We start from the raw sequence: 56876 nt of genomic DNA on the forward strand, positions 1-56876 counted from the left end.
CGTACGCCTTGTACTCGCCGAAGTACTTCGTGATCGCTGCAGTCAGCGACGTCTTGCCATGGTCAACGTGGCCAATCGTGCCAATGTTAACGTGCGGCTTGTTGCGCTCAAATTTGCTCTTTGCCATGGGTACGTTTCCTGTGGTCAAGTATGATTGATCAGCCGGCGGGGCCGGTTTGTGGAGCCGTTTAAGGGTTTCAAGGGATTTGCGCAAGACTTAATTGCGTACGCCCGGACCGGCCACGGCCGCCTTTTCCTACCTCATGTAAGAATGGCGCATCGAAGATGCAAGCCGGGCAGATTCCCGAATCACTTCGTCGCGTGACGAAAGAACAAACAACAGCTTACGATGAGCAGTTGAAGCGTCGCATTAAAAAGGAGAAAACGTCAGCGCGCTGCTGGAGCGGGTAGCGGGAATCGAACCCGCGTATTCAGCTTGGAAGGCTGCTGCTCTACCATTGAGCTATACCCGCGGGCCTTCGATCCAGAAGCAGAATGGTGGAGGGAGTTGGATTTGAACCAACGTAGGCTGAGCCAACGGATTTACAGTCCGTCCCCTTTAACCACTCGGGCATCCCTCCATTATTCTGTCGGGATCAAGTCGACCAAGCATTTGAGATCGTGAGACATCCAGCGATTTGTCGTTGCCGCCTCTCGATCTGCGCCGGGTATATGACGGCCCGCCTTGCTCCTGTCAACACGCCAGAACGGAAAATTTGTGAAATTCTCCACAGGTCCGCTTTGTCCACCACTATCGAATTCCGTTCCCAGGCCAAGCGAAGCGCTCTATAAGGCAGGCATGAGCAAAGATGATACGGGCGACAAGAGCGCCAAGAACACCCATTACGCCACTCTCAGACGCGCCCACCGCGACGCCAAGCGCGAGCGCGGAGAAATTCCGACGCCAAAGCAGGATCGCTGGCGCAAGCAGCCGGGCGACTGGAAGCCGCCCGTGCTCGCACCCGAACAGGTGCTGCTCTATGGCCTGCATACCGTTCGCGCGGCACTCGACAACCCGGCGCGCAAGATCGTTCGCCTGTGCGTGACCCAGAACGCTGCGACGCGTCTGGAGCTCGGCGAGTTCTCCGAACTTCCCTTCCCGGTCGAGACCGTGGCGCCGCAGGACCTCGACAAGATCCTCGGGCCCGACGCCATTCACCAGGGCGTGATGCTTGAAACCAAGCCGCTGCCGCTGCGCAAGCTCGAGGCACTCAGCGAATCCAGGCTCATTCTCGTGCTCGACCAGGTCACCGATCCGCACAATGTCGGCGCGATCATGCGTTCGGCCGTTGCGTTCGATGCTGGCGCCTTGATCACCACCATCCGTCACAGCCCGACCGAATCAGGCGTTCTTGCGAAATCAGCCTCCGGCGCCCTGGAAATGATCCCCTATATCCAGATCACCAATCTCGCCGACACGATCGACGAACTGCACCGCCTCGGCTTCCACACGATCGGGCTCGATTCGGAAGGACCGGCCCCGCTCGAAGGCACCTTCGCCGGCGACAAGGTCGCGCTGGTGCTTGGTTCGGAGGGCAAGGGTCTCAGGCAGAAGACACGGTCGACCGTCAAGGCGCTCGCCCGCCTCGACATGCCCGGCGCAATCAAGTCGCTGAATGTGTCGAATGCGGCAGCGATCGCCATGTATGCGGCGCGTCAGTTCCTGAGCAAATAAGACGGCCGGTCGTTAAGATCGCCAAACACCTGTGAAGCTCTCCGGCTACTTGAAGCCGGAGAGGCTAGCCCGCCGAATAGAGCCATTGATTGGCGATACCGGAAGCATCCGCGGGTGTCTACCTCGACGCTGGGGAACCGATCCCCGTGTAGCAGCTGCGATGCACGCCATTGCTGTCGTCAGAAACGCGTCGCTATATCTTCGTCAACTCGAAGCCATAGGCTCTGATTGCTCGCCGTCGGGCATCCGTCGCGAAGCTTCTTCCAGGTGGTGACGTTGAGGTTCATCTCGCAGCGCGCAAGATAGGAAATGCCGCCGACGCGCAGGCAGGCGATCTGCCCGAGCTCGTATTTCGAGCCATCGCGATTGCGGCAGGTGCAGCGCGTGTCCGGCGGCGACGCATACCCGACATCGGCGGCCACCAGCGCGACCACCGCAGCGATGACAGCCAAGGGCCTTCTCCGCCGGTCTTTCATGAGCGCATCATAATACAGATCCGCTGACACGAAAACGGACAATGCCGGCTGCATGCTCAACCGGCACCGTCCGCAATGGGGCCAACGCCCCTTCATCGGACCACTGACGTGATCCGATGAACTCTTGTTTTAGCTGGCCAGACGAAGGACAGTGCCTTCGGCAATGGTCTTTTCTGCCTCGGCGATCGCGAACTGCTTGGAGTCGGCGCTGAGGTTCAGGCCCTCGGCGCGCACAAATTCGACGTCTGTGATACCGAAGAAGCCGAAGACCGTCTTCAGGTAGGATTCCTGATGATCCATCGCCGAAGCCGGGCCGGCGGAATAGTGGCCACCGCGGGTCGAAGCAATGATAACCTTCTTGCCCTTGGCGAGGCCTTCCGGGCCAGATTCGGTGTAACGGAAGGTCTTGCCGTTCACGGCGAGACGGTCGATCCAGGCTTTGAGCTGGCTCGGAATGGAGAAGTTGTACATCGGCGCGCCGACGATGACAGTGTCGGCAGCCAGGAATTCTTCGAGCATCTCGCGGCCGATCTTGACTTCGGCAGCCAGGTCGGCGTCAACACCTGCGAGATCGGCAGGCGCCATGATCTGTGCGCCGGTCAGATGCGGGATCCGGCTGGTGGCGAGATCGCGGTAGGCAACTTTGGCATCCGGACGGTCTGCCTTGATCTGAGCGGTGATCGCCGCCGTCAGGCGACGGGAAACGGAGTGATCACCCAGAATACCGGAGTCGATGTGAAGGACGTTCATGTGAAGCACCTTTGTGTTGGCGTTGCGGTGCATCACATATGATTGGAAAACAATCGCGCGATAAGTCAGCGGTTATTTGACATACTGTTTCCGGATAGAAACAGTGAGACCGCGATCGGCGATGGGAGACGGAAATAGATGCAGGACCTGAACGACCTCGCCCTCTTCGCGGCCGTCGTGCGCAACAACGGCTTCAGTGCCGCGGCGCGTGATCTGAATATCCCCAAATCCAAGCTCAGCAAACACGTGGCGCGCCTCGAAGAGCAGCTCGGCGTCCGGCTGCTGGAGCGTTCGACGCGCAAGCTTCGCGTTACCGAGATCGGACGCGTCTTCTACGAACATTGCCAGAGCCTGCTCGATGGCGTTGCCGTGGCAGAGGCCGAGATCGCCGCCGTCAAGGCCGAGCCGACCGGTACGGTCAGGCTCGCCTGCCCGCTCGGCTTCACGCCGATGCTCGCCGACATCCTGCCTGCGTTCCATCGCCGTTATCCCGGCGTTCGCCTGCTGATTACTGCCACCAACCGGCGGATCGATCTGATCGAGGAAAGGATCGACGTGGCGTTGCGCGCCCGCGATCAACTGGACACCGACAATCAGCTGATCATTCGCAGGTTCGGAGAAGTGCGCCAGAGGTTGGCGGCGAGCCCCACCCTGCTCACCCGCTTCGACGACGTCACCATCGAAAATCTCAACGAGATGCCGACACTGTCGATGAACGAGCAGCACGCCACCGACGTCTGGCGCCTCGTCGATAGCGAAGGCAACACCACCGAAATTTCGCACCGGCCGATCATCGGCTGCAGCGATTTCCTCATCCTCGAGCGCGCAGCGATCGAGGGCATGGGCGTAGCGTTGCTGCCCGACCACATCTGCGAACGCGCCTTCCGCGCCGGCGTGCTTGCCCCGGTGCTGCCAGAATGGAGCTCGGGCGACGTCGTCGTCCACCTCGTCTTCCCCTCACGCCACGGCATGCTGCCGGCGACGCGCGCCCTGATAGACTACCTCGCCGACAATTTGCTGAACGCCCTGCAAAAATGCAGAGAGATCACGCCCCGGGGCGCTGGGACGTTCGATATCTGAAACGCTGTGCCAACCGGCCGACAAGTCGCGTGGTGCCTGGCCGCAATAGCGGTGATTTCGCCAAAAAGCACACGACCGCCTCATGAGGCGGTCAAAAATCCAGCAAGTAATTGAAAAAGTGGTGCCCCCACCAGGACTCGAACCCGGGACCCCCTGATTACAAATCAGGTGCTCTACCAACTGAGCTATAAGGGCACTTTCAGCGGTGGGAGTTATCATAATCTCACAGCGTGTAAAGCAAAATTGCGAATTCTCCCAATTTTTCAGATGCGTTTAGGGTCAGGCCGTGCCAGAAACGAAGCCTAGGCTCGGCCACCGCGGCGATGCTCAACATGTTGAACGGACTGAAAATTCATGGCTCGCACGTTCACTTCCCTCGCATTCCTTGCCTCTCCAGCGGAAGAGGCGCAAAAGGCGGCGGCTGATCTGAAGGCCATCTACGGCGATCATGAGGCCGACAAGGCCGACGTGATCGTCGCGCTCGGCGGTGACGGCTTCATGTTGCAGACGCTGCACCAGACGATGAATTCGGGCAAGCTCGTCTATGGCATGAACCGGGGGTCTGTCGGGTTCCTGATGAATCGCTACAGCACCGAAAATCTGACGGCGCGCATCTGCAATGCCGTCGAGAATGCCTTTCACCCGCTGGAGATGCAGACCACTGACGGTGAAGGCGCGACATTCACGGCGCTCGCCATCAACGAGGTCTATCTGTTCCGGCAATCCTACCAGGCAGCCAAGCTGCGCGTCGTCATCGACGGCAAGACCCGGCTCGAGGAATTGACCTGCGACGGATTGCTGCTGGCCACGCCCGCCGGCTCCACCGCCTATAATCTCTCGGCCCATGGTCCGATCCTGCCGCTGGAAGCCCCTCTTCTGGCGCTGACGCCCGTCAGCCCGTTCCGTCCGCGGCGGTGGCGCGGCGCCCTGCTGCCAAACCATGTCACCGTCGAGATCGAAATCCTCGAGGCCGACAAGCGCCCGGTCAACGCCGTTGCCGACCACCAGGAGGTCAAGTCGGTGGCGAAGGTGCGTATCGCCGAATCGGAAAACATGACCGCCCGCATTCTCTCGGATCCCGATCATTCCTGGTCGGACCGCATCCTGGCCGAGCAATTTTCCAATTGAGCCGACGTTCTGAACGCGCGATATGGTATGATTTCCGCGATCGCCGGATCATCGGCGAAGGACCAATTTTGCAGCCAGCGCCGCGTCGCAGTTCGAACGGGAAATCAAAAGCAATGCACAAGCCTCTCCTCCTTGCGCTTCTTCTCGCCATGGCCGGCGCGAACGCCCATGCCGAGGATGCGAGCGTGGTTTCGCCCGAAGTGACCTTTGTCACCAGCACAGGCTACTGGGAAGAAAGCGGCGATCGGCTTTCGGCGCTGGACCCGAACGGCACGCAGGCGGAAGCAACCACTAAGCCGAAGAGTGCCGAAGGCGCACGGCGCGGCTACTACAAGCTGATCGCGCTGCGGCAACAGGACGGCACCGCACATATTCACCTGCAGCAGATCGAGGCGACGCCCGCTGGGCCGGAAGTCGTCTCATCCGCCGAACTCGAGGAATTCTCGTCGCTGAGGGCTTATGTCACGGACATACGGCCGGAAACATCCACAGGCGTGACCGCGCAGCCCGGCATGTTCGCGACCGTTTATCTGAAGACCGACCCTGCCGCCCGCGAGCCGGAGAGTTGGACGGTCCTGATCGACGATCTCGGCGACATCAAGGTCGAGCGGGCATCGAACTGAAGCGCATCGCGATCTCCAATGACCGCGCGCACTTTGCGTGCCACGCTCTAAGCCAAAAACAAAGGCCGGATGAAAACACCCGGCCTTCTTCGTCCCGTACGTCCTACGTCATGCCGGCACACGAGCGCCGAGCAGTGCCAGACTAGTTCAAATCATCCACGACGGCATCAGCACCACCGCTGACGCGGTGGGCAAGGGCTGCCTCCATGAACTCGTTCAACTCGCCGTCCAGTACATCACCCGGCGCCGTGCTTTCGACGCCGGTGCGCATGTCCTTGACCAGCTGGTAGGGCTGCAGCACGTAGGAGCGGATCTGGTGGCCCCAGCCGATATCGGTCTTCGATGCTGCTTCGGCGTTGGCCGCGTCTTCGCGCTTCTTCAACTCGGACTCGTAAAGGCGGGCGCGCAGCATGTCCCAGGCTTTGGCCCGGTTCTTGTGCTGAGAACGTTCTTGCTGGCACTGTACGACGATACCGGAAGGCATATGCGTGATGCGCACCGCAGAGTCGGTGGTGTTGACGTGCTGGCCGCCGGCGCCCGACGAGCGATAGGTGTCGATACGGCAATCGCTCTCGTTGATGTCGATCTGGATCGAGTCGTCGACAACCGGATAGACCCAGATCGAAGAGAACGACGTATGGCGACGCGCGTTGCTGTCATAGGGCGAGATGCGAACCAGGCGGTGGACGCCCGATTCGGTCTTCAGCCAACCATAAGCATTGTGGCCCTTGACGAGCAGTGTGGCCGATTTGATGCCAGCCTCTTCGCCGTCCTGAATTTCCATCAGTTCGACCTTGTATCCCTGGCGCTCGGACCAGCGGGTGTACATGCGCAACAGCATGTTGGCCCAATCCTGGCTCTCGGTGCCGCCGGCACCGGAATGCACTTCGAGATAGGTGTCGTTCTGGTCCGCTTCGCCGGACAGCATCGCCTCGACCTGCTTCTTGGCCGCTTCATTGCGCAGTTCGCGCAACGCCTGTTCGGCGTCGGCAACGATGGCGGCATCGCCCTCTTCTTCACCGAGCTCGATCAGTTCGATGTTGTCGCTGAGCTGCTGCTCGAAACGGCGCAGGCCGTTGATGCCATCGTCGAGTTGCTGGCGCTCGCGCATCAGCTTCTGCGCTTCGGCCGCATCATTCCAGAGCGACGGATCTTCCGCCTTGTTATTCAACCAGTCCAGTCGTCTTACCGCCTGATCCCAGTCAAAGATGCCTCCTCAGCAGGCTTATGGCCTGCTTGATTTCGTCGACAATGTTCTCGATTTCGCTGCGCATGATCCTGCTTCTTGTGAACCCGATTTAACGTGAGCGTCAAATAGCGATGCCCGCCGCTGATGTAAAGGCGGCGGGCATCGGGAGACTGGGAAAGGGCCTAGAACAGGCCGTTGGAACCGGATGTGACAGCCTGGTTTGCCTGCGGGGAATTCTTCAAAATTTCCTCCGGCGGCACGTACTGGTCGAGGCGCCGATGACCGAGAAGGTATCGGCCGGGCCGGTGCCAGGCTTGAAGGCTTCGATGATCGTGTCCGGCTCGCCCTCGTAGGCCGCCATGCCGGTCTTGCGGTTGACGGCGATCATGTTCATGCCTTCCGGCACCACGAACTTGCCCGGGCGCGAACCCTTGACGGCTTCCTGCATGAAATTGTTGAAGATCGGCACGGCAAGGCTGCCACCTGTCGCGCCGCGACCGAGCGGGGCCGGATTGTCGAAGCCGAGGTAGAGGCCGGCGACGAGATCAGGCGTGTAGCCGACGAACCAGGCGTCCTTCTCGTCGTTGGTGGTGCCGGTCTTGCCGGCAACAGGGCGATCGAGCGTGATCTTGCCGGCGGCGGTGCCACGCAGGACCACCCCCTCCATCATCGAGGTGATCTGGTAGGAGGTCATCGGGTCGAGAACCTGTTCGCGGTTGTCGGTCAAGACAGGTTCTTCCTGGTTGCCCCAATCAGCCGCGTTGCAGTTGTCGCAGGTCCGGTCTTCATGACGGAAGATCGTCTTGCCGTAGCGGTCCTGGATCCGGTCGATCAGCGAAGGCTTGATCTGCTTGCCGCCATTGGCAAGAACCGAATAGGCCGAAACCATGCGCAGCACCGTCGTTTCGCCCGAGCCCAACGACATCGCCAGCAGCGGTGGCATCTTGTCGTAGATGCCGAAGCGTTCGGCATATTCGGCAACGATGTTCATGCCCATGTCGTTCGCAAGGCGAACCGTCATCAAGTTACGCGATTTCTCGATGCCGAGGCGCAGCGTCGACGGGCCGGCCGAGCCGCCGCCATAGTTCTCAGGGCGCCAGACCTGGCCACCGGCAACGATTTCGATCGGCGCATCGAGAATAACGGATGCGGGCGTATAGCCGTTGTCGAGCGCAGCAGCATAAACGAACGGCTTGAACGAGGAACCCGGCTGGCGCATCGCCTGGGTCGCGCGGTTGAATTCCGACTGACCGTAGGAAAAGCCGCCGACCATCGCCAGCACGCGGCCGGTCTGCGGATCCATCGCGACGAGGCCACCCTGGACCTTCGGCGGCTGACGCAGGCGGTATTCACCCTTTTCTGCCAACGGCTCGACATAGACGACGTCGCCCGGGCCCAGCACACCTTCAGGCGACTTGGCGGATTTGCGTTCGCCAGCGGCCGAGCGATAGGCCCACTGCATGTTCTTTGCGGAGATATGACCGGTCACGCGTTCTGCGATGATCTTGCCGGAGGCTTCCTTGTCCGGCTGGATGCCGATCTCGACACCCTGACCATCGGCCGAAAGCACGACAGCGAGCTTCCATTCCGGCACGTCGGCCAAGGACACGACCTTGCCGAGCGGCTCGCCCCAGTCGCCGCCGATCTCGATCGACTTGACCGGACCGTGGAAACCGCGGCGTTCGTCATAGCTGAGCAGCCCGTCTTGCAGCGCCTTGCGCGCGGCGATCTGCATGCGCGGATCGAGTGAGGTACGGACCGAAAGGCCACCTTCATAAAGCGCGTTGTCGCCGTACTTCTGAATGATCTGCCGACGCACTTCCTCGGCAAAGAAATCGGATGCGAAGAGATGTGCGCCACCGCGGCGAGGATTGACGCCGAGCGGCTGCTTCTTGGCGTCTTCGCCGTCGGTCTTGGTGACGTAGCCGTTCTCGACCATACGGTCGATGACCCAGTTGCGTCGCTCGATCGCAGCATCCACCTTGCGGAAAGGATGGTAGTTGGCCGGACCCTTCGGCAGAGCCGCAAGGTACGCAGTTTCTGCGATGGTCAGTTCTGTCACCGATTTATCGAAATAGGTGAGTGCTGCACCGGCGATGCCATAGGAATTGAGGCCGAAGAAGATCTCGTTGAGATAGAGTTCGAGAATACGGTCCTTGCTATAGGCCTGCTCGATACGGAAGGAGAGGATCGCTTCCTTGACCTTGCGGTCGATCGTCTGGTCCGACGAAAGCAGGAAGTTCTTGGCCACCTGCTGCGTGATCGTCGACGCGCCGACGGGGCGGCGACCCGATCCGAAATTCTGGAGATTGACGGTGATGGCACGCGCGAGACCGGTGATGTCGACGCCCGGGTGCTGATAGAAGTTCTTGTCTTCGGCCGAAATGAATGCCGCCTTGACACGGTCCGGGATCGCCTGGATCGGCAGATAGAGACGCCGCTCGCGGGCGTACTCCGCCATCAGCGCGCCGTTACCGGCGTGAAAGCGCGTGGTGACCGGCGGAGAATACTTCGCCAATACCTCGTAATCCGGCAAATCTTTGGTGACGCTGCCGAGATAGATGGCAACGGCCGCGGCGACACCGAGCAGCAAGAACGCACCAATGCCGAAGAAATATCCAATCAGTCTGATCATCAGTCAGATACCGGTACCTTATTATCGTCCAATCGCCAGGCCGCAAAAGCCAATCGAGACGCTTCCCGTCCCAACGGTCCGCATTTCGTCGGCCTGGCCAAACGCTTCTATCAGAAATCGTCTGGCATTGCGGCTACACGCGCCCACCCAGTTCCTCATATGGCGAGGGCCACCGGGCATCAACACTGTTTCCCAACAAATCCGGGCGCAATTCGGGTTAGGTCCCGGATTGTGCGTAAAATAGGGCTTGTTTCCGATTATCGAGTGCGCATCCTGTTGAAAAGCATATCGCTGTTACCGAGGCGACACAAATCACATCGTATGCTGCGCCGTCAAACAGATCATCGCGACCGGATCTCAGCCGCCGTTTGCGACAGCCTGTTCGCGGTAGCGCTTCACGGCAACGGCGAGCAGGCCGGACACTTTCTTGCGCCATTCCGGATCGAGCAGCAGCTTCTCATCGTCCTTGTTCGACATGAATCCGAGCTCGAGCAGGATCGACGGAACATCCGGCGCCTGCAAGACACGGAAGCCCGCGTGACGGTGCGGATTGTTGATGAGGTTGATCTGCCCCTCGAAGGACGACACGACAGTGCGTGCCATGTTGACCGAGAAAGCCTGGGTCTCGCGGCGCGTCAGGTCGATCAGGATATCGGCGACTTCGGCCGGCTCGCTCTGGAGCGGTACGCCAGCGATCTCGTCCGAAAGGTTTTCGCGCTGCGCCAGGTCGGCCGCCAGATGGTCGGACGCCTTGTCGGAAATCGTATAGACGGTGGCGCCGCGAATGTCCTTCTGTCTCAATGTGTCGGCATGGATCGAAATAAACAGATTGGCGCCTTTGTTGCGGGCGATCTGCACGCGTTGCGGCAGCGACAGGAAAACGTCCTTGTCGCGGGTCAGAAAAGCTTCGATGCCGCCTTCGCGGTTGAGCGTGGCGACAAGCTCCTGCGCGAAGGCAAGCGTGACATGCTTTTCCTCGGTCTTGGTGCCGCTGCCGATCGCGCCGGTGTCGATACCGCCGTGGCCGGCATCGATCGCAATCACGAATGCACCGGTCTTTTGCGCAGGTGCAATTGTCGGCCGATCCGTTTTTGCCGAGACCACCGAGCCCGTCCACTGCTGATCCCCAAGAAGCGCGTCGAACCGGGTTTGGTCGACCTTCTCGGCATCGATGACCAGGCGATAACTCTTACCGCCCTCTTGCTCGATGACTTCGGCATGGGTGACCGCTACCGGCCCCTTTGCCGACAACACGAGGCGAGAACTGCCGGCGCCCATGCCGCCATAGCGGATGGCCTCGAACAATCCCCGCGGCTCGAGGCTCTCGGCCTTCAGGCCAAAGGCGGTTTCCGGCAGATCGACGACGACACGCACGGGGTTTGCCACATAATGAATGGAAAAGTCGGGTTTGCGGTCGAACTCGACCACGACACGTGTGCGCGCGTCGTCACCGGCAACCCGTGCGCCGAATGCCAGAAACGGTGCCGACTCGGCGGCGTATGCTATCGGTCCGGTCATCATCAAGACGCCTGCAACGAACACTGAAGCCGTGACGCCCGCGCCGCCGCGCAGCAGTGTCGACAACAGTGAAGCGTGCATATGATTAGCCGAAGGCTTCACCCGGTCTCTCCGTCAATCCACGAAATTCGAGCGGTCAAAGCGCCGGGCGTCCGCCCACACATACCGCGACATCCCTTGATCAATGAACCCTTATGGTTAACCAAAGCTTGACAGCGCTCCTTACGCAACGCGGCCAAGGCATATGATTCGCCGTTCCCCGACCTACTCTACCGGGGCAAGCGAATCGATCATTATTGTGGCGGCACAGGCTTTTCCCTTGCCAATGTGACATAGAAAACATAAAAGCATCACAAGGAGAAAGTGTTGACGGGATAGAATCGTGGGCCGGGCAGCCGGAGCTTTCCAGAGCTTGGCGCCAGGGAGTGATCGAGCCGGAATTGCCGGTTGCAACCGTATCATCTTTCCGCGGCCGCAAGGTGTTCATCCGCCGTCGCTGCATTTCCTCCCCGTACACTGGATCGTAAATTTCCGGCGGTGGCCGGAGTTCTTAGCGGTGATTTTTCACCGGCAAGCCCGCAAGCGGGCGCATTCATCGGGTCTTTATGAGACCTTTGACATTGGCATTCTTGTTTGGTCATTGATGTTGACTCAGCGGTATCGGTCAGAAGTAAAGAGGCCCCGGAACGTAACCGTTCCGGCTGCCATCTGGCTGCTGCACCATCACCTGCACCAGACAGGACCTTTCACATCCGGCGCAACCTCTGACGCGAGTGGCAGTCTTCCCATGGAAGAACGTCTGCCGCCCGTTCCGTTGTCGCGCCGAGGAGCACAACTTAGATGGCAGAGAAAATGCTTATCGATGCGTCTCACTCTGAAGAGACGCGCGTCGTTGTCGTTCGCGGGAACCGCATAGAAGAATTCGACTTCGAATCGGAACACAAGAAACAGATCCGCGGCAACATCTACCTGGCAAAGGTAACGCGAGTGGAGCCTTCGCTCCAGGCGGCCTTCGTCGACTACGGCGGCAATCGCCACGGATTCCTGGCCTTCGCCGAAATCCATCCCGACTACTACCAGATCCCCCTCGCCGACCGTCAGGCGCTGTTGAAGGCGGAAGCCGAAGAAGCGCGCCGCGACGACGATGTCGAGCACGTTGAGACGGCAACGCCGACCCAGAGCGGGCTCAGCGTTCCGGTCGATCTGGAAATCGCCGCTGAAACGGAAGTCGTCACCGAGACGGCAGCCGAAGCTGTCGTCGAGGTCGATGCGCCCGCCGAGAAGCCCAAGGCAAAGCCGAAGCGCCCACGCCGCACCAAGGCGAGAATCGCCGAAGAGGCCGCTGCAGCTGCAGCGACCGAAGAGGCCGATGGCGGCGAAGAAAGCAATGGTGGCGAGATGGCCGCCATGGTCGACACCGATTCGGTCTCGGAAGACGTCGACAGCCGCCGCCGTCGCGATGACGACGACGATGATGACGACAACCACGACGGCGAAAAGGAAATTATCGAGTCGGTCGGCGCCGAAGACGCGATGGAAGAGGTTCCGGATCGTCACGTCCGCAAGCCGCGCAAGCAGTATCGCATCCAGGAAGTCATCAAGCGTCGCCAGATCCTGCTCGTTCAGGTCGCCAAGGAAGAGCGCGGCAACAAGGGCGCAGCGCTGACGACCTACCTGTCGCTCGCCGGTCGCTACTCGGTGTTGATGCCGAACACGGCCCGTGGTGGCGGCATTTCCCGCAAGATCACCAACCTGCAGGACCGCAAGCGCCTGAAAGAAATTGCGCGTGGCCTCGAAGTGCCGCAGGGCATGGGCGTCATCCTGCGCACGGCCGGTGCCAACCGCACCAAGGTCGAGATCAAGCGCGACTTCGAATATCTGATGCGCCTTTGGGAAAACGTCCGCACGCTGACGCTCAACTCCACGGCCCCCTGCCTCGTCTACGAGGAAGGCAGCCTGATCAAGCGCTCGATCCGCGACCTCTACAACAAGGACATCAGCGAGATCGTCGTTTCCGGCGAGGAAGGCTACAAGGAAGCCAAGGGCTTCATGAAGATGCTGATGCCGAGCCACGCCAAGGTGGTCCAGCCGTACCGCGACGTGCATCCGATCTTCTCGCGCTCCGGTATCGAGGCGCAGCTGGACCGGATGCTGCAGCCGCAGGTGACGCTGAAGTCGGGCGGCTACATCATCATCAACCAGACGGAAGCCCTGGTTTCGATCGACGTGAACTCCGGTCGGTCGACCCGCGAGCATTCGATCGAGGACACGGCGCTTCAGACCAACCTGGAAGCCGCCGAAGAAGTGGCCCGTCAGCTGCGGCTTCGCGACCTTGCTGGCCTCGTCGTCATCGACTTCATCGACATGGAAGAAAAGCGGAACAACCGCTCTGTCGAGAAGAGGCTCAAAGATTGCCTGAAGAACGATCGTGCCCGCATCCAGGTCGGCCGCATCTCGCACTTCGGTCTGCTCGAAATGTCGCGCCAGCGCATTCGCGCTTCGGTGCTCGAATCGACGATGCAGACCTGCCCGCATTGCAACGGCACGGGTCACGTCCGCTCGCAGTCTTCGGTCGCGCTGCATGTCCTGCGCGGTATCGAAGAGCATCTGCTCAAGAACACCACCCACAACATCACCGTTCGCACGATCCCCGATATCGCGCTCTATCTGCTCAACCAGAAGCGCGCCACGATCATGGATTACGAACAGCGCTTCGGCGTCTCGATCATCATCGAGGCTGACGCCCATGTCGGCGCGCAGCATTTCGCGATCGATCGCGGCGAGCCGGTCGAAAACCCGGTCAAGATCGAACAGATTCTGCACTTCGAGCCCGAGCCCGAAGAAGACGATGACATCGTGATCGAAGAGGATCTCGACGAGGAAGAAGCAGAAGAAGTCGTCGTCGAACAGCGCCAGGAGCAGCCGAAGGCTGCGGCCCAGGCCGACGATCAGAACGGCCGCAAGCGCAAGCGTCGTCGCCGCCGTCGCGGCAAGGGCAGCCAGCAGGCGGAAGGTGCGACCGCACAGGACGCCGATGCGACTGAAGATGCCGATGACGCATCCGAAAGCGATGCCGACGAGGACGAAAACGATACGGATGCGCTGACCGCCGATGGCGAACAGAAGCGCAAGCGTCGCCGTCGCGGCAAGCGCGGTGGCCGTCGCAACCGACCAGAACTCGGCGAAGGTGAAGTCGAAGGCGAGGAGCAGGCTGCTGCATCCGGCGACGGCGAAGCGGGCGAGCAAGGCGACGCGGAAGCACCCGTAGAAGCCGAGGTCGAAGCGGTAGCCGTCGTTGCCGAAGCCGAGACCGTCGCGGAAGCGGTGGAACCGGTCGTCGAGAAGGCCGCCAAGCCGAAGCGTACACGCAAGAAGGCCGTCAAGGCTGAGGAGCCTGTCGTCAGTGCCGACGAGGCAGCACAGACCGCGGTCGAAGCACAGCCGGAAGCGGCTGAGCCGGTGCCGGCAGCAATCGAAGAAACGGCCGCTGACCTCGAAGAAGGCAAGCCTGCTCGAGCGAACCGCGACCTTTCGACGATCGCATCGGAACCGGTGCTGACCTCGACGGTCACGAACAAGAACGAAGGCACCGAAGAAGACCAGTCCAAGCCCAAGAAGGGCGGATGGTGGCAGCGCCGCGGCTTCTTCTAAGCCGCGCCTGAACTTCGGACGAACAGAAAAGCCCGGACCTTGGTCCGGGCTTTTTTCGTTTCCGTTTGGAGACAATCGAAAGCGTGTATTCGCTGCGAGTTTGAATCAAGGGCTTCGCAAAAAGAGTCCGGAAAAGGCCGCAACTCGATGAAACCACAGAGGATCAGGCGATCCAGCGGGCGATCCGCTCCATCGCTTCGGTCATGTCGGCTATCGATCCGGCATAGGAGAACCGCATCGTACGATGCCCTTCAAGCGGATCGAAATCGAAGCCGGGCGTTGCCGCCACGTTGATTTCCGCCAGCATCCGCCGGGCAAATGCCATGCTGTCATTGGTGAAGCGACTGACATCCGCATAGGCATAGAAAGCGCCATCCATCGGTGACGCGATCGAAAAGCCGATCTCCGGCAGGCGCTTCAACAGCATATCGCGATTGGCCGCATAGGCCGCCTTGTAGCCATCGAGCTCAATCTGCGCACCGAGCGCCGCCTCCGCCGCGATCTGCGACAGCTCCGGCGGCGAAATGTAGAGGCTCTGGGCGATACGCTCAAAGCCGCGAACCTGCAGTTCCGGCAGCACCATCCAGCCGATACGCCACCCGGTCATGCAGTAGTATTTGGAGAAGGAGTTGATGACGAAGACGTCGTCGGTCACCTCCAGTGCACTTGCCTCTTCACCGGCGAAGGTCAGCCCATGATAGATTTCGTCGGAGATGAAGGCGATGTTTTCGGCGCGGCAGTAGTCGGCAAGCGCCTTGAGCCCCGCTTTGCCCGTGACCGTTCCTGTCGGATTGGCCGGGCTCGCCAGAAGCACGCCCTTCAGCGGGCGCCCGATCTTCGCGGCAGCACGCGCCAGGTTTTCCGGCGTCAGCGTGAAGCCGCTCTCGGCATTGGCCTCGACCTCCACGACCGTCAGGCCGAGCGCTGCGAGAATGTTGCGGTAGGCTGGATATCCGGGTCGCGCGATTGCGACGCAATCGCCGGGGTCGAAAAGCGCGAGGAAGGCAAGATTGAACCCGGCTGACGACCCGGTGGTCACGGCAATGCGCTGCGGGTCAAGCGCTATACCGTGGCGCTTTTGATAGTGCCGGGCGATCGCGGTTCTGAGAGACAAGGTGCCAAGTGCGTCGGTGTAGCCGAGCCGGCCATGCTCGAGCGCCTTGCGCGCCGCATCCAAAGCCGCCTTCGGCGCAGGATGCGCCGGTTGGCCGACAGCCATCGAAATCACCGGATGGCCGGCGTCGCGTCGGCGCGTTGCCTCGGCCAGCACGTCCATGGCATGAAAGGGTTCGATAGCACTGCGGTTCGACAATTCTACCAAGGTAATATCCTCAAGAAGCGGCCTATACCAACCTGCGCTGATATTGACCTATTGTTTGGGACCGTGTGCGGTCATCCGGGCGGGAGCGTACCGCCGAGCGATGCCTTGGCATCGGTCGAGGATTGTGAAGCTGCCGTGGCCGGCACAAGGCCCGCCCGAAGGGCCGGGCGCTTCTGGCCTCCGGATAGCGTCGACAATCCTCACCGGACCACATGGTGTCTCCTCGCCAGAAACCAAGATCGCTCCGACGCAATGGGTCAATATCAGCACAGATTGGTACTACATGCCGCCCCCTTGCCCGATCGTTTAAAGCTTCACAAGTGCGCGAGCGCCGTATTTCCGCCGATTTTGCCGTTTCGTTTCGCCGGAGCCCACCCTATGCTGCCCGCGTGTTGCGGTGTTGGAGATTCCTGTTGTCTTTTACAAGCGCGCATTGACGCCGTATCGCGACATGGACGACAGACAGGGCAGGCAGAGACAACGAGGTAGAAATGAATTTCAGCACGAAAATGATTGCCGCCGGAACGCTCGCCGCGTTCATGGCAGGGGTCAGCTTGCCGCAAAGCGCACTCGCGCTCGACCAGAAACAGAAGGAAGAGTTTGGCGCCTTCATCAAGGAATACCTGCTCGCCAATCCGGAAATCATGCTCGAAGTCCAGGAGGCGCTGGCTACAAAGCAGCGCGCCAAGCAGCAGGAAGCAGCTGAAGGTGCGATCGCCGAAAACAAGAAGGCGATCTTCAACTCAGACTACGACATGGTACTCGGCAATCCTGATGGAGACGTCACCGTCGTCGAGTTCTACGACTACAACTGCGGCTATTGCAAACGTGCGCTGACGGACATGGACGAGATCCTGTCGAAGGACAAGAACATCCGCTTCGTGCTGAAGGAATTGCCGATCCTCGGCCCGGATTCGCTGGCTGCCCACAAGGTCAGCGCTGCATTCCGTCTCGCCGCGCCGGAGAAGTACGGCGAGTTCCATCGGGCCCTGCTCGGCGGCGAGGACCGCGCAACCGAGGAAACGGCGATTGCCGTTGCCGGCAAGCTCGGCGTCACCGAAAAGCAGCTGCGCGCCAAGATGGAAAAAGAGCCGCATGATGCCGCGGTACGCGAGGCCTACACCCTTGCCAACGATCTCGGCATCACCGGCACGCCCTCCTACGTGATTGGCAACGAGGCGGTGTTCGGAGCCGTCGGTGCCGAGGAAATCAGCACCAAAGTGTCCAATATGCGCAGCTGCGGCAAGACCGCCTGCTGACCGCCTGCATTGGCCGTCCCGTCCCAACTGTGGACAAATCCCGCGAGGACCCAAAGGGCTTTTCCTCGCGGGACCATCAGTCTATAGGTAACCCTCTATCACTGGACCGGAATCCCGCATGCCCACCAAAATTTTCGTGCTGAACGGCCCCAACCTCAATGCGCTCGGCAAGCGCGAACCGGGGATTTATGGCGGCCAGACACTCGCCGACATCGAGGCGATGTGCACCACGGAAGGCAAGACGCTGGGACTGGAGGTCGATTTTCGGCAATCCAACCACGAAGGCACGCTTGTGGACTGGCTGCATGAGGCCGGCGAAAAGGCGGCGGGCGTCGCTATCAATCCGGCAGCCTACGGCCATACGTCGATCGCGCTGCACGATGCCATCCGCGCAATCGGCATCCCGGTGGTCGAACTGCATCTTTCCAACATCCACGCGCGTGAAGAATTCCGCCACAAGTCGATGATCGCCCCGGCGGTCAAAGGCGTCATCTGCGGTTTCGGCGCGCAGAGTTACATTCTGGCGCTGCATGCGCTAAAGAACCTGACAGAAACGTCGAAATAAAAAGAACACGAGGCTCATATCCCATGGCTGACAAGAAACCCGGTATCGACCAGGCGCTGATCCGCGATCTCGCCAATATCCTGAACGACACGGATCTCACCGAGATCGAAGTGGAGCAGGAAGACCTCCGCATCCGCGTATCGCGCGCCGGCACGCCGGTCGCCATGTCGATGCCGACCTACCAGGCCCAGCCGGCCGTCCACGCTGCGCAGCCCGCTGCAGTTGTCGCTCCGGCCGAGACCAGCCGCAATTCCAAAAACGCCTTAACGGCTCCGATGGTCGGTACGGCCTACCTCGCGCCGGCCCCAGGCGCCCGCCCGTTCATCGAGGTCGGTACCGTGGTCAAGGAAGGTCAGACGGTCCTGATCATCGAAGCGATGAAGACCATGAACCAGATCCCTGCCCCGCGTTCGGGCAAGGTGACCGAAATCTTCGTCCAGGACGCAGCCCCCGTCGAGTATGGCGAGCCGCTGATCGTAATCGAATAAGGCGGCGCTGCGATGATCTCGAAAATTCTCATTGCCAATCGCGGCGAAATCGCCCTTCGCGTACTGCGCGCCTGTAAGGAACTCGGCATCGCGACGGTGGCCGTCCATTCCACGGCTGACAGCGACGCCATGCATGTGCGTCTGGCCGACGAAAGCGTCTGCATCGGTCCTCCGCCGTCGCGCGATAGCTATCTGAACATTCACCAGATCGTCGCCGCCTGCGAAATCACCGGCGCTGACGCCGTGCACCCGGGTTACGGCTTCCTGTCGGAAAACGCCAAGTTCGCCGAAATCCTCGACGCCCACGACATCACCTTCATCGGTCCGACGGCGGAACATATCCGCATCATGGGCGACAAGATCACCGCCAAGAAGACGGCGCAGGAACTTGGCATCCCCGTGGTTCCGGGCTCCGACGGCGAAGTGAAGCCTGAGAACGCCCTCGAAGCCGCGCGCAAGATCGGCTTCCCGGTTCTGATCAAGGCGACCGCCGGCGGCGGTGGCCGCGGCATGAAAGTCGCCAAGACCGAGGCTGACCTCGACGAGGCCGTGTCAACCGCTCGTTCCGAGGCGCTTGCGGCCTTCGGCAATGACGCTGTTTACATGGAGAAGTATCTCGGCAAGCCGCGCCACATCGAAATCCAGATCGTCGGCGACGGCGAAGGCAATGCGATCCATCTCGGCGAGCGTGACTGCTCCTTGCAGCGGCGCCACCAGAAGGTGTGGGAAGAGGCAAACTCCCCTGCCCTCAACGTCGAGCAGCGCATGAAGATCGGCCAGGTTTGCGCCGATGCGATGAAAAAGCTGAAGTACCGCGGCGCAGGCACGATCGAGTTCCTCTACGAGAATGGCGAGTTCTATTTCATCGAAATGAACACCCGCCTCCAGGTGGAGCATCCGATCACCGAAGCGATCACCGGCATCGACCTGGTGCACGAACAGATCCGCGTCGCATCGGGTGGCGGGCTTTCGGTCAAGCAGGAAGACATCGTGTTTTCCGGCCACGCGATCGAGTGCCGTATCAATGCCGAAGATCCGCGCACCTTCGTCCCCTCGCCGGGCACAATCACGCATTTCCACGCACCGGGCGGTCTCGGCGTTCGCGTCGATTCTGGTGCCTATCAGGGCTACCGTATCCCGCCTTACTACGACAGCTTGATCGGCAAGCTCATCGTCCATGGCCGGACCCGTGTCGAATGCATGATGCGCCTTCGTCGCGTGCTCGACGAATTCGTCATCGATGGTATCAAGACGACGCTGCCGCTGTTCCAGGACCTGATCAACAATCAGGATATCGCGAACGGCGAATACGACATCCATTGGCTGGAGCACCATCTGGCCACGACGTCCGAATAGGACCGTGCATTGAAAGGGACGCGCAGCAAGCAACCCGACGTAACACCGGACATGCTGCTGCGCGCCTATTCCATAGGCCTGTTTCCGATGGCCGATTCGGCTGACGATCCAGAGCTTTTCTGGGTCGAGCCGGAAATCCGCGGCGTCATTCCGCTCGATGGCTTTCACGTCTCGCGCAGTCTTGCAAAGACAATCCGCAAGAGCCACTTCGACATCCGCTTCAACACCGCCTTCGAGGCCGTGATGGAAGGCTGCGCCGCGCCGGCGCCGGATCGCCCGACCACCTGGATCAACAACAAGATCCGCTCGCTTTACGCCACGCTTCACTCGATGGGCTACGCGCACAGCGTCGAAGCCTGGGAGGACGATGCGCTGGTCGGCGGTCTCTACGGCGTCTCACTCGGCTCGGCATTTTTCGGCGAAAGCATGTTTTCCAGACGCACCAACGCGTCCAAGATCTGCCTCGTGCATCTGGTGGAGCGCCTGCGCGCCAAGGGCTTTGAATTGCTGGACACCCAGTTCACGACCGAGCATCTCAAGTCCTTCGGTGCGATCGACGTGCCGAAGGCGGAGTATGAGATCATGCTCGCCAATGCGATGAACTCTCCGGATCTATCGTTTTGAGCTCATCGTCGACCTGAGCCCCCGGTGCAAACGCCCATTTCCACCCCGTCTCAGACCCTTCAAAGTGCCCAGGGATGTCCGCGCCAGAGCATCGCCCGCTCACAAAAGGAGTCGCGCAACCGCTCTATCGCTTTGTTTTGCCAAATTTATTTGCGGGAGCTATTCTACTGGACTTCCAAGACATTACGGACGGCTTGTCACGGCATGGCCGGTGCGGACGTCCGCGAAGCGAAACCATCACGAGATGGTCCACCGCCGCCCGTTGTGCGCGCTCGTTCCGGCGCACCGAAGAGCGGGTTGGCACAGAAAAATTGAGGGCATATCGCAGCCGCGTTCAAGGGCGCCTGCCAGGCAAGGCTACCTCTTGGAGGCAGTATCCGGTGGCGGCAGGTCCGACGTCGCTTTGCAGGACTGCAGCCAGACATCATAGACGGGGTGCTCGACGGCGTTGAGGCCGGGGCTGTCGGCAAACATCCAGCCGGTAAAGATCCGCCTGATCTTGCGGTCAAGCGTAATCTCGTCGACCTCGACGAAGGTGGTGATCTTCTGAGCTTCCGTGTCGTCCCTGTTATAGCAGACGCGCGGCGTTACCTGCAGGGCGCCAAACTGGACGGTCTCACCGATATAGACGTCAAAGGTCGTGATGCGGCCGGTGATCTTGTCGATGCCGGAAAACACGGCGACGGCGTTGTTTACCCGCGCGGCCTCGGCCGTACCGGCCGAGGAAATCATCGGCAGCGCGGCAAGCGCAGCGACACAGAGCCGGCTCGACATCTGGCCGATTGTTTTCCGCAGATAAGAACCCGCCATTCCCGCCTGTCTCCCGCGCGCTTCGCATTCACCGTTGATGGATATCAGGCGCTAAACATGAAATGTGGCCGCCCCGTGGTCATCGGACCATTTCGCGGGCGGCGCGCCTTGTCCGACGACAAGCGTCTCAGGAGCCCGGCGTCCAGGCGTCATAATCACCCGTTACGCGCGGACGCGCACCGGTACCGGCGATCGAACCCTGCGGCCGGTAAGCGTTGGCCGTACCAGTCGGGTTCGGACGATGTGGCTTCTGCCACTCGCGAGCGACGTATTTTTCGTCAGCCGGCGAAACGTCGGTGCGGTGATGCATCCAGCCGTGCCAGCCGGCCGGAATAGCAGAGGCTTCGGCATAACCGTTGTAAATCACCCAACGGCGCGTCCGGCCTTCGGAGTCCTTACCGCCCTGATAATAGACGTTGCCGAGCTCGTCTTCGCCGACACGTTGACCGTTACGCCAGGTATGAAACCGCGTTCCGATCGTCTGTTGGTTCCACCAGGTGAAAATCTGCAGCAGGAGCTTCATGGATGCCGTCCTCAACCGACCGTTGGGAAGGCGGCCGGATACCAAAACTATGTCCCCGCTTATGCCCCGCCACTCCAGGCTTGTCCAGTGATTCCGAGGCAAACACAGTCATTTCAGCGGCATGTGGAACCCGAAATGGCTGCGTACAAAACCGAGACGTTCGTAGAAGCGATGCGCGTCGGTGCGCGTCGCATTAGAGGAGAGCTGGACCTTTGCTGCCCCCTCCTCGCGCGCACGCTCGCTCGCATGACGTATCATGCGTGCGCCTATGCCACGGCCGCGCATGTCTTTACGGGTTTGCACGGCCTCGATCAGCAGTCTTGGCCGGCCGCGTCCAGGAAGCGAGGTCAATAATGTTGCCTGGAAAGTGCCGACCACTTCTTCACCGAGGCGGGCGACATAAAGGGTTTGAAGCGGTGATGCCTCGATGCGCGCGAAGGCCGCGAGATAGTCGTCGAAAGCCTCCGGCTCGACCGTGTCACCGTGTCCGCCAACGTCGTCGGCGGCAAAGAGCGCGATGATCGCCGGTAGATCAGCCCGCTCGGCCTTGCGGATATCCAAGTCAGTCAGCGCGTGCATGTTTTCCTCCGGGCGTCACCATCAGCACCGAGCATCAATCATCAGAAGGCTAGCGTTTCGCGACAGCCAACCCTAACCGCGCGATCTTCCCCGGAGGAAGGCGACGGCCGCTAACCTCAGAGGAACGACGGCGTCAGACCAACGGTTTTTCGAGGATGAGTGCCAGAAGCCCCGACTGGTCGTCGCCGCAATCGCTGGTTTGACCGACTTCGGAAAAGCCGTGAGTCCGGTAGAATGCGAGGGCATGAAGGTTCTGCGGCTCGACCTCGACCCGCATGCGCTCGGCATCCGGGAAGCAGGTTTCGAGTTCGGCGAAAATGTCGCGGCCGATGCCCTGCCTCTGCAGTTTCGGCAGGACGTAAAGCTGGTGGAGCACCACGGTCTTCTTCAACGTATCTGACATGGACGCATAGCCCATGCCGCCAATGCTGCGACCATCGTCGGCAACCAGGAATTCCGCGTCCTTGCGCTCTAGCCGGACCTTGAGCGCCGGTAGCGAATGCCAGCGGCCCGTCAGTTCGTTGACCTTCTCGACGCCATAGAAGGTGTCATAGGTCGCGTGCCACGTCTCGACGAGCAGCGCGCGAACCTTTTCCAGATCGCGCTCGCTCGCCGTGCGGACGAAGAACATCGTTTATTCCTCGATGCCGAGCTTGGCCTTGACCAGTGCCTGAACGGCCTGCGGATTAGCCTTGCCGCCGGTCGACTTCATCACCTGGCCGACGAACCAGCCAGCGAGCGAAGGCTTTGCCTGCACCTTGGCAACCTGGTCCGGGTTGGCGGCGATGATCTCGTCGACCGCCTTCTCGATGGCGCCGGTGTCTGTTACCTGCTTCATGCCACGCGCTTCAACGATCTCGGCAGGATTTCCGCCTTCGTTCCAGACGATTTCGAAGAGGTCCTTGGCGATCTTGCCGGAAATCGTCTCCGCCTTGATGAGATCGATGATGCCGCCGAGCTGGGCAGGGGAAACCGGAGTCTCTTCAATAGCTTTGCCGGCTTTGTTCAAGGCGCCGAGCAAGTCGTTGATGACCCAGTTTGCAGCGATCTTGCCGTCACGGCCTTCGGCCACAGCCTCGAAATAGTCGGCAATCGACTTTTCGGAAACGAGCACCGAGGCGTCATAGACCGACAGGCCCATGGCGCTGACAAAGCGTTCCTTCTTGTCGTCAGGCAGTTCCGGCAGGTCGGCTTTCAGCGCATCGACGAAGGCCTGGTCGAATTCGAGCGGCAGCAGGTCCGGGTCCGGGAAGTAGCGATAGTCGTGCGCGTCTTCCTTGGACCGCATGGAGCGTGTCTCGCCCTTGTTCGGGTCGAACAGGCGCGTTTCCTGGTCGATAGAGCCGCCGTCTTCCAGAATTCCGATCTGACGGCGCGCTTCATATTCGATCGCCTGACCGATGAAGCGGATGGAGTTGACGTTCTTGATTTCGCAGCGCGTGCCAAAACCTTCGCCGGGGCGACGGACCGAAACGTTGACGTCGGCGCGCATCGAACCTTCGTCCATGTTGCCGTCACAGGTGCCGAGGTATCGCACGATCGAACGCAGCTTGGTCATGTAGGCCTTGGCCTCGTCGGACGACCGCATGTCGGGCTTTGAGACGATTTCCATCAGCGCCACGCCGGAGCGGTTGAGGTCGACATAGGACATCGACGGATGCTGGTCGTGCATCGACTTGCCGGCATCCTGCTCGAGATGCAGGCGCTCGATGCCGATCTCGACGTCTTCGAACTGGCCCTGGCGATCAGGCCCGACGGAAATGATGATCTTGCCTTCGCCGACGATCGGATCCTTGAACTGCGAGATCTGATAGCCCTGCGGCAGGTCGGGATAGAAGTAGTTTTTGCGGTCGAAGATCGAGCGGTTGTTGATCACGGCCTTGAGACCGAGGCCGGTGCGGACCGCCTGCCTGACGCATTCCTCGTTGATGACGGGCAGCATGCCAGGCATGGCCGCATCGACAAGCGACACGTTGGCGTTCGCCGGCTTGCCGAATTCGGTCGATGCACCCGAGAACAGCTTCGAATTGGAAAGCACCTGGGCATGGACCTCCATGCCGATGATAACCTCCCAGTCGCCAGTGGCGCCAGGGATGAAGCGTTTGGAATCGGGAGTGCGGACGTCGACAATGCTCATATCATGCTCTTCTTTGAAGCCTGAATTCTTGGTTTCTCGGTAGAGCAATTGCCGCAATGGTGCAAGTTGTTAGGCGCGATCAGCCGCCCCGCGATGACGTGGCGCACGGTTTAACCGCCGCTTAGCGGTCGCTATGGCAAAAGGTGGACATGGCCCTCACCGCTGCCAGTCTCCTGTGTTTCCTTGTCGCGATCAACATCACGAGCTTCTGCCAATTCTGGTACGACAAGCACGCGGCGCGATCAGGCTGGCGCCGCATCAGCGAGCGGACGTTGCTGCAATCGGCATTTTTCGGCGGCAGCATCGGTGCGATGGCCGGTCGCCAGGTCTTCAGGCACAAGACACGCAAGGAGCCGTTTCGAACACATCTCATTCTGATCGTCCTGTTCCAGATGATTGTGGCGGTTGCCTGCGCAATCTTTGCGAGCGGATATATTGACGCTTTCGTCGGTCTCTTCTAGGAAGCGTTCGTTCGAATGGAGTTTTGATGTTCACATCGTCTGAGTCCCGGTAAGGCCCCTGCCCGCTTTCTCATAGATTGCGCGCACGGGCCGGAAACGTAACCCCGCTTTTCCCAAGATTTGCGGAACGTTTTTCTGCGTTCTCACGAACGCTATTCCGGAACATTCAGATATGGATATCTCACGCGCTGAGCAGCGCATTCTTCATCATTTGGCCCAAGGCGGCCGTATCGAAATTACCCGCGACGACAAGACGATCATCGACATCAGATGCTTCACGCGCGACGGATGGGTCTATCCGGGCTTCGACCTCGAACTCTTCCGCAAGCTGAAGCGCAAGAAAGCGATCTCGTCATCGGCCGGCAAACCCTATCGCATCACCGAGCGGGGCTTGCGCCTGGTCCGGTCGGAACTCAACAATCGCTGATCGGCGAAACCATGAGGATGCCGGGTATCGCCCGGCATTTTCTCCAGCCCTTACGGTATGCCGCGATTAGGGATCGTATCTCTTATCACCTAGCGGCCGTAAAGGCCGAGATCGGTAACAGCAAGCGGCTTGCCCAGCCCGATGTACTCGACATCGCGATCAAGCTTGGGCGCATAGGAGGTCGACAGCCAGGTGACCCCGTAGCCGTGTTTGCGGAAGAAGCCGATGGCTGCTGTGTTCTTGGCGTGCGTCTTGGTTTTCGCTGCGTCGAAGCCGTCGTTTGAGATGCGAAGCTCAATGTCGGCGAGCAGACGACCGCCGAGCCCCCGCCTCTGGGCTTCCGGCTCGATCCACAGATCGGAGATCATCTCGTCGAAGTTCTCGCGAGCGGCCCAGCCACGCGGCCGGCCATCAACTTCGATCAGCGAAACGGAGAGCCAATGATTGGCAAGAAAATCGCCAAAGGCGTTCTCCGCCAGGCGCCTCATCCGACCGACATCGGCAAGGCCGACAATCGCCCCTTCCCAGGCGCGAAGGCCTACGGCCGTGAGAGCACCAACCTCATCCTCTCGAGCATGACGGATCACGGGCATGGCGCGGCCCCCCTCTCCGCGTCACTGAAGCGTCGCGCGTCATGTGTGACGCGTCAAGGACGCTGGCTGACACACCAGTCGCGGCGATCGCGGCGCAGCACGCTTGCGGTGCTGCGCCGTTAGCGTTTTACCACCACTTGGTGGGCGCGAAACGACCGGCTGCCTGCTCGATCACATGGGCGGTCTTGAAGAGGGTCTCTTCCTCGAACGGCTTGCCGATCAGTTGCAGACCAAGCGGCAGGCCCTTGTGATCGACGCCGCCGGGAACGGCGATGCCCGGCAGGCCGGCCATGTTGACCGTCACCGTAAAGATGTCGTTGAGGTACATCTTGACCGGATCCGATGCGAGATCCTCGTCGGCGATGCCGAACGCGGAGGACGGTGTCGCCGGCGTCAGGATCGCGTCGACGCCCGCATGGAAAGCGAGTTCAAAGTCGCGCTTGATCAACGTGCGAACCTTCTGGGCGCGCAGGTAGTAGGCGTCGTAATAGCCGGCAGAAAGCACATAGGTGCCGATCATGATGCGGCGCTTGACCTCCTGGCCGAAGCCGGCTGCGCGGGTCTTCTCGTACATGTCGACGATGTCCTTGCCGTCGACGCGCAGGCCGTAGCGGACGCCATCGTAGCGGGCAAGATTCGAAGACGCTTCGGCCGGAGCGACGATGTAGTAAGCCGGCAGCGCGTATTTGGTGTGCGGAAGCGTGATGTCGACGATCTCGGCACCGGCATCCTTAAGCCAGGCGATACCCTGCTGCCACAGGGCTTCGATCTCTTCCGGCATGCCGTCTACCCGGTATTCGCGCGGAATACCGATCTTCATGCCCTTGATCGACTGTCCGATCGAAGCTTCGTAGTTCGGCACCGGCAGATCGACGGAGGTCGTGTCCTTGGCGTCGACGCTTGCCATCGACTTCAGAAGGATCGCGGCGTCGCGCACGTCACGGGCAATCGGGCCGGCCTGATCGAGCGACGACGCAAAGGCGACGACGCCCCAGCGCGAGCAGCGGCCATAGGTCGGCTTGATGCCGACGGTGCCGGTGAAGGCGGCCGGCTGACGGATGGAGCCACCGGTATCGGTTGCGGTCGCACCGGCGCACAGATGCGCGGCGACGGCAGCGGCCGAGCCGCCCGACGAGCCGCCCGGGACCAGATCGAGGTTGGAGCCCTTGGCGCGCCAGGGGTTCTTCACGGCACCGTAGTAAGAGGTTTCGTTGGAGGAGCCCATGGCGAACTCGTCCATGTTGAGCTTGCCGAGCATCACGGCGCCGTCGTTCCAGAGGTTCTGGGTCACGGTCGATTCGTAGCGCGGGGCGAAACCATCGAGAATGTGGCTGCAGGCCTGCGTGTGCACGCCTTCGGTACCGAACAGATCCTTGATGGCCAGCGGAATGCCTTCGAGCGCGCCGGCCTTGCCGGCCGCGATGCGCGCGTCCGATGCCTTGGCCATTTCGCGCGCCTTGTCCGGCGTGACGGCGATATAGGCATTGATCGCTTCATTGGCGGAATCGATCGCCGCGATATAGGCGTCGGTCAGTTCAACGGCGGTGATTTCCTTGGCGACAAGCTTGGTGCGGGCTTCGGCGATCGTAAGGCTGGTGAGTTCGGTCATGATGAAATCGGACTTTCGCAATCAGGGACGCCGGGCGCAATCAGGGACGCCGGGGCGGCAGGTGGTCGGATTATTCGACGACCTTCGGGACGAGGAAAAAGTTGCGATCGGTATTGGGAGCATTGGCAACGATATCGTCGGCCTTGCTGCCATCGGACACGACGTCAAGGCGCTTCTTCATGTCCATCGGCGTCACCGACGTCATCGGTTCTACGCCATCGACATTCACTTCGGAGAGTTGCTCGACGAAACCAAGGATGCCGTTGATTTCGCCCACCATTCGCGTGGCTTCATCTTCACTGACGGCGATGCGGGCGAGGCGCGCGACGCGCTTCACGGTGGCAAGGTCTACGGACATGGTCGTCTCCGGTATCTGGAACTTTCCCCCGCTATAATGGTGCGCGGCGAGGCGCGCAACGGGGGAATCGCCCGATCGCTCGCCTGCCGCGGTGCTGACGGCCTTCGCCGTCAGACGGTCACTACGCCACCGACGGCCGGTGTTGCCACTTTGGTCGAGGCGCTGTCCATGCCGACGACGAAGTTTTCCGGCGTCTGATCGATGATCGGGAAGGATCCGTAGTGGCAGGGAATGGCGGTCGAGAACTTGAAATAGCGCTGGCAGGCAAGTGCGGCCACGGCGCCTCCCATGGTGAACCGGTCGCCGATTGGAACGAGGCCGATCTCCGGCTGGTGCAATTCCTCTACCAGAGCCATGTCCGAAAAGATGTCCGTGTCGCCCATATGGTAGAGCGTCGGTTCATCCTCGAAATGCAGAACGAGGCCGTTAGCACTGCCGAGCGAATGCGAAACGCCGTCTTCGGTAATCTGTGCCGAAGAATGCAGCGCATTGACGAAAGTGGCGGAAAAGCCGGCGAGATGAATGGTGCCGCCGGTGTTGCCCGGCTCCATCGCCGAAACGCCCTGGCGCCCAAGCCACATGCAGAGATCGAAGTTCGCAACGACCACGGCTCCCGTTTCCTTGGCGATTGCGACGGTGTCGCCGACATGATCGCCATGACCGTGCGTCAGCAGAATATGGGTGAGCCCGGTCGTCACCTCCTTGCGCTCGCTGTCGAGGAAGGCCGGGTTGCCGGTGAAGAAGGGATCGATCAGGATCTTCGACGTTGCCGTTTCGATGTGGAAAGCGGAATGGCCGAGCCATTTGATCTTCATGACATTCTCCCAGATGATTTGCGCCTTGGACCAGCTATATGGAACGGATCGAACACCTGCAAAGATCGAATCGGCAAATCAAATGACAATTCTGACCATCGAAGAGCTCGCGAGCCAGCTTCAGCCCAACCAGGCCATCGCCGGCCTCGATCTCGGCACCAAGACGATCGGCATCTCGGTGTCCGACCTTGGACGCCGGATCGCAACGCCGCGCGAGGTGATCCGGCGGGTCAAATTCGGCATCGATGCGGTGACGCTTCTGGCAGTGGCCGAGAAGGAACGGGTTGCGGCCCTTATCATCGGCCTGCCGGTCAACATGGACGGCAGCGAAGGGCCCCGGTGTCAGGCGACCCGCGCTTTCGTGCGAAACATGGTCGAGAAGACGCCCCTGCCCTTCGTCTACTGGGATGAGCGGCTTTCGACCGTCGCGGCCGAACGGGTGCTGATTGAAATGGACGTATCACGCAAGAAGCGGGCCGAGCGCATCGACTCGGCTGCCGCATCCTTCATTCTTCAAGGGGCGCTCGACAGGCTGGCGTCCCTTGCCAGGGACGGCGCTTCGGCCGACTGAGCGGCCACTGCACCAAAGCAGCGGCGATACCAGACTGCAAGCTCACGACGCTTGCGGAAGGCGATGATGCCGAAAACGATGAAGCTGTCGACAATGATGGCGCGGGCGACGAGCGGCGGAATGCTTTCCGGCGGAATGCCGAGCACGTTGCCGTAGACCTGGAAGACCAGGTCATGGGTCTGGCGCGTCAGCATGAAGAATCCGAAGCTCATGTCGTAGTAGGAAAGGCCGTACCAGGCGGCCAAAAACATGACGGGGCATGCCCACAGGATCAGAAACCACTTCATGCGGCCCCCCTTTCCGATATGCGTCGATAGAACAATGGATAGATCGCGCGGTCTGCCAGTACCAAGGCAAGCAGAACCATTGCGGGAACCACGATATCGAGCGCCAGTCCGGCGAAAAACATCATCATGATGATCAAAAGACCAGTTCTCACCGAACCGCTCCCTTCCGGATCTCTTTGCGTTACCCAACCACTGTCCACGCTCGCCGGCGGTCACGCAATGTAAACCACTTGTTAAGGTTAATTTTCACAGGCTCCTGTCCGACTGCAGCCAGCCCGACCCGCCAAGGCGCTGCAAAGCTTGAAACGCACGGCGCGATTTCGTCTTAAATTGATTCCGGCTCGAGGGATTATGCAGTAACGGTGGGCTCCTCTCCCGCTCAGGCCCCGTCATGATCATCGTCTTTGAAAGTATCCTTCCCATCTTCCTTCTGGTGCTGCTCGGCGCATGGCTGAAACGCACGACGCTGGTCGATCAGAACCTTTGGCTGGGCCTCGAACAGTTCGGCTATTACATTCTCTTCCCCGCCCTCTTGTTCTCCACGCTGGCCCAGGCCGATTTTTCCGGCATGAAGGCGGACGCCACGGCGATCGCCACGATCGGCAGTGTCAGCCTGATGTCGATCTTTGTCCTCTTCCTCTGGCCGCTGTTTCGAAACAGAGAGGTTTCGGGCGCCTCCTTCACCTCGGTCTTCCAGACGGCGACGCGGTGGAACGGCTTCATGGCACTGGCGATCGCACAGAAACTCTATGGACCGATCGGGCTGACGCTGACGGCGCTGGTGATGACCCTCGTGATCATCCCGATCAATCTCTACAACGTCGGCGTGCTGGTTTGGTTCGGGGGCGGCAACCGGGATTTCCGGCGTTTCTTTGCCAAGATCGCTACCAATCCGTTAATCGTCGCATCGGTGCTGGGCATCGTGTTCAACCGGATGGGCATAACTGTCTACGGGCCGGTGATGACGACCATCGACATGCTGGCAAGCGCCTCGCTCAGCCTCGGGCTCGTTATGGTCGGTGCCGGATTGCGGGTGTCGGACGCACTGAAGCCGAGTGGATCGGCGATGTTGGCAGTCTTCCTGAAGCTGATCATGATGCCGGTGTTCATGGTGGGTGCCAGCTTCCTGCTCGGCATCCGCGGCGATGCGTTGTGCGTCATTGCGCTCGGCGCTGCCGTTCCGACCGCGATGAACGGCTATCTGCTCGCCAAACAGATGGGCGGCGACGCAGAGCTCTACGCGGCGGTGGCGACGGTTCAGACCGTCGTCTCCTTCTTCACGATCCCGCTGGTGCTGTCGGTGACCGCCTATGTGGCGGCCGGATAGAGCAGGTCGAGGATGTAGGCCGAATCGAAGCGCGAATCGAGCATGCCGTAGGTGGACCGCCAGCCGGCGGCAAGGCGCGATTCGAGGAAGGCGTCGGCGATGCGGCCGGCCCCGAGCCGATAGAGTTCGGCAGCCGCCGCTGCCAGAGCCAGTTGCTCGACCAGCATGCGGGCGGCCCCTTCGTCGCGCTCGCAGAGCGACATCGCCGCACGCAGCACGTCGATCGTCTTGCGACCGGCAGGCCCGAGATCGCGGCTCAGCACGGCAAACAGCTGTTCGAAGAGATCCTTGCGCTTAAGCAGAACGCGAAGCACATCCAGCGCCATGACGTTGCCCGAGCCTTCCCAGATCGCGTTGACCGGCGCCTCGCGATAATGCCGCGCCAGCGCCCGCTCTTCGACGTAGCCGTTGCCACCGAGGCATTCCATCGCTTCATAGATCAGCGCCGGGGCGATCTTGCAGCACCAGTATTTTGCGACCGGCGTCATGATGCGCGCATAGGCCGCCTCTTCGGCACTGCCGTGCGCCTTGTCGAAGGCATCGGCGAGGCGGAACGACAGGGCACTGGCGGCGGCGACGTCGAGCGCCATATCGGCGAGGACCCGGGTCATCATCGGCTGGCCGACGAGCGGCTTGCCGAAAACCTTGCGGCCACGCGTGTGGTGGACGGCCTCGGCGAGCGATGCCCGCATGATGCCGGCGGACGCCAGCGCGCAATCGAGACGCGTCAGCGTCACCATGTCGAGAATAGTGCGGATACCGGCATCGGGCGCGCCGAGCACGAAACCGAATGTGTCGGAAAACTCGACTTCGGAGGATGCGTTGGAGCGGTTGCCGAGCTTGTCCTTCAGGCGTTGGAAGCGCAGGCCGTTGGCGCTCCCGTCTTCAAGCAGCCTCGGTACAAGGAAGCAGCCGAGCCCGTCGCGGGTCTGCGCCAGCATGACGAAGGCGTCGCTCATCGGCGCCGACATGAACCACTTGTGGCCGTTCAGGCGGTAGATACCCTCGCCGACACGCTCTGCGGTCGAAGTGTTGGCGCGCACATCGGTGCCGCCCTGCTTTTCCGTCATGCCCATGCCGACGGTAACGGCAGACTTCTGCATCCACGGCTTGTTGGACGAATCGTATTTGCGCGACAGGATCTTCGGCGCCCATTCCTTCTGCACGGCGGGCGAGGCGGTGATCGCGGCAAGCGATGCACTTGTCATCGTCAGCGGGCAAAGATGGCCGCATTCCAGCTGGGCCGTCAGGTAGAAACGGATCGCCCGCGTCTTGTGCGACTGATTGCGCTCGTCAGGCAGGTTCTCCCAGGCGGATGCGTGCAGGCCCGAGGTCATGGAGCGTCGCATCAGCGCATGCCAGGCCGGATGGAACTCGACGACATCGAGGCGCTCGCCGCGTGGGCCATGCGTCTTCAGCTTCGGTACGCCTTCGTTCGCCATGCGCGCGAGTTCCTGCGCCTCCGGCGAGGTCACGTAGCGCCCGAGCGTACCGAACTCGTCGCGCAGGGCCTTCGGCATGCCCGACGTGATGTCCACGACCAGCGGATCGGAACGATAGGCATTGATGCCGGACCAGGGCTTGGGCTGGTTCAGCTCGGCGAGTTTCTGTTCGGTCCGGTTCATCTGATTCATGGGCCGGTTCTAGCGCAACTTTGCCGACCACGAAACGGGGCCAGGGAAAGATAGGATGCCGCACCCAAGTTTTCTGCGGAAGGGCCCGCGCAACGCTTGCCGTGCCGGGGGTCACGTCTTATAGAGCGAGCCACATTCCAGAGCGCAAGGGCGGCCCATGACCACTTTCCCGCATCGCCACCTGCTCGGCATCAAAGGTCTTACGGAGCAGGATATCACCTACCTGCTCGATCGTGCCGATGAAGCCGTCAAGATCTCCCGTCAGAGAGAGAAGAAGACGTCCACCCTTCGAGGGATGACGCAGATCAATCTCTTCTTTGAAGCGTCCACCAGGACGCAATCCTCCTTCGAGCTAGCGGGCAAACGGCTCGGCGCCGACGTGATGAACATGTCGGTCGGCAACTCGTCGGTGAAAAAGGGCGAAACGCTGATCGATACGGCGATGACGCTCAACGCCATGCACCCCGACGTGCTGGTCGTGCGCCATTCGTCCGCGGGTGCGGCCGCACTTCTGGCCCACAAGGTTTCCTGCTCCGTGGTCAATGCCGGCGATGGCCAGCACGAACATCCGACCCAGGCCCTGCTCGATGCACTGACGATCCGCCGCATCAAGGGCAAGCTCTCGCGCATCATCGTGGCGATCTGCGGCGACGTGCTGCATTCGCGTGTCGCCCGCTCCAACATCCTTCTGCTCAACCAGATGGGCGCGAGGGTGCGGGTCGTCGCACCGGCAACGCTGCTTCCCTCTGGGATCGCCGACATGGGCGTTGAGGTCTACCACTCGATGGCCGAGGGACTGAAGGATGCAGATGTGGTGATGATGCTGCGCCTGCAGCGCGAGCGCATGGCCGGCTCCTTCGTGCCTTCGGTGCGCGAATATTTCCACTACTACGGCCTCGATGCCGAAAAGCTCAAGGCAGCCAAGGACGACGCGCTCGTCATGCACCCGGGCCCAATGAACCGCGGCGTCGAGATCGCGTCCGAAATCGCCGATGGGCCGCAGAGCGTAATCGAGCAGCAGGTTGAAATGGGTGTCGCCGTGCGCATGGCGGTGATGGAAACGCTTCTTCTTTCGCAGAACCAGGGGCCGCGCGTATGACCAGACCGCTCGTTCTTAGGAACCTTCGCATCGTCGATCCGTCCCGCAACCTCGACGAAACCGGCACGATCATCGTCGGTGATGATGGCCGTATCCTGGCCGCAGGCAAGGATGCCCTCAATCAGGGAACGCCTGTTGGCGCCTTCGTCAAGGATTGCGACGGACTAACGGCCGTTCCGGGCCTCGTCGACGCGCGCGTCTTCGTCGGCGAGCCGGGCGCCGAGCACCGCGAAACGATCGAATCGGCCTCGCGCGCAGCAGCCGTCGGCGGTGTGACCTCCTTCATTTCGATGCCGGACACGGATCCTGTCATCGACGACATCGCGCTTGTCGAATTCATGCAGAAGACGGCCCGCGACAAGGCGCTCGTCAATGTCTATCCGGCGGCCGCGATGACCAAGGGTCTCGCCGGCGAAGAGATGACCGAGTTCGGTCTGCTGCGGGAGGCAGGTGCGGTCTGCTTCACCAACGGACGCAAGGCGATTCACGATACGCTGATGCTGCGCCGCGCCATGACCTATGCCCGCGAGTTCGGCGCGGTGATCGCGCTCGAAACGCGCGACAAGTATCTCGGCGCCAACGGCGTGATGAACGAGGGCCTGCTTGCCAGCTGGCTCGGTCTTGCCGGTGTGCCGCGCGAGGCGGAAATCATCCCGCTCGAGCGCGACCTGCGTATCGCCGGCCTCACCAAGGCCGCCTACCACGCCGCCAACATCTCGGTTCCCGAATCCGCCGAAGCCGTTCTGACCGCCCGCAACCGCGGCGCCAACGTCACCTGCGGCATCTCTATCAACCATCTGACGCTCAACGAGAACGACATCGGTGAATACCGGACCTTCTTCAAGCTCTCGCCGCCGCTGCGCCGCGAGGACGACCGCGTCGCGATGGCGGAAGCTCTTGCCAACGGCACCATCGACATCATCGTTTCCTCGCATGATCCGCAGGATGTCGACACCAAGCGCCTGCCCTTCTCCGACGCGGAAAATGGCGCGATCGGGCTCGAGACGATGCTAGCCGCAGCGCTTCGCCTGCATAACAGCGGCCAGGTTCCGCTGATGCGCCTCATCGACGCGATGTCGACGCGTCCGGCGGCGATCTTCGGGCTTGATGCCGGCTCGCTGAAGCCGGGTGCCAAGGCCGACATCACCGTCATCGATCTCGAAGAGCCTTGGGTCCTCTACAAGGAAGCGATCGTTTCACGATCGAAGAACACGCCATTCGAAAATGCGCGCTTTACCGGACGGGTTGTGCAAACCTATGTTGCCGGCAAGCTTGTGCATTCGGCATAAGCGACAGCAGTCGCGCGGGAGGAATCGGTGGATCTTTTTTCCTGGCAGCTTGGACTGCCTTCGACAGCCTTGAGCCTTGCCTTCGGCTATCTGCTCGGCTCGATCCCCTTCGGGCTGATCCTGACCCGCATGGCCGGCCTCGGTGACGTTCGCAAGATCGGCTCGGGCAATATCGGCGCCACCAATGTCCTGCGAACCGGCAACAAGAAGCTTGCCGCGGCAACCCTGCTGCTTGACGCCCTGAAAGGCACGGCGGCAGCCGCTATCGCATCGCTTTGGGGTGTCGAAGCCGGTATCGCCGCAGGTCTTGCCGCCTTCCTCGGCCATCTCTACCCGGTCTGGCTCGGCTTCAAGGGCGGCAAGGGCGTCGCTACCTATATCGGCGTGCTGCTGGGCCTCGTGCCCTGGATGGTTCTCGTCTTTGCGGCGATCTGGCTGGCGATGGCGAAAATTAGCCGTTACTCTTCGCTATCGGCGCTGGTTGCAACTGCAGTCATTCCGGTTGTACTCTACCTGACAGGACACGAGAAAGTCGCCCTGCTGTTTGCGGTCATGACCCTGATTACATGGGTGAAACATCGCGCCAATATCCAGCGGCTCATCGCGGGCACCGAAAGCAGGATCGGAGACAAGGGATAATGTTGAACGTCAGTGCAAAGCGAACCGGAGTTGCACTGACCGAACGACAGAAGATTTCCTGGCTGCGGCTGATCCGCAGCGATAATGTCGGCCCCGTAACGTTCCGCGATCTCATCAATCACTTCGGCACGGCTGACGCCGCACTTGACGCCTTGCCCGAACTATCGCGGCGCGGCGCCGGGGCGCGGACGTTCCGCGTCGCCACTATCGCCGAAGCGGAACGGGAGCTCGAAATAGCGCACCGCTTCGGCGCGACCTTCGTCGGTATCGGCGAACCAAATTATCCTTTCGCCCTTCGCCAGATCGATGGCGCTCCACCGCTTCTGGCGGTCAAAGGCAACCTCGACGCCGCGGCACGATCGTCTCTCGGCATCGTCGGCTCGCGCAACGCCTCGGTCAGCGGTGCCAAGTTCGCAGCGATGATCGCGCGCGATGCCGGTCGTGCCGGTTATGTGATCACGTCAGGGCTGGCGCGCGGCATCGACACCGCCGCCCATCGAGCAAGCCTGGAAAGCGGAACGATCGCGGTGCTTGCGGGCGGTATCGACCGACCCTATCCACCGGAAAATGTCGGGCTGCTCAACGATATCATGTCAGGCCAGGGCCTGGCCGTGAGCGAAATGCCGTTCGGCTGGGAGCCGCGGGCTCGCGATTTCCCGAGGCGCAACCGTCTGATCGCCGGCATCAGTCTCGGCGTGGCGATCGTCGAGGCAGCCAACCGCTCGGGCTCACTGATCACGGCCCGCTACGCCGCCGATTTCGGCCGACTGGTATTTGCCGTTCCCGGCTCGCCGCTCGACCCACGCTGCCACGGAACCAATGATCTGCTCAAACAGGGCGCGATCGTCACGACGACGTCGGACGATGTTCTCGACGCCCTTGCGCCTCTCAGCCAATACAGGCTGCCCTTGGCGGCAGGGGCCGAAGAGCCCGGCCATGCAGCCCCGTCGAGACAGCCGGTGCCGCTCGCTGACGGCGACCGGGCAACGATCATCGACGCGCTCGGCCCGACACCGGCCGAAATCGACGATGTCATCCGCCACACTGGACAGCCTGCAGCGGAAGTCTACCTCGTGCTGCTCGAGCTTGACCTTGCCGGACGCCTCAGCCGCCATGCTGGCGGACTGGTGTCGCTCAATGCGGAGCAATAAAACTTCTTGTTTGCGCACGATCCAGTCGGCAACCGGCAACACAAAAGCACATTCGCAGATACGAAGAAAACACGAGCGACTCAATCGGAAAGAGATATAATTATCTATTCTCGCAATGGCTGCATAACGCAGCCCTGTCGCTATTTTGAATGAAACCCCTTGACCCCGCTCGAATCCCTGTCCATTTCGGGGCATCGATATTCGGCGATGCTCAGTGCAAACCGCGCTGACGCAGGACCAAACCCGGTTGTCTCAGAAAAATGACGATGAATGTTGTAGTGGTGGAATCGCCTTCGAAGGCAAAGACGATCAACAAGTACCTCGGCCCAGGCTACAAGGTTCTTGCCTCGTTCGGCCATGTGCGGGATCTGCCTGCCAAGGACGGCTCGGTTCGTCCCGACGAAGATTTTGAGATGTCCTGGGAGGTCGACGCCGCGTCGGCCAAACGCATGAAGGATATTGCCGATGCCGTGAAGGCAGCGGACGGCCTCATCCTCGCGACCGACCCGGATCGCGAAGGCGAAGCGATCTCCTGGCATGTGCTCGATCTTCTCAGGAAGAAAAAGGTGTTGGGTGACAAGCCGGTCAAGCGTGTGGCCTTCAACGCCATCACCAAGAAGGCCGTGCTTGACGCGATCGCCCATCCGCGTGACCTCGATATTCCGCTTGTTGATGCGTATCTGGCGCGCCGTGCACTCGACTATCTCGTCGGCTTCAACCTGTCGCCGGTACTTTGGCGTAAGCTCCCCGGCGCCCGCTCTGCCGGCCGCGTTCAGTCCGTCACGCTGCGGCTGGTCTGCGATCGCGAAGCGGAAATCGAACGGTTCATCTCCGAAGAATACTGGAACCTGTCGGCGCTCTTGAAGACGCCGCGCGGTGACGAGTTCGAGGCACGGCTCGTTTCGGCGGACGGAAAGCGACTGGCTCCACGTGCGGTCGGCAACGGCGAGGAAGCCAACCGGCTAAAGACCCTGCTCGATGGCGCAACCTATGTCGTCGACAGCATCGAGGCAAAGCCGGTCAAGCGGAACCCCTCGCCGCCATTCACCACTTCGACGCTACAGCAGGCTGCGTCATCGAAGCTCGGCTTCTCCGCCTCCCGCACCATGCAGGTTGCGCAGAAGCTCTATGAAGGTGTTGATATCGGCGGCGAAACCGTCGGTCTGATCACCTACATGCGTACCGACGGTGTGCAGATGGCGCCCGAATCGATCGAGGCCGCACGTGAGGCGATCGGCAGCCAGTTCGGCAACCGCTACCTGCCGGAAAAGCCACGCCTCTACTCTACCAAGGCGAAAAACGCCCAGGAAGCGCACGAGGCCATTCGCCCGACCGACTTCAACCGGACGCCCGACCAGGTCCGCCGCTTCCTCGACGGCGATATGCTGAAGCTTTACGATCTTGTCTGGAAGCGCGGCATCGCCAGCCAGATGGCGTCTGCCGAGATCGAACGTACGACCGCCGAGATTACCGCCGATAACGGTGGCAACAAGGCTGGCCTGCGCGCCACCGGTTCGGTCATTCGTTTCGACGGCTTCATCGCCGCCTATACGGACGCCAAGGAAGACGGCGAGCAGACCGATGACGGCGACGAAGATGGTCGCCTGCCGGAGATCAACGCGCGCGAAAGCCTGGCAAAGCAGAAGATCAATGCTTCGCAGCATTTCACCGAGCCGCCGCCGCGCTACTCGGAAGCAACGCTGATCAAGAAGATGGAAGAGCTCGGCATCGGCCGTCCATCGACCTATGCCGCGACGGTAACGACGCTGCTCGACCGCGACTACATCACCAACGACAAGCGCAAGCTCGTGCCCCAGGCCAAGGGACGGCTCGTCACGGCGTTTCTCGAAAGCTTCTTCACGCGCTACGTCGGGTACGACTTCACGGCGTCGCTCGAAGAAAAGCTCGACCAGGTCTCGGCTGGCGAGGTCAACTGGAAGGACGTTCTTCGCGACTTCTGGAAGGATTTCTTCGCGCAGATCGAGGAAACCAAGGAACTGCGCGTAACCAACGTGCTCGACGCGCTGAACGAGGAACTGGCACCGCTGGTGTTCCCCAAGCGCGAAGACGGCAGCGATCCGCGCATCTGCCAGGTTTGCGGCACCGGCAAGCTGTCGCTGAAACTCGGCAAGTACGGCGCCTTCGTCGGCTGCTCGAACTACCCCGAGTGCAACTTCACCCGCCAGCTTTCGTCCGACGGCAACAGCGATGCCGAGGCTTCGGTCTCGAACGAGCCGCAGGCGCTCGGCAAGGATCCGCACACCGGCGAGGAAATCACGCTGCGCAGCGGCCGTTTCGGTCCCTATGTCCAGCGCGGCGACGGCAAGGAAGCCAAGCGTTCGAGCCTGCCCAAGGGCTGGACGCCATCCTTCATCGACCATGAGAAGGCCGTCGCCCTGCTCTCGCTGCCGCGCGATATCGGCGCGCACCCCGAAACCGGCAAGATGATCTCGTCGGGTCTTGGCCGCTACGGACCCTTCGTGCTGCATGACGGCACCTATGCGAACCTCGAATCGATCGAAGACGTCTTCTCGATCGGTCTGAACCGCGCCGTTTCCGTGATTGCCGACAAGCAATCCAAGGCCGGTGCCGGTCGTGGCCGTGGCGCCGCGGTCGCGCTGAAGGAACTGGGCGACCATACGGAAGGCGGCGCAATCACCGTCCGCGACGGCCGCTACGGGCCCTATGTCAACTGGGGCAAGATCAACGCGACTTGCCGCAAGGCAAGGATCCGCAATCGGTAACGGTCGAAGAGGCGCTCGCCCTCATTGCCGAGCGTGCAGCCAAGAGCGGCACCGGCAAGGGCAAGGCGACGAAGGCAAAGACGACGAAGTCTTCCAAGGCTGCGACAGACGGCGCCACCAAGAAGACGACCAAGGCCAAGGCGCCTGCCAAGGCAAAACCAAAGACGGCCGCGAAGGCCAAGAAGGACTGACCTTGACCAGAATACCGCGCGACCCGACCGAAAGATCCGGAAAAGGCTCCGGCAGGAAAGAGGGCCGCGCGGCAAAGGCCGCGCCGGCGTCGGAGAAAACCTCGATCATCCACGGTGCGGTTCCCCCGCGCGATGTGCTGATGCGCTTCATCGCCGAGAATCCGGAACGCGCCTCCAAGCGAGAAATTGCCAAAGCATTCGGTCTCAAGGGCGACACGCGCGTCGAACTCAAGGCGCTGCTGCGTTCGTTGGAAGCAGACGGGCTGGTCGAGAAGAAGCGCAAGTCGCTCGTGCGTCCGGGCGCCCTTCCCCCGGTTACCGTGCTCGATATCACCATGCGCGACGTTGACGGCGAACTGATCGGCCGCCCGGCCGAATGGCTGGATGACGATGGCGTCGCACCGGCAGTGCTGATCAAGCAGTCGACTGTCGGCAAGGACAAGGGCAAGACGCCGGTCGGCGGCCTCGGCGACCGCGTGCTTGCAAAGATCTTCCCGGCCAAGGACCGTGGCGGCCCAGCCTATACCGCACGCATCATCAAGGTGCTCGACAAGCGCCGGGACGCCGTCCTCGGCGTCTTCCGCGCCACGCCGGGTGGCGGCGGGCGCCTGATGCCGATCGAAAAGCGCGGCGAGGAAATCCTTGTTGATCCGGACTTCGTCGGCGACGCCAAGGACGGCGATCTCATCGAAGTCCAACTGACGCGCCTTGGCCGCTACGGCCTGCCGCGCGCTCAGGTTCAAAACGTCGTCGGTTCGGTCGCTTCGGAAAAGGCGATCTCGATGATCGCCATCTATGCCCACGGCATCCCGCACGTCTTTCCGGAACGCGCTCTGAACGAAGCGGAAGACGCCGGCCCGGCCACCATGGCGCATCGGGAAGACTGGCGCTCGCTGCCGCTGATCACCATCGACCCGGCCGATGCGAAGGACCACGACGATGCTGTTCACGCGGAGCCGGACCCGTCGGAGGACAATCCGGGCGGCGTCATCGTCACCGTCGCGATTGCCGACGTCTCCTGGTACGTCCGGCCGAAATCGGCACTTGACCTCGAAGCGTTGAAGCGCGGCAACTCGGTCTATTTCCCGGACCGAGTCGTTCCGATGCTGCCGGAGCGGATCTCCAACGACCTCTGCTCGCTCAAGGAAGGCGTCGACCGGCCGGCGCTCGCCGTGCGCATGCGCTTTTCCAAGGAGGGCCGCAAGGCGGGCCACACCTTCCATCGCATCATGATGAAGAGCGCGGCCAAGCTTTCCTACCAGCAGGCCCAGGCCGCCATTGACGGCAATCCCGACGACAAGACCGGCCCGATCCTCGACACGATCCTGAAGCCGCTGTGGGAGGCCTATCGCACGCTCACGCGCGGTCGTGACCGCCGCCAGCCGCTCGAGTTGAACATGCCCGAGCGCAAGATCATCTTGAAGCCCGACGGCACCGTCGATCGCGTCTTCGTGCCGGACCGCCTCGACGCGCACAAGCTGATCGAAGAAATGATGATCCAGGCGAACGTCGCCGCCGCCGAGACGCTCGAGCAGAAGCGCCAGGTGCTGATCTACCGGGTGCACGACCAGCCGTCGCTGGCCAAGCAGGAGAGCCTGCGCGAGTTCCTGGCCACGCTCGACATCGCGCTGGTCAAGGGCGGCAACATGCGCTCGAACCACTTCAACGGCATCCTGTCCAAGGCCGAAGGCAAGCCGTTCGAAACCATGGTCAACGAGATGGTGCTGCGCTCCCAGAGCCAGGCGATCTACAGCCCTGAGAACATCGGCCATTTCGGCCTCAACCTGTTGAAATATGCGCATTTCACTTCGCCGATCCGGCGCTACGCCGATCTGATCGTGCACCGAGCGCTGGTCGCCTCGCTCGGTCTTGGCGAAGGCGGTCTCACGCCGCAGGAAGAGGCGGTGCTCGACGATATCGCCGCTGAGATCTCGACCTTCGAGCGCCGGGCCATGGCCGCCGAGCGCGATACTGTCGACCGGCTGATCGCCCATCATCTGAACGGCCGCATCGGCGAGGAATTCGAAGGCCGTGTTGCCGGCGTCACCAAGGCGGGACTTTTTGTCACCCTGCCGGCCTATGGCGCCAACGGGTTCGTACCTATATCTACGCTCGGACGAGACTACTTCATCTATGATGAAGCGCATCAGGCCCTTTCCGGCGAAAAGACCGGTCTCGGCTTTCGTCTCGGCGATCAGGTGCAGGTCAAATTGGTCGAAGCCGTACCGCTTGCCGGCGCGCTTCGCTTCGAGATGATCAGCGAAGGACGGAAAATGCCGACCGCCACGCGCTCCTTCCACAAATCGGGGCGTCGTGATCGCTCGAGCCCGCGCAAGACGCCGGGTACACGACCGCCGCGCGGAAAGCGCTAGAGCATGTCGCGCAAAAGTGTTCATCGCTTTTGCGATGACGGCATGCGCAAAAACAAGAGCTTAAAGCGCAGCAAGCGGATCTGAAAGATCGCGATGCGCTTTAGGCCACGACATGTGGCCGGCGGCTTCGACAAGGAGAGAATGCAGATGATGGCAACGGACAAGGAAACGCTTCACCTCGGTGGTCATGCAGCCGATGAACGTCCCGTCGGTCGATCCATGCGTCGCGGCTTTTTCGGCACGTGCCCGGCCTGTGGCAGCGGCAAGCTCTTCCGCAGCTATGTCAAAGCCGTCGATGCCTGCGCGGCCTGCGGCGAGCGTATGGACCACCAGCGCGCCGACGACTTTCCACCCTATATCGTCGTCACCATCGTCGGCCATCTGGTGCTTGGCGGCTACATGATGACCGACTTGATCCTGCCGCTGACGACGTGGCAGCACCTTGCCATCTGGACGCCGATTACGCTGATCAGTTCGCTTGCGCTGCTGCAGCCGATCAAGGGCGCTGTCATCGGCCTGCAATGGGCGCTGAGGATGCACGGCTTCGGTGGACAGGAGGACACGCCCGAGGACGTCCTGCCTGTGCGAGATCCCTCCGCATGACGTCAGGACGCGAAAGCGTCACCTTGGCCCCCGACACGCCTGAGCGGCGCGCAAGGCCGCGTGACGCAGCGTCGATCATGCTGCTCGACCGCTCCGGCGACGGCGTACGCGTGCTGATGGGCCGGCGCAGCAGTGCGCATGTCTTCATGCCCGATCTCTATGTCTTTCCCGGCGGGCGCCGAGACCCGACCGACCATCGCCTCGCGTTCTCCAGTGATCTCAACCCCGCCGTCCTGCAGGCGCTGAAAAGCGTCCGGGGGGCACCCGTAAGCGACTCTCGTGCAAGAGCACTGGCGCTGGCGGCGCTCCGAGAACTCTACGAGGAAGCCGGTGTTCCCTTGGGCACGCCGCATGCAAAGGCGGAAGCGCCACTGCCCTTTCTTCCAGATCTCGCAAACTTGCGCTATATGGCTCGGGCCATTACTCCTCCGGGACACTCGAGGCGGTTCGATACACGCTTCTTCGCGATCTTCGCGGACGAAGCCGAAGTCGATACATCACGGGTTCTGGAAAGCCGGGAGCTCCAGGATTTGCAGTGGATCGATGTCAACGACCTCCCCTCGCTCCGGATACCGGAGATAACCGCAATCATCCTTTCGGATTTGAGAAGCGGCCTTAACACGGACCCGACGCTACCCTATGAGCGCTCCGTGCCCTTCTATTTCGCGCGCCGTGGGCGGCTCATCCGCACGCTTCTCTAAGGACCACCGTCGCATGTCACAGCCGACGCCCGGGTGCCCAGCACCGGTTGAGGAAATTCACTGGCCGTCGCTGATCGCGGCGGTCTCCGCCATCAGCGCCGTCGGCATCGCCATCGGCCTCGGCCTACCGCTGCTTTCGAGCATCATGGAGAACCGCGGCATCTCGTCGACGCTGATTGGTCTCAATTCGGCGATGGCCGGCGTGGCCTCCATGGTCGCGGCTTCCTTCACGACCAAATTCGCCCATCGCCACGGTGTTGCGCCGACGATGCTCTGGGCCGTCCTGCTCGCCGCAATCAGCGCCTTCGGCTTTTACTACATTACCAACTTCTGGCTCTGGTTTCCGCTGCGGGTCGTCTTCCATGGCGCCATTACCGTACTCTTCATCCTCTCCGAATTCTGGATCAACGCCACCGCCCCGCCAGCGAAACGGGGCTTCGTCCTCGGCATCTACGGCACGGTTCTATCCCTCGGCTTCCTGAGCGGGCCGCTGCTCTTCTCGATCCTCGGCAGCGAGGGTGTCTTGCCCTTCGTGGTCGGCGCCGGTGTCATTCTGCTCGCGGCCGTGCCAATCTTCCTCGCGCGGGACGAGAGCCCTGTCATCGACGAAAAGCCCGACCGCCATTTCATGCGCTACATCTTCCTGGTGCCGACCGCGACCGCCGCCGTCTTCATCTTCGGCGCGGTCGAATCGGGCGGGTTGTCGCTCTTTACGGTCTACGGGACACGATCGGGGTTCACCGAATCACAGGCGGCGCTGCTGCTGACCGTGATGGGCATCGGCAATTTCATCTTCCAGATTCCGCTCGGCATGCTGTCAGACCAGATCAAGGATAAGCGCACATTGCTGACGGCCATGACCGTTATCGGCCTCATTGGCGCCCTCTGTCTGCCGATGCTGGTGGAAAGCTGGTTCCTGATGGCGATCATTCTGTTGTTCTGGGGGGGCTGCGTCTCTGGTCTCTACACGGTCGGCCTCAGCCATCTCGGCTCGCGCCTGCAGGGCTCCGACCTTGCCGCGGCCAATGCGGCGTTCGTTTTCTCCTATGCGGTCGGCACGGTGGCCGGGCCGCAGGTGATCGGCGCATCGATGGATGTGGCTGGCAACAACGGTTTTGCCTGGGCGATTGCCGGGTTTTTCGGCCTTTACGTCGCGCTTTCGGTTGTAAGGATCGTTTTGAATCCAAAACGGTCTTGACTTTTCGGCCGCGATTTGTAGTTTCGCGCCAACCTTGCCCGTGGCCCGCAACCGGTTGTCCACGGCTTTCAATTTCATAAAGGCAGGACGACCATGGCAAAAGCCACCACCATCAAGATCAAGTTGCTGTCGACAGCCGACACGGGTTTCTTCTACGTCACGACCAAGAACAGCCGTACGATGACGGACAAGATGACCAAGACCAAGTATGATCCGGTCGCCAGAAAGCACGTCGAGTTCAAGGAAACCAAGATCAAGTAAGATCTGACGTTTCGTGGGATCAAGGGGCGCCAACCGCAAGGTTTGGCGCCCCTTTCCGTTGGTGCGCCAAGAAGCGGCCGCCGACTGTTCGGAGGCCGTCCCGCCTGCGTGTGCGCACAGGCAAGAATCAAAAAGCGCTGTCCCTTCCGGAACAGCGCTTTGAATGGGGGTCGGCTGGCTACTGACCGCGGCACGAGGATTCCGCAGGTGTCAAAAGCCAACCGACCGACCCCACGACCCAGGAGATGCGGCGGACCTGAGCATCATGGGGTAACCGAAGCTGATGGAAGCTATGCCCCCGCATTTATCAGCATCACCTGAAAATAGAAAAAAATCAATGAATTCTTAATGCGCGAAGCGGTGTCGCTCGGCGCATGGTTAATTCCGTATCACATCGGCACATGTAAATGCTTGCGCGCCGCCGCTACCAAACCCCTCGGTAGCATCGTTGCGGCGGAGAATACAACTTTAAAGGCATATCGCAAGAGGGATCCGGAATTTCATCAAGCCACCAGCAGGTGGTGACAGGCTCGGTTCTTTCCGTCAGGCTGCAGCCGCCACCACTCTGTTGCGACCCTCGTTCTTCGCCTGGTAGAGCGCCATATCTGCGCGCTTCAGCAAAGCTTCTGTCGTGTCGCCTTCCAGTTTCAGGCCGGCAATGCCCATGGACGCGGTGATGACCAGCGCGCCGTCCGCATGCGGTATCGAGAATGGCTGACTCTCGATGATATGCCGCAACCGCTCGGCAACGGCGGCCGCCATCTCCGGCGGTGTGTCGGGCATGACCACGACGAACTCTTCGCCGCCAAAGCGGCAGGCCAGATCGGCGCCGCGGACGGTGGAGCGGATGCGGTTGGCAAATTCGCGCAACACCTCATCACCAACATCGTGACCATAGGTGTCGTTGACCTGCTTGAACCGATCGATGTCGGTCATGCAGATCGACAACGGGCGACCGCGTGCTCCCGCACGATCGAGCAGCAGCTTCAGATGATTGTCGAGATAGCGGCGGTTGTGCAGCCCTGTCAGGCCATCGGTGACCGCCAGCTCGATCGTCTGCTGCACGCTCTTTCTCAGCATGTCGTTGCAATGCTTGCGCCTGATCTGGGTCAACGAGCGGGCAACAAGCTCATTGGGATCAACCGGCCGGATGATGTAGTCGGTAATACCGAGATCGAGCGCACGCACGATCATCTCGTCATTGCCCTGCTCCGTGATCAGCAGGATCGGAATGAAACGTGTGCGCTCCAGCGATCGCAACTGCGAGCACAATCGCAAGGGATCGTAATCGTCGAAGTTGGCGTTGACGATGACGAGGTCGAAATTGTTCTCGGCCGCCTCGAACAGCGCCGCCTGCGGGTCGGAGATAACAGAGACATCGGCAATCGGCTTGAGCGTGCGCTGCAGCCGCTCCTGAGAGGAGCCGCGGCCATCGACCAGGAGGATATTGCCCGGCTCGTCCGGACGGTCCTGACGGGCCAGTTCCTGCAGGCCGATAGTCTGCGCCGTCTGGGCCCGCAGCCGCAATTCGTCGCTGACGTTCTTCAGGCGGACGAGGCTCTTCACCCGCGACATCAACTGAAGATCGTTGACCGGCTTCGTCAAGAAATCGTCGGCGCCGGCCTTTAACCCGCGAACCCGATCGGACGGCTGGTCGAGTGCCGTCACCATGACGACGGGAATATGTGCTGTGCGTGCATTGGCCTTCAGACGTTCGCAGACCTCGAAGCCGTCGATGCCGGGCATCATGATGTCGAGAAGCACCAGGTCGACCGGTGTCGTCTCGCAGAGCGTCAGCGCCGTATGGCCATCACCCGCCGTCAGCACATCGAAATACTCAGCGAGCAGACGCGCTTCGAGAAGCTTAACGTTGGCAGGCACGTCATCGACAACAAGAATGCGCGCAGTCATATCAATTTTCCCGCCAGTTAGGCATCGCCAAGGTAGGTCTTGATCGTCTCAATAAACTTTGGCACAGAAATCGGTTTTGAAACATAGGCTTCGCATCCGCCCTGACGGATACGTTCCTCGTCGCCCTTCATGGCGAAGGCAGTCACGGCGATCACCGGGATGACGTGCAACTCATCGTCTTCCTTCAACCACTTCGTGACTTCGAGCCCGGAGACCTCCGGCAGCTGAATGTCCATCAAAATCAGATCGGGGCGATACTTCCGCGCCAGCTCGAGCGCCTCCATACCGTTGCGCGTCTGGATCGTCGCGTAGCCGGAAGCCTCAATCAGGTCTCGGAAGAGCTTCATGTTCAGCTCGTTATCCTCAACAATCATTACCTGTTTGGGCATGTCGATCCCTTGCTGTCCGTCGTCTTCTTGCAAGTCTTCTCAAGACATCTAAGTTGCAGAACCAACGACTCGACCCATTTCCTCAAGTTCACCGATAAACCTATTTGGTTGAAAAATAGGTAATTCCGGGCGTAAAAACAGTAGGAGGCCAAGACATTGAAGAGCGCCGACGAAATCGCCATCGACATTCTCTCCTGGCTTGCCGGCGAGCCGGACCTGCTGTCCCGATTTCTGGCGCTGACCGGCACGGACCCGTCCTCCCTGCGCAACGCGATCGGCGAGCCGGGCTGCATGGGTGGGCTCATCGCCTTTCTTATGGACCACGAACCAACGTTGATCGCTTTCTGCGATGCAACAGGGACAGCCCCGCAGGATGTCGTGCGTGCGCATGAGAAGCTTTCCGGCGCCGCCGATCTGCAGGACAGCTGAGCTTGAGCAACACCGTCTTCGAAGATGAAATCCGCCTTAGCAACCGCCCGCTTGTTATCAGCGACATCGATGAAGTCGTGCTCGAATTCCTGGATCCATTCCGGTCCTTTCTCGAAAGCCGCGACCACGTCCTCTTGCCGCGCTCCTTCCGGCTGACCGGCAACATCATCCATCGCGCAACGGAGCGGGCAGCGAGCGAGGCTGACGTCAAGGACATGCTCGATGCCTTCTACGCCACGCAGGATCGCTGGCAGACGCCGACTGCCGGCGTTGTCGAGACTCTCCGTGAATTGTCCAAGCAGGCTGACATCGTCTTCCTGACGGCCATGCCACCGCGCCATGCGGCCGCGCGTCGTGCTCTGCTCGACCGGCTCGATCTTCCCTATCCACTGCTCGCATCCGAGGAACCCAAAGGGCCGATCGTTCAGCGCCTGCATGCCGGACGGGCGCTTCCCGTTGTTTTCATCGACGATATCGCGCGCAACCTGCAATCGGTGCAGGAGCACGCGCCATCCTGCCTGCTGATCAATCTGATGGCGAACGCCGAGTTTCGGGCGCTCGCGCCTCAACCGGCGGACTGCGTTCACATTGCTAGCGACTGGGTCGACGCTGCGAATGCCATTCGCGCGCATTTCCAGCGATAGCGGCACCCGGACCAGCAGATCGAGACCTGCAAGACGACGCGCAAAATCCGACCAGCGGCTTGGCGTCGGCAACCTGACATGCAAGGCAATTTCCAACGCGGCCTCCCTTGAGACTCGTTAGCGTAGAGCGTAAAGTCCCAATGTTCAACATTTGTTCCAGATATGCTCGACAGTGGTTCTCAAACTCCAGGCTTCTGCCGTGACTGCCTCAGGGAACAGACCGCGACGGCGCGACGCTGCCTTGCCTGCGGCAGCCCCCGTCTGTTGCGTCATGCCGAGCTCTACGACCTGACTCTAGCCCATATCGACTGTGATGCGTTTTACGCCTCCGTCGAGAAGCGGGACAATCCGGAGCTTGCCGACAAGCCAGTGATTATCGGCGGCGGCAAGCGCGGCGTCGTCTCGACGGCTTGTTACATCGCCCGCATTCACGGCGTGCGCTCGGCAATGCCGATGTTTAAGGCGCTTGAGGCCTGCCCGCAGGCGGTCGTGATCAAGCCCGACATGGAAAAATACGTTCGCGTCGGCCGCGAGGTCCGCACGTTGATGCAGGAGCTGACACCGCTGGTGCAGCCGCTCTCCATCGATGAGGCCTTCCTGGAGCTCAGCGGCACCCAACGGCTGCACCACGATCCCCCCGCGCGCACCCTCGCCCGCTTTGCCCGCCGTGTCGAACAGGAGATCGGCATTACCGTCTCCGTCGGCCTTTCCTACTGCAAGTTCCTCGCCAAGGTTGCCTCCGATCTGCAGAAGCCTCGCGGCTTCTCGGTAATCGGCCAGGCCGAGGCGCTCGAATTCCTGAGAGAAAGGCCGGTGACCTTGATCTGGGGCGTCGGCAAGGCGTTCGCCGCCACGCTGGAGCGCGATGGCATTCGCACGATCGGTCAGCTTCAGACGATGGAGGAAGCCGACCTCATGCGCCGCTACGGCACCATGGGCCAGAGGCTCTACCGCCTGTCGCGCGGCCTCGACGAAAGAACGGTCGAGATCGACGGCGAGGCGAAAAGCGTATCGTCAGAGACGACATTCAACGACGATCTCGCCCGCTACGACGATCTCGTCACGCATCTGCGTCGGCTGAGCGAACAGGTCGCCCACCGCCTGCGTAAATCCGAACTCGCCGGCCAGACCGTCGTTTTGAAGCTGAAGACTGCGACTTCAAGACCAGGACTCGCAACCGCCGCCTCGACAGTCCGACGCGGCTCGCAGACCGTATCTTCCGCACCGGGCTGCAGCTTCTGGAGAAGGAAGTTGACGGCACGAAGTACCGGCTGATCGGCATCGGAGTCAGCGATCTTTCCAGCCCCGATCTCGCAGATCCCCCCGATCTGGTCGATCCAGCCGCAACCCGTCGTGCCGCCGCCGAGGACGCCATCAACAAGCTGCGCGACAAGTTCGGCAAGGCCAGCGTCGAAACCGGCTACACCTTTGGCAGCCGCAAGCGCGATCACTAGTGCGTTATCGGCGGCGGCTTGACGTATCCTGCAAGGATAAAAACATGCAGCAATTCAAAGTGCTACAGCGACCTTTGCGCGTCTAATAAGACGCGCGGCGCTGTAGGTCGATCGGGACAAATTCTTTAAAGATTTCAGCGTAAGCTTGTCGGCCAGTTTACGTGTTGGGATGAGTGTATGGTATTGCGTTTCGCTCTCACGGCCAGCGTCGTCGTCTTCTTGTTTTCGCCTGCGGTCGGCTTTGCCGGCAGCAACGCACCGCTGCAGATCATCGTTTCGAAGAACCAGCAATCCCTCGTCGTCTATGACGGCGACGCGGTGATCGCAACGTCGGCAGTCTCTACCGGCAAGGCCGGCCATTCCACACCGACGGGCATCTTCTCGATCCTTGAAAAACGCCGTCACCACAAATCCAACATCTATTCGAATGCGCCGATGCCCTTCATGCAGCGACTGACCTGGTCAGGCATTGCGCTGCATGGCTCCAATCACGTGCCGGCCTATCCGGCTTCGCACGGTTGCGTGCGCCTGCCGAGCAAGTTTGCCGCCAGCCTCTTCAAGATGACGTCGCGCGGCGTGCATGTCCTGATAACCGATCGGCAGGTCAGCCCCACCGAAGTGTCGAGCGCCGTGCTCTTCCAGCGCAACCCGGCGCCCGGCGAGAACCCCGCACCGCTGTCGGATGTGCCCCTCCGCCCGGCGATCAGCCAGACCGAGACCATGCCGGTCGAAGTGGCGATGACCGAGGCATCGACCGCCAACTCAGTCATCAAAGCAGAAGACCGCGAGCCGATCCGCATGCTGATCACCCGACGCGGCGAGCGCGATATCAAGCGTGCAGTCCAGTCGGCGCTGAACCAACTCGGCTATGTCGCCGGCGTGCCGGACGGCCACATCGGCCCGGACACGACCGCCGCCATCAACGCGTTCCAGACTGCCGAGGGATCGACCGTCGATGGCAAGCTGACGCCGGAGCTGACTGAGGCGATCTTCAGGAAAGCGGGCCGCGACGTTCCCCCCAACGGGGTGATCCTTGTCCGCCAGGGTTTCAAGCCGATTTTCGAGGCAGGCGTCACGATCGACAAGCCGGAGCAGGCGCTCGGCACGCATTTCCTGCAATTTCAAGAGATTGACGAGGGAAAGAGCGAAGGCAAGTGGTACGGCGTACCGCTCGAAAACCATCTGCCGTCATCGGTGAAGAAGCGCCTCGGGATCGCCGCCGACGCCGACGCATCAGCCTTCAATGCCGTCCAGCGCACGCTCGGGCGCCTGACGGTCTCCGACGACGTCCGCGAACGGATCGGCGGCCTGCTTGCAGACGGTTCGTCGCTGTCGATTTCGGACATGGAGAGCGGGCTCGAAACCGGCGACGGGACCGATTTCATCACAATCACCCGCGCATCCCCGCGGGGCTGATGCCCTGCGCAGTCGATCCGATACTCAAAAGCTGCGCTGCAGCCGCGCCTGACGTTCCGTATCTTTATACGCCGCCGGCTCAAGCAATCATGCAGCGCGGTCAGACGAGTTCAACGTCGACCACACCCGGAGCCGAGCGAAGTGCTGCGGCAATCTCCGGCGAAATCCTGAACTTCTCGTTGAGTTCGACCTCGATCTCGCGCTGGCCGTTATCCTTGATGACGATGAAGGAAACGAGACCCTCGCCCCTCGCATTCAAATGGGCGGCGATCGACTTCAGTGGTCCTGAATCGCGCACATAAACGCGCAGCGCCTTCTGCATCTGCAGCGATTCTTCCTCGAGCGAGCGCAGGGTCTGGATGCGAAGGCCGATGCCTTCCGGCCGCTCCTCCGCCTGAACCGTCATCACCAGCGATTTGCCGGGCTCAAGCAGGTCGCGATACTGGTGCAGCATTTCCGAAAACAGCACGGCCTCGAACTGACCGGACGAATCCGAGAAAGCGATGATGCCCATCTTGTTGCCGGTTCGGGTCTTGCGCTCCTGTCTGGAGGTAACGGTGCCGGCGAGACGTCCCGCCGTTGCGCCCTTCTTCACCGCTCCGGCGAAATCGCCGAAGGTCTGGACGCGCATCTTGGCGAGCAGCGGGTTGTAGGTGTCGAGCGGATGGGCCGAGAGATAGAAGCCCAGCACCTGAAACTCGCGGTGCAGCTTTTCTGAGGCGAGCCACGGCGTGTAGGTGGGAAGCGAGATCCGTTCCGGTCCGGTCGCGGCCCCCGCACCGAACATATCGCTCTGTCCGCTCGTCTTGTTTTCCTGCGCGCGCTGGGCAAAGCCGAGGATGCGATCGAGACCGCCGACCAGCTCGGCACGGTCGTAACCGAAGCAATCGAAGGCGCCGGCCGCGATCAGGCTTTCGAACACACGCCGGTTGAGCAGCTTCGGGTCGATCCTCAGGCAGAAATCCTCAAGGCTCGCAAACTCGCGGTCGCCGCGAACGGCAACGATATGCTCGACTGCCGATTCGCCGACACCCTTGATGGCGGCCAATGAGTAGTAGATGCGCTTGTCGCCGGTCTGGAAATGCCGGAAGGAGGACTGGACCGACGGCGCAATCACCTGGATGCCGAGGCGCCCGGCATCCTGACGGAAGTCGTTGACCTTCTCCGTGTTGGCCATATCGAGCGTCATCGACGCCGCCAGGAACTCGACCGGATAGTGCGCCTTCATATAGGCCGTCTGATAGGAGACGATGGCGTAGGCGGCAGCGTGCGACTTGTTGAAGCCGTAGTTGGCGAACTTGGCGAGAAGATCGAAGATCAGATCGGCCTGCGGCTTCGATACCTCGTTCTTGACCGCGCCGTCGACGAAACGGGCGCGCTGCTTGTCCATTTCCTCCTTGATCTTCTTGCCCATGGCGCGACGCAGAAGGTCGGCTTCGCCGAGCGAATAGCCCGACAGGACCTGGGCGATCTGCATCACCTGCTCCTGGTAGACGATAACGCCCTGCGTTTCCTTGAGCAGATGGTCGATCTTCGGATGGATCGATTCGATCTCTTCTTCGCCGTGCTTGCGGGCGTTGTAGACCGGGATATTCTCCATCGGGCCCGGACGATAAAGCGCCACCAGCGCAATAATGTCCTCGATGCAGTCTGGCCGCATACCGATCAGCGCCTTGCGCATGCCGGCACTTTCCACCTGGAACACGCCGACCGTCTCGCCGCGCGACAGCATCTCGTAGGTCTTCTCGTCGTCGAGCGGAATGCTGGCGAGATCGACCTCGATGCCGCGCAGCTTGACGAAGTCGACGGCGACCTTCAGCACGGTCAGCGTTTTCAGGCCGAGGAAGTCGAATTTTACCAGGCCGGCCTGCTCGACCCATTTCATGTTGAACTGCGTCACCGGCATATCGGAACGCGGATCGCGATACATCGGCACGAGCTTTGACAGCGGCCGGTCGCCGATCACGATACCGGCTGCGTGGGTCGAGGCATGGCGATAGAGACCCTCGATCTTCTGCGCGATGTCGAGAAGACGGGCGACGACGGGTTCCTTTTCCGCCTCTTCCTGCAGGCGCGGTTCTTCCTCGATCGCCTTTGACAGCGGCGTCGGGTTGGCCGGATTGTTGGGCACGAGCTTGCAGATCTTGTCGACCTGGCCATAGGGCATCTCGAGCACGCGGCCGACGTCGCGCAGCGCCGCGCGCGCCTGAAGCGAACCGAAGGTGATGATCTGGGCCACCTGCTCGCGGCCGTATTTCGCCTGGACGTAGCGAATGACTTCTTCGCGCCGGTCCTGACAGAAGTCGATGTCGAAGTCGGGCATCGATACGCGTTCCGGATTGAGGAAGCGTTCGAACAGCAGTGAGAACCGCATCGGGTCGACATCGGTGATCGTCAGCGCATAGGCGACGAGCGAGCCCGCGCCCGAACCGCGTCCCGGGCCGACGGGGATGTCCTGCTGCTTGGCCCATTTGATGAAGTCGGCAACGATCAGGAAGTAGCCGGGGAACTTCATGCGCTCGATGACGCTGAGTTCGAACGCCAACCGCTCGCGGTACTCTTCCTCTGTATAGCCGGGCGCCATGCCGAGCTTGCGCAACCGATCGTCGAGCCCCTCTTCCGCCTGCCGGCGCAACTCGCTGGACTCGGCACGCTCGGCCTCCTCCGGATCGTCCGAGGCGCCGGTGAAGCGTGGCAGGATCGGCCCGCGCGTCTTCAGCATGAACGAGCAGCGCCGCGCGATCTCGATGGTATTTTCGAGCGCCTCGGGCAGGTCGGCAAAAAGTGCCGCCATTTCCTTCCGGCTCTTGAGATAATGATCCGGCGTCAACCGGAACCGACTGTCGTCGGAAACCATGGCGTTGTGAGCGACCGCCATCAGCGCGTCGTGCGCGTCATAGTCGGATGGCGAGGGAAAGAACGCCTCGTTGGTCGCAACCAGAGGCACATCGAACTTGTACGCCAGATCGATCATCCGGCTTTCATGTCGGCGGTCAAAGTTTCCGTGCCGTTGCAGCTCGATATAGAGCCGATCGCCGAAGAGATCCTTTAGGGCTTCCAGGCGTGCCTCGGCCAAGGCCGTCGAGCCGGATTTCACCGCCATGTCGATCGGGCCGCCGCCTGCGCCCGAAAGGGCGATCAGCCCGTCGGTGCCGGCCTCCACGAGCCACGACCGCGTGATCCTCGTGACCTGGCTGCCTTCGCCGCCGAGATAGGCGCGGCTTACCAGATCGACCAGTCGTGTGTAGCCGTCGTCCGTCGCGGCGATCAGGACGATGGCCGGCAGCTTGGCGAGCTGCTGGGCATGGCTGCGACGTTCGCCGTCACCGTCGTCTTCCATGTCGATCGACAACTGACAGCCCGTCAGCGGCTGCAGGCCGTCTTCGGCCGCCTTCTGGGAAAATTCAAGGGCTGCGAAAAGATTGTTGGTGTCGGCGATACCGATCGCCGGCTGAGCATCGGCCACAGCCTTGCCGATCACCTTCTTCAAAGGCAGTGCGCCTTCGAGCAGCGAAAAAGCCGAGTGAACACGCAAATGCACGAACTGCGGATCCGCAGTCGTCTGATCGTTCCGTTCCCCGCTGCCGTGATCCGCCATCTCTACATCCTGATTCCTGTCAGGGTGTCAGGATATCCCGTTTATCACCCGCCATGTCCAGTTTTGCATCGTGGGCCGGCGTTCTTTTCAACGGTGCTGGTGTCGGGGGTGCTGTGCCGGGATAATATCGAGCGACCCCGCATCGGGGTCGCGCAGCATCTTGAGTATGCCCAGGGATCAAAGTCCGAGAGCGATGAAGGCAACGCTGGCGACAAACAGGCCCATCGATGTGAAGGCGGCGAGGTCACGAACAAAATCAGTCATAACATGGCTCCTTTTCCGTTATGTATCCACTTTGTTCTTTTTTTGTTCTCTCGTCAATCGCTGTTGAGCACACCGCCCGCTTTCCACCGCGCATGGTTAACCGCATCAACAAAGAGCGTTTGAGGTAATTAACCGAAACCTTGAGCGCTCCGTCCATCGCGCCTATGACTGGACCAACCACACGGAGCACAACGACATGACTGCACGCCTGACCCTGCCTCTCGTTTTTCTGCTTCCTTCCCTCGCCCTTGCCGCCGAGGCGATTGATCCCGGCCGCATTGTCCCGGCCGCGACAGGCGACTGGGACAAGAATGGTGCTGGCGATCTGGCGCTGCTGGTGAAGCCCGATGACGGGACAGACGAGAACAATGCCGTCTATATCTATCTCGCCGGCGAAGACGGCCCGCTGGCGCTCAAGTCGGCCGTTCCGAACAAGGTCTGGGGGCAATACGGCATGGCCGGCCAGGCACCGTCCGTCACGGCGCTTCCGAATGGTTCGCTGGTGATTACCACCCACAACGATTCGGTCGGGCGTGACCGTTGGGAACAGAAGCTGACGATCGCCTATCGCAATTTCGACTTTGTCGTCGGCGGCTACACCTACTCGTCCTATGACACGCTCAATCTCGACAATACCTCGCACTGCGACCTGAATGTGCTGACGGGCAAGGGCAAATCGAACGACAAGCCCGTCAGCGCCAAAGGCGAGCTTGTGCTTCTCGATGACTGGAACGACGACCGCGGCCAGCACGCCTGCGGCATCTAATCGAGCTATTTGTTCCCTTTTTGTTCTTTACATCGACGGAATGTCGCGGCATGCTGCCAGGGAACAAACAAGGTGTTCTCATGGCCAGCATCGAGCAGCTCAAAGACTTCATCGTGGAAGCCAAATCGAAGACATATGTCGGTGGCGGGATAACAAGCCCGCCATCGCGCGCGGGCTCGCGCGATATCGGCTACCAACGCGACCGGTGGCGGTATCTCGACAGTTACTTCGGTGGGACCGATTTCGCAGGACAGGAAACCGTCTGGTTCGAGGACGACACCCGCTGGGCCATGAATTATTTCGGCCGCGTCATCCGGCCCGATCTGATCGATGCGGAACGCGCCGGCATCGTCATCAAAGCCGCGCTCGATACCATGTATCGCGAGAAGCGGCACTTTCTCGGTGGAATGGAATATCGCCACGCCTACGGCTACTACATCGACAACAGCCGCGGCGACACCGGGCACTTTTCCGGACGTGAAGTCATCTTTGTCGACGGCGACGAAGCCTACGAACTCGACTATCGAGGTGGCCTCATCGTGCCTTAAACTAAAGGTTTCGCATCACATTGATATCGCGCGCTCCATTGGAAACGGGCTTTGACGCGAGCGTTATTTCAGCTCGACGACCTTGCCGTCCTCGATCGTCACCCGCCGGTCCATAAGCGATGCCAGCTCGTGATTGTGCGTGGCGATCAGGGCTGCAAGACCGGACTGGCGAGCCAATGCTTCGAGCGCTTCGAAGACGTATCCCGCAGTTTCCGGATCGAGATTGCCGGTCGGCTCATCGGCCAGCAATACCAAGGGAGCATTGGCAACGGCGCGGGCGATCGCCACGCGCTGCTGTTCGCCGCCTGAAAGCTCCGACGGGCGGTGATCGGCGCGGTGGCCGATACGCATGTAGTCGAGCAGCGCCCGCGCACGCTCGGCGGCCTCAGCCTTGCCAAGGCCGGCGATCAGCTGCGGCATCATGATGTTTTCGAGAGCGGTGAACTCCGGAAGCAGATGATGGAACTGGTAGACGAAACCGATCTCGTTGCGACGGATAGCGGTGCGCCTGTCGTCGTTGAGACCGTCGCAGGTCACGCCGTTGACCACGACCTTTCCGCCATCCGGCCGCTCCAGCAGGCCCGCAACATGCAGAAGCGTCGACTTGCCAGTGCCTGACGGCGCCACAAGCGCAACGGTCTCGCCGCTTTTCAGCGTGAAGTCCGCGCCCTTGAGGATCGAGAGGAAGGTGTCCCCCTGCCCGTAATTACGCTCGATGCCCGAAAGCTGCAGTGCCACGC

General features: G+C 61.2%; 53 protein-coding genes, 3 tRNA genes and 2 pseudogenes (1 of these 58 running past the window's edge). 32 read left to right on the top strand and 26 right to left on the bottom strand.

Annotation, left to right across the window (positions count from 1 at the left end; translation table 11 throughout):
* The 3 genes from BKP54_RS04495 to BKP54_RS04505 form a co-directional block, all read right to left on the bottom strand.
* A partial coding sequence (locus BKP54_RS04495) for a GTP-binding protein (protein ID WP_244910400.1) occupies positions 1–127 on the bottom strand: 127 nt, incomplete at its 3' end.
* Between the two features lie 272 nt (positions 128–399).
* Positions 400–473 (bottom strand) — tRNA-Gly (locus BKP54_RS04500).
* A 23-nt stretch (positions 474–496) separates the two neighbouring features.
* Positions 497–581 (bottom strand) — tRNA-Tyr (locus tag BKP54_RS04505).
* A 218-nt stretch (positions 582–799) separates the two neighbouring features.
* On the opposite strand from BKP54_RS04505, the gene BKP54_RS04510 reads away from it, so the two are divergent.
* Positions 800–1675: an RNA methyltransferase gene (locus tag BKP54_RS04510; protein WP_025426650.1), complete on the top strand. Its 876-nt coding sequence runs from the start codon at positions 800–802 to the stop codon at positions 1673–1675.
* Between the two features lie 179 nt (positions 1676–1854).
* Here the strand turns inward: BKP54_RS04510 and BKP54_RS04515 are convergent, their stop codons facing one another.
* On the bottom strand, positions 1855–2151 hold the full coding sequence (locus tag BKP54_RS04515) for a hypothetical protein (protein WP_025426649.1): 297 nt from the start codon (positions 2149–2151) through the stop codon (positions 1855–1857).
* Positions 2152–2280: 129 nt separating this feature from the next.
* On the bottom strand, positions 2281–2901 hold the full coding sequence (locus BKP54_RS04520) for an FMN-dependent NADH-azoreductase (RefSeq protein ID WP_025426648.1): 621 nt from the start codon (positions 2899–2901) through the stop codon (positions 2281–2283).
* 138 nt (positions 2902–3039) lie between these two features.
* On the opposite strand from BKP54_RS04520, the gene BKP54_RS04525 reads away from it, so the two are divergent.
* Positions 3040–3981 carry a LysR family transcriptional regulator gene (locus tag BKP54_RS04525; protein ID WP_025426647.1) on the top strand — a complete coding sequence of 314 codons (942 nt, stop codon included), beginning with the start codon at positions 3040–3042 and terminating at the stop codon, positions 3979–3981.
* Positions 3982–4100: 119 nt separating this feature from the next.
* Here the strand turns inward: BKP54_RS04525 and BKP54_RS04530 are convergent.
* Positions 4101–4176 (bottom strand) — tRNA-Thr (locus tag BKP54_RS04530).
* A 159-nt stretch (positions 4177–4335) separates the two neighbouring features.
* On the opposite strand from BKP54_RS04530, the gene BKP54_RS04535 reads away from it, so the two are divergent.
* Together BKP54_RS04535 and BKP54_RS04540 are read left to right on the top strand one after the other, a co-directional pair.
* Complete coding sequence (locus BKP54_RS04535) at positions 4336–5109, top strand: NAD kinase (protein ID WP_057211412.1); 774 nt, start codon at positions 4336–4338, stop codon at positions 5107–5109.
* Between the two features lie 113 nt (positions 5110–5222).
* Entirely contained in the window at positions 5223–5732 is a 510-nt protein-coding gene (locus BKP54_RS04540; RefSeq protein ID WP_025426645.1) for a hypothetical protein, read from the top strand.
* A gap of 142 nt (positions 5733–5874) precedes the next feature.
* Here BKP54_RS04540 and prfB read toward each other — a convergent pair.
* The 3 genes and pseudogenes from prfB to BKP54_RS04555 all read right to left on the bottom strand — a co-directional run bounded on the left by prfB (position 5875) and on the right by BKP54_RS04555 (position 11077).
* Positions 5875–7006 (bottom strand): peptide chain release factor 2 gene (prfB, locus tag BKP54_RS04545; protein WP_107027587.1). Its coding sequence is split into 2 segments (ribosomal slippage): positions 5875–6936 and positions 6938–7006, totalling 1131 coding nucleotides; the frame shifts between segments, so codons are not numbered across the junction.
* A 97-nt stretch (positions 7007–7103) separates the two neighbouring features.
* A pseudogene (locus BKP54_RS04550) lies at positions 7104–9556 on the bottom strand (penicillin-binding protein 1A).
* 357 nt (positions 9557–9913) lie between these two features.
* Positions 9914–11077: an N-acetylmuramoyl-L-alanine amidase gene (locus tag BKP54_RS04555; RefSeq protein ID WP_225906184.1), complete on the bottom strand. Its 1164-nt coding sequence runs from the start codon at positions 11075–11077 to the stop codon at positions 9914–9916.
* Positions 11078–11914: 837 nt separating this feature from the next.
* Here BKP54_RS04555 and BKP54_RS04565 point away from each other — a divergent pair.
* The gene (locus BKP54_RS04565; protein WP_084814296.1) at positions 11915–14725 is read left to right on the top strand and encodes a ribonuclease E/G; all 2811 of its coding nucleotides are present in this window, start codon (positions 11915–11917) and stop codon (positions 14723–14725) included.
* A gap of 163 nt (positions 14726–14888) precedes the next feature.
* Here BKP54_RS04565 and BKP54_RS04570 read toward each other — a convergent pair whose 3' ends face one another.
* Positions 14889–16046, bottom strand: a complete 1158-nt coding sequence (locus BKP54_RS04570) for an aminotransferase class I/II-fold pyridoxal phosphate-dependent enzyme (protein WP_025426640.1) — start codon at positions 16044–16046, stop codon at positions 14889–14891.
* Between the two features lie 491 nt (positions 16047–16537).
* Here BKP54_RS04570 and BKP54_RS04575 point away from each other — a divergent pair, with 491 nt between their 5' ends.
* From BKP54_RS04575 to aat, 5 genes are all read left to right on the top strand, one after another.
* Positions 16538–17305 (top strand): DsbA family protein, encoded by a 768-nt coding sequence (locus BKP54_RS04575; RefSeq protein WP_025426639.1) that lies wholly within the window; start codon positions 16538–16540, stop codon positions 17303–17305.
* A 118-nt stretch (positions 17306–17423) separates the two neighbouring features.
* Entirely contained in the window at positions 17424–17870 is a 447-nt protein-coding gene (gene aroQ, locus BKP54_RS04580) for a type II 3-dehydroquinate dehydratase (RefSeq protein ID WP_025426638.1), read from the top strand.
* Between the two features lie 23 nt (positions 17871–17893).
* Positions 17894–18358, top strand: coding sequence for an acetyl-CoA carboxylase biotin carboxyl carrier protein (gene accB, locus BKP54_RS04585; RefSeq protein WP_025426637.1), 465 nt, complete (start codon positions 17894–17896; stop codon positions 18356–18358).
* 12 nt (positions 18359–18370) lie between these two features.
* Positions 18371–19714, top strand: coding sequence for an acetyl-CoA carboxylase biotin carboxylase subunit (gene accC, locus BKP54_RS04590; RefSeq protein WP_025426636.1), 1344 nt, complete (start codon positions 18371–18373; stop codon positions 19712–19714).
* A gap of 9 nt (positions 19715–19723) precedes the next feature.
* A complete protein-coding gene (aat, locus tag BKP54_RS04595) occupies positions 19724–20338 on the top strand; it encodes a leucyl/phenylalanyl-tRNA--protein transferase (RefSeq protein WP_025426635.1) in 615 nt (204 codons plus the stop codon).
* A 357-nt stretch (positions 20339–20695) separates the two neighbouring features.
* On the opposite strand, the gene BKP54_RS04600 is transcribed toward aat, so the two are convergent.
* The 5 genes from BKP54_RS04600 to gatB all read right to left on the bottom strand — a co-directional run bounded on the left by BKP54_RS04600 (position 20696) and on the right by gatB (position 24387).
* Positions 20696–21148, bottom strand: coding sequence for a DUF2155 domain-containing protein (locus tag BKP54_RS04600; RefSeq protein WP_025426634.1), 453 nt, complete (start codon positions 21146–21148; stop codon positions 20696–20698).
* Between the two features lie 127 nt (positions 21149–21275).
* Entirely contained in the window at positions 21276–21671 is a 396-nt protein-coding gene (locus BKP54_RS04605) for an NADH:ubiquinone oxidoreductase subunit NDUFA12 (protein ID WP_025426633.1), read from the bottom strand.
* Between the two features lie 108 nt (positions 21672–21779).
* Entirely contained in the window at positions 21780–22250 is a 471-nt protein-coding gene (locus tag BKP54_RS04610) for a GNAT family N-acetyltransferase (protein WP_084814297.1), read from the bottom strand.
* A gap of 133 nt (positions 22251–22383) precedes the next feature.
* Entirely contained in the window at positions 22384–22881 is a 498-nt protein-coding gene (locus tag BKP54_RS04615) for a GNAT family N-acetyltransferase (protein ID WP_025426631.1), read from the bottom strand.
* Between the two features lie 3 nt (positions 22882–22884).
* On the bottom strand, positions 22885–24387 hold the full coding sequence (gatB, locus tag BKP54_RS04620; protein ID WP_025426630.1) for an Asp-tRNA(Asn)/Glu-tRNA(Gln) amidotransferase subunit GatB: 1503 nt from the start codon (positions 24385–24387) through the stop codon (positions 22885–22887).
* Positions 24388–24536: 149 nt separating this feature from the next.
* Here gatB and BKP54_RS04625 point away from each other — a divergent pair, with 149 nt between their 5' ends.
* Both BKP54_RS04625 and BKP54_RS04630 read left to right on the top strand, forming a co-directional pair.
* The gene (locus BKP54_RS04625) at positions 24537–24848 is read left to right on the top strand and encodes a DUF1294 domain-containing protein (protein WP_025426629.1); all 312 of its coding nucleotides are present in this window, start codon (positions 24537–24539) and stop codon (positions 24846–24848) included.
* A gap of 172 nt (positions 24849–25020) precedes the next feature.
* Positions 25021–25275 (top strand): YjhX family toxin, encoded by a 255-nt coding sequence (locus BKP54_RS04630; RefSeq protein ID WP_025426628.1) that lies wholly within the window; start codon positions 25021–25023, stop codon positions 25273–25275.
* An 89-nt stretch (positions 25276–25364) separates the two neighbouring features.
* Here BKP54_RS04630 and BKP54_RS04635 read toward each other — a convergent pair whose 3' ends face one another.
* From BKP54_RS04635 to BKP54_RS04650, 4 genes are all read right to left on the bottom strand, one after another.
* Positions 25365–25868 (bottom strand): GNAT family N-acetyltransferase, encoded by a 504-nt coding sequence (locus BKP54_RS04635; RefSeq protein ID WP_025426627.1) that lies wholly within the window; start codon positions 25866–25868, stop codon positions 25365–25367.
* 127 nt (positions 25869–25995) lie between these two features.
* The gene (gene gatA / locus BKP54_RS04640) at positions 25996–27477 is read right to left on the bottom strand and encodes an Asp-tRNA(Asn)/Glu-tRNA(Gln) amidotransferase subunit GatA (protein ID WP_084814298.1); all 1482 of its coding nucleotides are present in this window, start codon (positions 27475–27477) and stop codon (positions 25996–25998) included.
* Between the two features lie 70 nt (positions 27478–27547).
* Entirely contained in the window at positions 27548–27835 is a 288-nt protein-coding gene (gatC, locus tag BKP54_RS04645) for an Asp-tRNA(Asn)/Glu-tRNA(Gln) amidotransferase subunit GatC (RefSeq protein ID WP_025426625.1), read from the bottom strand.
* 110 nt (positions 27836–27945) lie between these two features.
* Complete coding sequence (locus BKP54_RS04650) at positions 27946–28650, bottom strand: metal-dependent hydrolase (protein WP_025426624.1); 705 nt, start codon at positions 28648–28650, stop codon at positions 27946–27948.
* 82 nt (positions 28651–28732) lie between these two features.
* Between BKP54_RS04650 and ruvX the strand changes: the two genes are divergently transcribed.
* Positions 28733–29221, top strand: a complete 489-nt coding sequence (gene ruvX, locus BKP54_RS04655) for a Holliday junction resolvase RuvX (protein ID WP_025426623.1) — start codon at positions 28733–28735, stop codon at positions 29219–29221.
* Here the strand turns inward: ruvX and BKP54_RS04660 are convergent.
* Complete coding sequence (locus tag BKP54_RS04660) at positions 29164–29508, bottom strand: DUF6105 family protein (RefSeq protein ID WP_025426622.1); 345 nt, start codon at positions 29506–29508, stop codon at positions 29164–29166. The two genes, ruvX and BKP54_RS04660, sit on opposite strands and share 58 nt — an antisense overlap.
* Complete coding sequence (locus BKP54_RS35755; protein ID WP_156407888.1) at positions 29505–29660, bottom strand: hypothetical protein; 156 nt, start codon at positions 29658–29660, stop codon at positions 29505–29507. Before BKP54_RS35755 ends, BKP54_RS04660 begins: the two co-directional genes overlap by 4 nt.
* A 239-nt stretch (positions 29661–29899) precedes the next feature.
* On the opposite strand from BKP54_RS35755, the gene BKP54_RS04665 reads away from it, so the two are divergent.
* Entirely contained in the window at positions 29900–30835 is a 936-nt protein-coding gene (locus tag BKP54_RS04665; RefSeq protein ID WP_025426621.1) for an AEC family transporter, read from the top strand.
* On the opposite strand, the gene BKP54_RS04670 is transcribed toward BKP54_RS04665, so the two are convergent.
* On the bottom strand, positions 30817–32469 hold the full coding sequence (locus tag BKP54_RS04670; protein ID WP_025426620.1) for an acyl-CoA dehydrogenase family protein: 1653 nt from the start codon (positions 32467–32469) through the stop codon (positions 30817–30819). The two genes, BKP54_RS04665 and BKP54_RS04670, sit on opposite strands and share 19 nt — an antisense overlap.
* A gap of 157 nt (positions 32470–32626) precedes the next feature.
* Here BKP54_RS04670 and BKP54_RS04675 point away from each other — a divergent pair, with 157 nt between their 5' ends.
* The 11 genes from BKP54_RS04675 to rpmG all read left to right on the top strand — a co-directional run bounded on the left by BKP54_RS04675 (position 32627) and on the right by rpmG (position 44717).
* Positions 32627–33568: an aspartate carbamoyltransferase catalytic subunit gene (locus BKP54_RS04675; protein ID WP_025426619.1), complete on the top strand. Its 942-nt coding sequence runs from the start codon at positions 32627–32629 to the stop codon at positions 33566–33568.
* Positions 33565–34857, top strand: a complete 1293-nt coding sequence (locus BKP54_RS04680) for a dihydroorotase (protein ID WP_025426618.1) — start codon at positions 33565–33567, stop codon at positions 34855–34857. The genes BKP54_RS04675 and BKP54_RS04680 overlap by 4 nt, the downstream gene beginning before the upstream one ends.
* A 27-nt stretch (positions 34858–34884) precedes the next feature.
* On the top strand, positions 34885–35496 hold the full coding sequence (gene plsY, locus BKP54_RS04685; RefSeq protein WP_025426617.1) for a glycerol-3-phosphate 1-O-acyltransferase PlsY: 612 nt from the start codon (positions 34885–34887) through the stop codon (positions 35494–35496).
* Complete coding sequence (gene dprA / locus BKP54_RS04690; protein WP_057226514.1) at positions 35496–36647, top strand: DNA-processing protein DprA; 1152 nt, start codon at positions 35496–35498, stop codon at positions 36645–36647. Before plsY ends, dprA begins: the two co-directional genes overlap by 1 nt.
* Positions 36648–36913: 266 nt before the next feature.
* A complete protein-coding gene (gene topA, locus BKP54_RS04695) occupies positions 36914–39391 on the top strand; it encodes a type I DNA topoisomerase (protein ID WP_245317805.1) in 2478 nt (825 codons plus the stop codon).
* Positions 39340–39582, top strand: a complete 243-nt coding sequence (locus tag BKP54_RS36385; protein WP_245317806.1) for a topoisomerase C-terminal repeat-containing protein — start codon at positions 39340–39342, stop codon at positions 39580–39582. The genes topA and BKP54_RS36385 overlap by 52 nt, the downstream gene beginning before the upstream one ends.
* A 2-nt stretch (positions 39583–39584) precedes the next feature.
* Positions 39585–41954, top strand: coding sequence for a ribonuclease R (rnr, locus tag BKP54_RS04700; protein ID WP_025426615.1), 2370 nt, complete (start codon positions 39585–39587; stop codon positions 41952–41954).
* 141 nt (positions 41955–42095) lie between these two features.
* Entirely contained in the window at positions 42096–42557 is a 462-nt protein-coding gene (locus BKP54_RS04705; RefSeq protein WP_107027590.1) for a DUF983 domain-containing protein, read from the top strand.
* Positions 42558–42634: 77 nt separating this feature from the next.
* Positions 42635–43258 (top strand): NUDIX domain-containing protein, encoded by a 624-nt coding sequence (locus tag BKP54_RS04710; RefSeq protein ID WP_038576881.1) that lies wholly within the window; start codon positions 42635–42637, stop codon positions 43256–43258.
* A 13-nt stretch (positions 43259–43271) separates the two neighbouring features.
* Positions 43272–44456: an MFS transporter gene (locus BKP54_RS04715; RefSeq protein WP_025426612.1), complete on the top strand. Its 1185-nt coding sequence runs from the start codon at positions 43272–43274 to the stop codon at positions 44454–44456.
* 93 nt (positions 44457–44549) lie between these two features.
* Positions 44550–44717: a 50S ribosomal protein L33 gene (rpmG, locus tag BKP54_RS04720; RefSeq protein ID WP_007626161.1), complete on the top strand. Its 168-nt coding sequence runs from the start codon at positions 44550–44552 to the stop codon at positions 44715–44717.
* A 543-nt stretch (positions 44718–45260) separates the two neighbouring features.
* Here rpmG and BKP54_RS04725 read toward each other — a convergent pair.
* Positions 45261–46628, bottom strand: a complete 1368-nt coding sequence (locus BKP54_RS04725) for a PleD family two-component system response regulator (protein ID WP_025426611.1) — start codon at positions 46626–46628, stop codon at positions 45261–45263.
* A 17-nt stretch (positions 46629–46645) separates the two neighbouring features.
* Positions 46646–47017: a response regulator gene (locus BKP54_RS04730; protein WP_025426610.1), complete on the bottom strand. Its 372-nt coding sequence runs from the start codon at positions 47015–47017 to the stop codon at positions 46646–46648.
* Between the two features lie 156 nt (positions 47018–47173).
* On the opposite strand from BKP54_RS04730, the gene BKP54_RS04735 reads away from it, so the two are divergent.
* The 4 genes and pseudogenes from BKP54_RS04735 (at position 47174) to BKP54_RS04750 (ending at position 50960) form a co-directional block, all read left to right on the top strand.
* On the top strand, positions 47174–47446 hold the full coding sequence (locus BKP54_RS04735) for a DUF3572 domain-containing protein (protein ID WP_025426609.1): 273 nt from the start codon (positions 47174–47176) through the stop codon (positions 47444–47446).
* 2 nt (positions 47447–47448) lie between these two features.
* Complete coding sequence (locus tag BKP54_RS04740; protein ID WP_081788849.1) at positions 47449–48090, top strand: hypothetical protein; 642 nt, start codon at positions 47449–47451, stop codon at positions 48088–48090.
* A gap of 162 nt (positions 48091–48252) precedes the next feature.
* Positions 48253–49544: pseudogene (locus BKP54_RS04745) on the top strand (DNA polymerase IV).
* 183 nt (positions 49545–49727) lie between these two features.
* Positions 49728–50960 carry a L,D-transpeptidase family protein gene (locus BKP54_RS04750; protein ID WP_057211517.1) on the top strand — a complete coding sequence of 411 codons (1233 nt, stop codon included), beginning with the start codon at positions 49728–49730 and terminating at the stop codon, positions 50958–50960.
* 100 nt (positions 50961–51060) lie between these two features.
* Here BKP54_RS04750 and dnaE read toward each other — a convergent pair whose 3' ends face one another.
* Entirely contained in the window at positions 51061–54558 is a 3498-nt protein-coding gene (gene dnaE, locus BKP54_RS04755) for a DNA polymerase III subunit alpha (RefSeq protein ID WP_057211420.1), read from the bottom strand.
* Here dnaE and BKP54_RS36010 point away from each other — a divergent pair.
* From BKP54_RS36010 to BKP54_RS04765, 3 genes are all read left to right on the top strand, one after another.
* Positions 54484–54945, top strand: coding sequence for a hypothetical protein (locus BKP54_RS36010; protein ID WP_162174733.1), 462 nt, complete (start codon positions 54484–54486; stop codon positions 54943–54945). The two genes, dnaE and BKP54_RS36010, sit on opposite strands and share 75 nt — an antisense overlap.
* A 73-nt stretch (positions 54946–55018) precedes the next feature.
* Positions 55019–55588 (top strand): hypothetical protein, encoded by a 570-nt coding sequence (locus BKP54_RS04760; protein ID WP_025426604.1) that lies wholly within the window; start codon positions 55019–55021, stop codon positions 55586–55588.
* Between the two features lie 80 nt (positions 55589–55668).
* Positions 55669–56136 carry a DUF5680 domain-containing protein gene (locus BKP54_RS04765; RefSeq protein WP_025426603.1) on the top strand — a complete coding sequence of 156 codons (468 nt, stop codon included), beginning with the start codon at positions 55669–55671 and terminating at the stop codon, positions 56134–56136.
* A gap of 63 nt (positions 56137–56199) precedes the next feature.
* Here the strand turns inward: BKP54_RS04765 and BKP54_RS04770 are convergent, their stop codons facing one another.
* Positions 56200–56876, bottom strand: the 3' portion of a protein-coding gene (locus BKP54_RS04770) for an ABC transporter ATP-binding protein (RefSeq protein ID WP_025426602.1). The gene runs 10 nt beyond the window's last position; only the last 677 of its 687 coding nucleotides appear in the window; its start codon lies off the right edge, out of view — the gene reads right to left on this strand; it ends in the stop codon at positions 56200–56202.

Origin of the sequence: Ensifer sp. 1H6, assembly GCF_001976035.1 — a bacterium.
Classification (GTDB): domain Bacteria; phylum Pseudomonadota; class Alphaproteobacteria; order Rhizobiales; family Rhizobiaceae; genus Ensifer; species Ensifer canadensis.

Coding starts and splice junctions, on each gene's coding strand:
- BKP54_RS04510 (WP_025426650.1), top strand. CDS start 800: ATGAGCAAAGATGATACGGGCGACAAGAGCGCCAAGAACACCCATTAC.
- BKP54_RS04515 (WP_025426649.1), bottom strand. CDS start 2,151: ATGAAAGACCGGCGGAGAAGGCCCTTGGCTGTCATCGCTGCGGTGGTC.
- BKP54_RS04520 (WP_025426648.1), bottom strand. CDS start 2,901: ATGAACGTCCTTCACATCGACTCCGGTATTCTGGGTGATCACTCCGTT.
- BKP54_RS04525 (WP_025426647.1), top strand. CDS start 3,040: ATGCAGGACCTGAACGACCTCGCCCTCTTCGCGGCCGTCGTGCGCAAC.
- BKP54_RS04535 (WP_057211412.1), top strand. CDS start 4,336: ATGGCTCGCACGTTCACTTCCCTCGCATTCCTTGCCTCTCCAGCGGAA.
- BKP54_RS04540 (WP_025426645.1), top strand. CDS start 5,223: ATGCACAAGCCTCTCCTCCTTGCGCTTCTTCTCGCCATGGCCGGCGCG.
- BKP54_RS04555 (WP_225906184.1), bottom strand. CDS start 11,077: ATGATGACCGGACCGATAGCATACGCCGCCGAGTCGGCACCGTTTCTG.
- BKP54_RS04565 (WP_084814296.1), top strand. CDS start 11,915: ATGGCAGAGAAAATGCTTATCGATGCGTCTCACTCTGAAGAGACGCGC.
- BKP54_RS04575 (WP_025426639.1), top strand. CDS start 16,538: ATGAATTTCAGCACGAAAATGATTGCCGCCGGAACGCTCGCCGCGTTC.
- aroQ (WP_025426638.1), top strand. CDS start 17,424: ATGCCCACCAAAATTTTCGTGCTGAACGGCCCCAACCTCAATGCGCTC.
- accB (WP_025426637.1), top strand. CDS start 17,894: ATGGCTGACAAGAAACCCGGTATCGACCAGGCGCTGATCCGCGATCTC.
- accC (WP_025426636.1), top strand. CDS start 18,371: ATGATCTCGAAAATTCTCATTGCCAATCGCGGCGAAATCGCCCTTCGC.
- BKP54_RS04600 (WP_025426634.1), bottom strand. CDS start 21,148: ATGGCGGGTTCTTATCTGCGGAAAACAATCGGCCAGATGTCGAGCCGG.
- BKP54_RS04605 (WP_025426633.1), bottom strand. CDS start 21,671: ATGAAGCTCCTGCTGCAGATTTTCACCTGGTGGAACCAACAGACGATC.
- BKP54_RS04610 (WP_084814297.1), bottom strand. CDS start 22,250: ATGCACGCGCTGACTGACTTGGATATCCGCAAGGCCGAGCGGGCTGAT.
- BKP54_RS04615 (WP_025426631.1), bottom strand. CDS start 22,881: ATGTTCTTCGTCCGCACGGCGAGCGAGCGCGATCTGGAAAAGGTTCGC.
- gatB (WP_025426630.1), bottom strand. CDS start 24,387: ATGAGCATTGTCGACGTCCGCACTCCCGATTCCAAACGCTTCATCCCT.
- BKP54_RS04625 (WP_025426629.1), top strand. CDS start 24,537: ATGGCCCTCACCGCTGCCAGTCTCCTGTGTTTCCTTGTCGCGATCAAC.
- BKP54_RS04630 (WP_025426628.1), top strand. CDS start 25,021: ATGGATATCTCACGCGCTGAGCAGCGCATTCTTCATCATTTGGCCCAA.
- BKP54_RS04635 (WP_025426627.1), bottom strand. CDS start 25,868: ATGCCCGTGATCCGTCATGCTCGAGAGGATGAGGTTGGTGCTCTCACG.
- gatA (WP_084814298.1), bottom strand. CDS start 27,477: ATGACCGAACTCACCAGCCTTACGATCGCCGAAGCCCGCACCAAGCTT.
- gatC (WP_025426625.1), bottom strand. CDS start 27,835: ATGTCCGTAGACCTTGCCACCGTGAAGCGCGTCGCGCGCCTCGCCCGC.
- BKP54_RS04650 (WP_025426624.1), bottom strand. CDS start 28,650: ATGAAGATCAAATGGCTCGGCCATTCCGCTTTCCACATCGAAACGGCA.
- ruvX (WP_025426623.1), top strand. CDS start 28,733: ATGACAATTCTGACCATCGAAGAGCTCGCGAGCCAGCTTCAGCCCAAC.
- BKP54_RS04660 (WP_025426622.1), bottom strand. CDS start 29,508: ATGAAGTGGTTTCTGATCCTGTGGGCATGCCCCGTCATGTTTTTGGCC.
- BKP54_RS04665 (WP_025426621.1), top strand. CDS start 29,900: ATGATCATCGTCTTTGAAAGTATCCTTCCCATCTTCCTTCTGGTGCTG.
- BKP54_RS04670 (WP_025426620.1), bottom strand. CDS start 32,469: ATGAATCAGATGAACCGGACCGAACAGAAACTCGCCGAGCTGAACCAG.
- BKP54_RS04675 (WP_025426619.1), top strand. CDS start 32,627: ATGACCACTTTCCCGCATCGCCACCTGCTCGGCATCAAAGGTCTTACG.
- BKP54_RS04680 (WP_025426618.1), top strand. CDS start 33,565: ATGACCAGACCGCTCGTTCTTAGGAACCTTCGCATCGTCGATCCGTCC.
- dprA (WP_057226514.1), top strand. CDS start 35,496: ATGTTGAACGTCAGTGCAAAGCGAACCGGAGTTGCACTGACCGAACGA.
- topA (WP_245317805.1), top strand. CDS start 36,914: ATGAATGTTGTAGTGGTGGAATCGCCTTCGAAGGCAAAGACGATCAAC.
- BKP54_RS04705 (WP_107027590.1), top strand. CDS start 42,096: ATGCAGATGATGGCAACGGACAAGGAAACGCTTCACCTCGGTGGTCAT.
- BKP54_RS04710 (WP_038576881.1), top strand. CDS start 42,635: ATGCTGCTCGACCGCTCCGGCGACGGCGTACGCGTGCTGATGGGCCGG.
- BKP54_RS04715 (WP_025426612.1), top strand. CDS start 43,272: ATGTCACAGCCGACGCCCGGGTGCCCAGCACCGGTTGAGGAAATTCAC.
- rpmG (WP_007626161.1), top strand. CDS start 44,550: ATGGCAAAAGCCACCACCATCAAGATCAAGTTGCTGTCGACAGCCGAC.
- BKP54_RS04725 (WP_025426611.1), bottom strand. CDS start 46,628: ATGACTGCGCGCATTCTTGTTGTCGATGACGTGCCTGCCAACGTTAAG.
- BKP54_RS04730 (WP_025426610.1), bottom strand. CDS start 47,017: ATGCCCAAACAGGTAATGATTGTTGAGGATAACGAGCTGAACATGAAG.
- dnaE (WP_057211420.1), bottom strand. CDS start 54,558: ATGGCGGATCACGGCAGCGGGGAACGGAACGATCAGACGACTGCGGAT.
- BKP54_RS04760 (WP_025426604.1), top strand. CDS start 55,019: ATGACTGCACGCCTGACCCTGCCTCTCGTTTTTCTGCTTCCTTCCCTC.
- BKP54_RS04765 (WP_025426603.1), top strand. CDS start 55,669: ATGGCCAGCATCGAGCAGCTCAAAGACTTCATCGTGGAAGCCAAATCG.